This is a genomic window from Actinoplanes solisilvae (assembly GCF_003999975.1).
Taxonomy (GTDB): domain Bacteria; phylum Actinomycetota; class Actinomycetes; order Mycobacteriales; family Micromonosporaceae; genus Actinoplanes; species Actinoplanes solisilvae.
Genome location: NZ_RJAC01000008.1, coordinates 114,666 through 172,066 on the forward strand (window position 1 = coordinate 114,666; position 57,401 = coordinate 172,066).

Annotated in this window: 55 protein-coding genes and 1 pseudogene (2 of these 56 cut by a window edge); 29 read left to right on the top strand and 27 right to left on the bottom strand. The window is 69.8% G+C overall.

Features of this window, described 5'->3' with window-relative positions; translation table 11 throughout:
- Window positions 1-370, top strand: the final stretch of a protein-coding gene (locus tag EER30_RS21650; RefSeq protein ID WP_127502325.1) for a LysR family transcriptional regulator. Its footprint begins 467 nt before the window's first position; only the last 370 of its 837 coding nucleotides appear in the window; its start codon lies beyond the left edge, outside the window; it ends in the stop codon at window positions 368-370.
- Between the two features lie 53 nt (window positions 371-423).
- Here EER30_RS21650 and EER30_RS48805 read toward each other — a convergent pair whose 3' ends face one another.
- Window positions 424-903, bottom strand: coding sequence for a diguanylate cyclase domain-containing protein (locus EER30_RS48805; RefSeq protein WP_164842433.1), 480 nt, complete (start codon window positions 901-903; stop codon window positions 424-426).
- A 46-nt stretch (window positions 904-949) separates the two neighbouring features.
- Window positions 950-1,000, bottom strand: a pseudogene (locus EER30_RS48810) (hypothetical protein); the annotation flags it as partial.
- 124 nt (window positions 1,001-1,124) lie between these two features.
- Between EER30_RS48810 and EER30_RS21660 the strand changes: the two are divergent.
- The 3 genes from EER30_RS21660 (at window position 1,125) to EER30_RS21670 (ending at window position 4,339) form a co-directional block, all read left to right on the top strand.
- On the top strand, window positions 1,125-2,366 hold the full coding sequence (locus tag EER30_RS21660) for a TetR/AcrR family transcriptional regulator (protein WP_240670217.1): 1,242 nt from the start codon (window positions 1,125-1,127) through the stop codon (window positions 2,364-2,366).
- A 117-nt stretch (window positions 2,367-2,483) separates the two neighbouring features.
- Window positions 2,484-3,071 carry a transcriptional regulator gene (locus EER30_RS21665; RefSeq protein ID WP_240670218.1) on the top strand — a complete coding sequence of 196 codons (588 nt, stop codon included), beginning with the start codon at window positions 2,484-2,486 and terminating at the stop codon, window positions 3,069-3,071.
- The gene (locus tag EER30_RS21670; protein ID WP_127502329.1) at window positions 3,068-4,339 is read left to right on the top strand and encodes a PEP/pyruvate-binding domain-containing protein; all 1,272 of its coding nucleotides are present in this window, start codon (window positions 3,068-3,070) and stop codon (window positions 4,337-4,339) included. Before EER30_RS21665 ends, EER30_RS21670 begins: the two co-directional genes overlap by 4 nt.
- On the opposite strand, the gene EER30_RS21675 is transcribed toward EER30_RS21670, so the two are convergent.
- Entirely contained in the window at window positions 4,315-5,691 is a 1,377-nt protein-coding gene (locus EER30_RS21675; RefSeq protein WP_127502330.1) for an FAD-dependent monooxygenase, read from the bottom strand. The genes EER30_RS21670 and EER30_RS21675 overlap by 25 nt on opposite strands.
- A 381-nt stretch (window positions 5,692-6,072) precedes the next feature.
- A complete protein-coding gene (locus EER30_RS21680; RefSeq protein WP_127502331.1) occupies window positions 6,073-6,429 on the bottom strand; it encodes a PRC-barrel domain-containing protein in 357 nt (118 codons plus the stop codon).
- Between the two features lie 202 nt (window positions 6,430-6,631).
- On the opposite strand from EER30_RS21680, the gene EER30_RS47210 reads away from it, so the two are divergent.
- The gene (locus tag EER30_RS47210; RefSeq protein ID WP_164842422.1) at window positions 6,632-6,769 is read left to right on the top strand and encodes a hypothetical protein; all 138 of its coding nucleotides are present in this window, start codon (window positions 6,632-6,634) and stop codon (window positions 6,767-6,769) included.
- On the opposite strand, the gene EER30_RS21685 is transcribed toward EER30_RS47210, so the two are convergent.
- From EER30_RS21685 to EER30_RS21700, 4 genes are read right to left on the bottom strand one after another with little or no spacing between them, the layout of a single operon-like run.
- A complete protein-coding gene (locus tag EER30_RS21685; protein WP_127502332.1) occupies window positions 6,753-7,592 on the bottom strand; it encodes an alpha/beta fold hydrolase in 840 nt (279 codons plus the stop codon). The genes EER30_RS47210 and EER30_RS21685 overlap by 17 nt on opposite strands.
- Window positions 7,589-8,908, bottom strand: a complete 1,320-nt coding sequence (locus EER30_RS21690; protein ID WP_127502333.1) for a dihydrolipoyl dehydrogenase family protein — start codon at window positions 8,906-8,908, stop codon at window positions 7,589-7,591. Before EER30_RS21690 ends, EER30_RS21685 begins: the two co-directional genes overlap by 4 nt.
- A 19-nt stretch (window positions 8,909-8,927) precedes the next feature.
- Window positions 8,928-9,638 (bottom strand): SDR family oxidoreductase, encoded by a 711-nt coding sequence (locus EER30_RS21695; protein WP_127502334.1) that lies wholly within the window; start codon window positions 9,636-9,638, stop codon window positions 8,928-8,930.
- On the bottom strand, window positions 9,635-11,089 hold the full coding sequence (locus tag EER30_RS21700; RefSeq protein ID WP_164842434.1) for a DHA2 family efflux MFS transporter permease subunit: 1,455 nt from the start codon (window positions 11,087-11,089) through the stop codon (window positions 9,635-9,637). Before EER30_RS21700 ends, EER30_RS21695 begins: the two co-directional genes overlap by 4 nt.
- 148 nt (window positions 11,090-11,237) lie before the next feature.
- Here EER30_RS21700 and EER30_RS21705 point away from each other — a divergent pair, with 148 nt between their 5' ends.
- The 3 genes from EER30_RS21705 (at window position 11,238) to EER30_RS21715 (ending at window position 13,678) form a co-directional block, all read left to right on the top strand.
- A complete protein-coding gene (locus tag EER30_RS21705) occupies window positions 11,238-11,855 on the top strand; it encodes a VOC family protein (protein WP_127502337.1) in 618 nt (205 codons plus the stop codon).
- 27 nt (window positions 11,856-11,882) lie between these two features.
- On the top strand, window positions 11,883-12,650 hold the full coding sequence (locus EER30_RS21710; protein ID WP_127502339.1) for an SDR family NAD(P)-dependent oxidoreductase: 768 nt from the start codon (window positions 11,883-11,885) through the stop codon (window positions 12,648-12,650).
- A 263-nt stretch (window positions 12,651-12,913) separates the two neighbouring features.
- Window positions 12,914-13,678 (top strand): SDR family NAD(P)-dependent oxidoreductase, encoded by a 765-nt coding sequence (locus EER30_RS21715; protein ID WP_127502341.1) that lies wholly within the window; start codon window positions 12,914-12,916, stop codon window positions 13,676-13,678.
- Window positions 13,679-13,874: 196 nt separating this feature from the next.
- On the opposite strand, the gene EER30_RS21720 is transcribed toward EER30_RS21715, so the two are convergent.
- Window positions 13,875-16,181, bottom strand: a complete 2,307-nt coding sequence (locus EER30_RS21720) for a transglycosylase domain-containing protein (RefSeq protein WP_127502342.1) — start codon at window positions 16,179-16,181, stop codon at window positions 13,875-13,877.
- Between the two features lie 579 nt (window positions 16,182-16,760).
- Between EER30_RS21720 and EER30_RS47215 the strand changes: the two genes are divergently transcribed.
- Window positions 16,761-16,898 (top strand): hypothetical protein, encoded by a 138-nt coding sequence (locus tag EER30_RS47215; RefSeq protein ID WP_164842435.1) that lies wholly within the window; start codon window positions 16,761-16,763, stop codon window positions 16,896-16,898.
- Here the strand turns inward: EER30_RS47215 and lexA are convergent.
- Together lexA and EER30_RS21735 are read right to left on the bottom strand one after the other, a co-directional pair.
- The gene (gene lexA, locus EER30_RS21730) at window positions 16,895-17,542 is read right to left on the bottom strand and encodes a transcriptional repressor LexA (RefSeq protein WP_127502344.1); all 648 of its coding nucleotides are present in this window, start codon (window positions 17,540-17,542) and stop codon (window positions 16,895-16,897) included. The two genes, EER30_RS47215 and lexA, sit on opposite strands and share 4 nt — an antisense overlap.
- Complete coding sequence (locus tag EER30_RS21735; protein ID WP_127502345.1) at window positions 17,543-17,803, bottom strand: hypothetical protein; 261 nt, start codon at window positions 17,801-17,803, stop codon at window positions 17,543-17,545.
- A gap of 22 nt (window positions 17,804-17,825) precedes the next feature.
- Between EER30_RS21735 and EER30_RS21740 the strand changes: the two genes are divergently transcribed.
- From EER30_RS21740 to EER30_RS21760, 5 genes are all read left to right on the top strand, one after another.
- Window positions 17,826-18,014 (top strand): hypothetical protein, encoded by a 189-nt coding sequence (locus EER30_RS21740; RefSeq protein ID WP_127502346.1) that lies wholly within the window; start codon window positions 17,826-17,828, stop codon window positions 18,012-18,014.
- Window positions 18,015-18,126: 112 nt separating this feature from the next.
- Window positions 18,127-19,488, top strand: coding sequence for an esterase/lipase family protein (locus tag EER30_RS21745; protein ID WP_127502347.1), 1,362 nt, complete (start codon window positions 18,127-18,129; stop codon window positions 19,486-19,488).
- Window positions 19,485-24,368 (top strand): P-loop NTPase family protein, encoded by a 4,884-nt coding sequence (locus tag EER30_RS21750; protein WP_127502348.1) that lies wholly within the window; start codon window positions 19,485-19,487, stop codon window positions 24,366-24,368. The genes EER30_RS21745 and EER30_RS21750 overlap by 4 nt, the downstream gene beginning before the upstream one ends.
- A 160-nt stretch (window positions 24,369-24,528) precedes the next feature.
- Entirely contained in the window at window positions 24,529-24,825 is a 297-nt protein-coding gene (locus tag EER30_RS21755; RefSeq protein WP_127502349.1) for a hypothetical protein, read from the top strand.
- A gap of 126 nt (window positions 24,826-24,951) precedes the next feature.
- Window positions 24,952-25,344 carry an HflX-like GTP-binding protein gene (locus EER30_RS21760; RefSeq protein ID WP_205650345.1) on the top strand — a complete coding sequence of 131 codons (393 nt, stop codon included), beginning with the start codon at window positions 24,952-24,954 and terminating at the stop codon, window positions 25,342-25,344.
- 91 nt (window positions 25,345-25,435) lie between these two features.
- Here EER30_RS21760 and EER30_RS21765 read toward each other — a convergent pair whose 3' ends face one another.
- The 3 genes from EER30_RS21765 to EER30_RS21775 all read right to left on the bottom strand — a co-directional run bounded on the left by EER30_RS21765 (window position 25,436) and on the right by EER30_RS21775 (window position 26,439).
- Window positions 25,436-25,726: a barstar family protein gene (locus EER30_RS21765; RefSeq protein ID WP_127502350.1), complete on the bottom strand. Its 291-nt coding sequence runs from the start codon at window positions 25,724-25,726 to the stop codon at window positions 25,436-25,438.
- Between the two features lie 81 nt (window positions 25,727-25,807).
- A complete protein-coding gene (locus EER30_RS21770) occupies window positions 25,808-26,170 on the bottom strand; it encodes a hypothetical protein (RefSeq protein WP_127502351.1) in 363 nt (120 codons plus the stop codon).
- A gap of 56 nt (window positions 26,171-26,226) precedes the next feature.
- Window positions 26,227-26,439 carry a hypothetical protein gene (locus EER30_RS21775; protein ID WP_127502352.1) on the bottom strand — a complete coding sequence of 71 codons (213 nt, stop codon included), beginning with the start codon at window positions 26,437-26,439 and terminating at the stop codon, window positions 26,227-26,229.
- On the opposite strand from EER30_RS21775, the gene EER30_RS21780 reads away from it, so the two are divergent.
- On the top strand, window positions 26,431-27,171 hold the full coding sequence (locus EER30_RS21780; protein ID WP_127502353.1) for a hypothetical protein: 741 nt from the start codon (window positions 26,431-26,433) through the stop codon (window positions 27,169-27,171). The two genes, EER30_RS21775 and EER30_RS21780, sit on opposite strands and share 9 nt — an antisense overlap.
- Window positions 27,172-27,342: 171 nt before the next feature.
- Here the strand turns inward: EER30_RS21780 and EER30_RS21785 are convergent, their stop codons facing one another.
- Complete coding sequence (locus EER30_RS21785) at window positions 27,343-28,341, bottom strand: aldo/keto reductase (protein WP_127502354.1); 999 nt, start codon at window positions 28,339-28,341, stop codon at window positions 27,343-27,345.
- A 125-nt stretch (window positions 28,342-28,466) separates the two neighbouring features.
- On the opposite strand from EER30_RS21785, the gene EER30_RS21790 reads away from it, so the two are divergent.
- Together EER30_RS21790 and EER30_RS21795 are read left to right on the top strand one after the other, a co-directional pair.
- Window positions 28,467-29,315 (top strand): helix-turn-helix transcriptional regulator, encoded by an 849-nt coding sequence (locus EER30_RS21790; protein ID WP_127502355.1) that lies wholly within the window; start codon window positions 28,467-28,469, stop codon window positions 29,313-29,315.
- A gap of 12 nt (window positions 29,316-29,327) precedes the next feature.
- A complete protein-coding gene (locus tag EER30_RS21795; protein ID WP_127502356.1) occupies window positions 29,328-30,047 on the top strand; it encodes a CPBP family intramembrane glutamic endopeptidase in 720 nt (239 codons plus the stop codon).
- A gap of 294 nt (window positions 30,048-30,341) precedes the next feature.
- Here EER30_RS21795 and EER30_RS47220 read toward each other — a convergent pair whose 3' ends face one another.
- The 5 genes from EER30_RS47220 to EER30_RS21815 all read right to left on the bottom strand — a co-directional run bounded on the left by EER30_RS47220 (window position 30,342) and on the right by EER30_RS21815 (window position 35,170).
- On the bottom strand, window positions 30,342-30,506 hold the full coding sequence (locus EER30_RS47220) for a hypothetical protein (protein WP_164842436.1): 165 nt from the start codon (window positions 30,504-30,506) through the stop codon (window positions 30,342-30,344).
- Window positions 30,507-30,908: a type II toxin-antitoxin system PemK/MazF family toxin gene (locus EER30_RS21800; protein ID WP_349290884.1), complete on the bottom strand. Its 402-nt coding sequence runs from the start codon at window positions 30,906-30,908 to the stop codon at window positions 30,507-30,509.
- Window positions 30,872-31,078: a DUF8778 family protein gene (locus EER30_RS21805; protein WP_127502358.1), complete on the bottom strand. Its 207-nt coding sequence runs from the start codon at window positions 31,076-31,078 to the stop codon at window positions 30,872-30,874. The genes EER30_RS21800 and EER30_RS21805 overlap by 37 nt, the downstream gene beginning before the upstream one ends.
- Window positions 31,079-31,344: 266 nt before the next feature.
- Window positions 31,345-34,533 (bottom strand): helicase HerA domain-containing protein, encoded by a 3,189-nt coding sequence (locus tag EER30_RS21810; RefSeq protein WP_127502359.1) that lies wholly within the window; start codon window positions 34,531-34,533, stop codon window positions 31,345-31,347.
- A 13-nt stretch (window positions 34,534-34,546) separates the two neighbouring features.
- On the bottom strand, window positions 34,547-35,170 hold the full coding sequence (locus tag EER30_RS21815) for a hypothetical protein (RefSeq protein WP_127502360.1): 624 nt from the start codon (window positions 35,168-35,170) through the stop codon (window positions 34,547-34,549).
- A 269-nt stretch (window positions 35,171-35,439) separates the two neighbouring features.
- Between EER30_RS21815 and EER30_RS21820 the strand changes: the two genes are divergently transcribed.
- Together EER30_RS21820 and EER30_RS21825 are read left to right on the top strand one after the other, a co-directional pair.
- Window positions 35,440-35,787 carry a CU044_2847 family protein gene (locus tag EER30_RS21820; RefSeq protein WP_240670219.1) on the top strand — a complete coding sequence of 116 codons (348 nt, stop codon included), beginning with the start codon at window positions 35,440-35,442 and terminating at the stop codon, window positions 35,785-35,787.
- A gap of 12 nt (window positions 35,788-35,799) precedes the next feature.
- Entirely contained in the window at window positions 35,800-39,807 is a 4,008-nt protein-coding gene (locus EER30_RS21825; protein ID WP_127502361.1) for a trypsin-like peptidase domain-containing protein, read from the top strand.
- Window positions 39,808-39,811: 4 nt separating this feature from the next.
- Here EER30_RS21825 and EER30_RS21830 read toward each other — a convergent pair whose 3' ends face one another.
- From EER30_RS21830 to EER30_RS21840, 3 genes are all read right to left on the bottom strand, one after another.
- Window positions 39,812-40,732, bottom strand: a complete 921-nt coding sequence (locus EER30_RS21830) for an ATP-grasp domain-containing protein (protein WP_164842437.1) — start codon at window positions 40,730-40,732, stop codon at window positions 39,812-39,814.
- A 29-nt stretch (window positions 40,733-40,761) separates the two neighbouring features.
- Window positions 40,762-41,382, bottom strand: a complete 621-nt coding sequence (locus EER30_RS21835; RefSeq protein WP_127502363.1) for a hypothetical protein — start codon at window positions 41,380-41,382, stop codon at window positions 40,762-40,764.
- 140 nt (window positions 41,383-41,522) lie between these two features.
- Window positions 41,523-43,280, bottom strand: a complete 1,758-nt coding sequence (locus EER30_RS21840; RefSeq protein WP_127502364.1) for a sigma-54-dependent Fis family transcriptional regulator — start codon at window positions 43,278-43,280, stop codon at window positions 41,523-41,525.
- Window positions 43,281-43,394: 114 nt separating this feature from the next.
- On the opposite strand from EER30_RS21840, the gene EER30_RS21845 reads away from it, so the two are divergent.
- From EER30_RS21845 to EER30_RS21890, 10 genes are all read left to right on the top strand, one after another.
- Entirely contained in the window at window positions 43,395-43,631 is a 237-nt protein-coding gene (locus tag EER30_RS21845) for a hypothetical protein (protein WP_127502365.1), read from the top strand.
- Window positions 43,632-43,700: 69 nt separating this feature from the next.
- Window positions 43,701-45,353, top strand: a complete 1,653-nt coding sequence (locus tag EER30_RS21850) for a ferritin family protein (protein ID WP_127502366.1) — start codon at window positions 43,701-43,703, stop codon at window positions 45,351-45,353.
- Window positions 45,354-45,357: 4 nt separating this feature from the next.
- Window positions 45,358-46,401, top strand: coding sequence for an NADH:ubiquinone reductase (Na(+)-transporting) subunit F (locus EER30_RS21855; protein ID WP_127502367.1), 1,044 nt, complete (start codon window positions 45,358-45,360; stop codon window positions 46,399-46,401).
- The gene (locus EER30_RS21860) at window positions 46,401-47,570 is read left to right on the top strand and encodes a ferritin family protein (RefSeq protein WP_127502368.1); all 1,170 of its coding nucleotides are present in this window, start codon (window positions 46,401-46,403) and stop codon (window positions 47,568-47,570) included. The genes EER30_RS21855 and EER30_RS21860 overlap by 1 nt, the downstream gene beginning before the upstream one ends.
- Window positions 47,567-47,956 (top strand): propane 2-monooxygenase effector subunit MimD, encoded by a 390-nt coding sequence (gene mimD, locus EER30_RS21865; protein WP_127502369.1) that lies wholly within the window; start codon window positions 47,567-47,569, stop codon window positions 47,954-47,956. The genes EER30_RS21860 and mimD overlap by 4 nt, the downstream gene beginning before the upstream one ends.
- Window positions 47,949-49,019 (top strand): amidohydrolase family protein, encoded by a 1,071-nt coding sequence (locus EER30_RS21870; protein ID WP_127502370.1) that lies wholly within the window; start codon window positions 47,949-47,951, stop codon window positions 49,017-49,019. The genes mimD and EER30_RS21870 overlap by 8 nt, the downstream gene beginning before the upstream one ends.
- Window positions 49,016-49,702, top strand: a complete 687-nt coding sequence (locus EER30_RS21875) for an iron-sulfur cluster assembly protein (RefSeq protein ID WP_127502371.1) — start codon at window positions 49,016-49,018, stop codon at window positions 49,700-49,702. The genes EER30_RS21870 and EER30_RS21875 overlap by 4 nt, the downstream gene beginning before the upstream one ends.
- A 56-nt stretch (window positions 49,703-49,758) precedes the next feature.
- Window positions 49,759-51,453, top strand: coding sequence for a chaperonin GroEL (groL, locus tag EER30_RS21880; RefSeq protein ID WP_127502372.1), 1,695 nt, complete (start codon window positions 49,759-49,761; stop codon window positions 51,451-51,453).
- A 129-nt stretch (window positions 51,454-51,582) separates the two neighbouring features.
- Complete coding sequence (locus tag EER30_RS21885) at window positions 51,583-52,803, top strand: Nramp family divalent metal transporter (protein ID WP_349290885.1); 1,221 nt, start codon at window positions 51,583-51,585, stop codon at window positions 52,801-52,803.
- A 108-nt stretch (window positions 52,804-52,911) separates the two neighbouring features.
- A complete protein-coding gene (locus EER30_RS21890; protein ID WP_127502373.1) occupies window positions 52,912-54,801 on the top strand; it encodes a putative bifunctional diguanylate cyclase/phosphodiesterase in 1,890 nt (629 codons plus the stop codon).
- Between the two features lie 54 nt (window positions 54,802-54,855).
- Here EER30_RS21890 and EER30_RS21895 read toward each other — a convergent pair whose 3' ends face one another.
- The 4 genes from EER30_RS21895 to EER30_RS21910 form a co-directional block, all read right to left on the bottom strand.
- Window positions 54,856-55,077: a hypothetical protein gene (locus tag EER30_RS21895; protein WP_127502374.1), complete on the bottom strand. Its 222-nt coding sequence runs from the start codon at window positions 55,075-55,077 to the stop codon at window positions 54,856-54,858.
- Window positions 55,078-55,151: 74 nt separating this feature from the next.
- Window positions 55,152-56,162: a molybdopterin-dependent oxidoreductase gene (locus EER30_RS21900; protein ID WP_127502375.1), complete on the bottom strand. Its 1,011-nt coding sequence runs from the start codon at window positions 56,160-56,162 to the stop codon at window positions 55,152-55,154.
- 32 nt (window positions 56,163-56,194) lie between these two features.
- A complete protein-coding gene (locus tag EER30_RS21905; RefSeq protein ID WP_127502376.1) occupies window positions 56,195-57,076 on the bottom strand; it encodes a hypothetical protein in 882 nt (293 codons plus the stop codon).
- 7 nt (window positions 57,077-57,083) lie between these two features.
- A protein-coding gene (locus tag EER30_RS21910; RefSeq protein ID WP_127502377.1) for a hypothetical protein crosses the window boundary here: on the bottom strand, window positions 57,084-57,401 show its 3' portion. 567 nt of this gene lie beyond the right edge of the window; only the last 318 of its 885 coding nucleotides appear in the window; its start codon lies off the right edge, out of view; the stop codon is at window positions 57,084-57,086.

Consider the following 57,401-nt stretch of genomic DNA (forward strand, 5'->3'; position numbering starts at 1 on the left):
CGAGGAGCTGAGCACCGAGAAACAGGTAGCCGTCCTGCCCGCCGCGCATCCGTTCACCGGCCGGACCGAACTGCGCATGTCCGAGCTGACCGCGATGGCCGGCCTGCCCATGCCGCGCTGGCCCGAACGAGACGGCACCTACCTTCCGGGCCCCGGCCCCGAGATCCACGACCACACCCAGTTGATGCAGCTCATAGCCCTCGGCCGGGCCGCCGCCGTGCTCCCCGAATCGGTGCGCACCCAGCTGCCCGAGGGCCTGACCACCGTCCCCGTCCTCGACGCACCGATGGTCACGACGGTGATCGCGTGGCCGCCGCACGCACGCTCCCGAGCTCTGGCCGGCCTGGTCCTGGCCGCGACCCGCCTCTGACCCGACCCCGCCTCGCGACCGCGCCAGGCCACATCCGACCCCGCACCAGTTGACTAGCTCTCCCCGCGCCCCACTTTCGCGTCTTCGCTTCGGGCCGCCATTACGCCCCCACCGGTGGCCGGCTTGGTGAACGGGAGCGGCCGCGGGCGGGCGTACAGGAAGCCTTGGCCGGTGTGGCAGCCGAGGGTGATCAGTTCGGAACGCCGCTGGCCAGGTCGACGATCGGCTGGTAGAGCACGATCAGCTCGTCCCGGCCGGCCGGGACGAGCCAGGTCGTCGGCGAGGGCCGCGTCGCGGGCGCGGCGGTCGACCATCGACTCGTCGTGCCGCGTCCACGAGTAAGCCCCGGCCTGCTTGGCGGCGTACAGGGCCAGGTCGGCGCGGCGCATCAGCTCCTTCGGGGTGTCGTCGGGCCGGGCCTCGGTGAGCCCGATGCTGGCATGAACCGTGACCGTGTCCTCGCCGAGGCGTACGGGATGGTCGGCCAGATCGGCGAGCAGGCGCATCGCGACCAGTTCGGGGGGTCGTGTCACCGGGCAGGAGCACCGCGAACTCGTCGCCGCCGATCCGCGCGCACGTGTCGCCGGTGCAGACCGCCCGTCGCAGGTGGTGACCGACCTCGGTGAGCACGGCGTCGCCGCCCGCATGCCCGGCTCGGTTCCGGCTCGGCTCGGCTCCGGCCAGCCGTCTCCTTGATCAGATCGGCGACCTTCGGATGTTGCCATCATCTGGATGTTCTCAGTATCTTGACGGTGTGAGGCTCAACCGGGTTCAGCAGCAGGCGCGCACGCGGGCGACCGTGCTCGCGGCGGCGCGGGCCGAGTTCGCCACCCACGGCTACGCCGAGGCCAAGATCGACCGGATAGCCGAGCGGGCTTCGCTGACCCGCGGCGCGGTCTACTCGAACTTCCCGAGCAAACGCGCCCTCTACCTAGCAGTCCTGCTCGACGATGCCGGGGCGGCGAGGGCTGCGGGCACGCCGAGGACTGCGGGCACGGCGGGGGCTGCGGGAGTGCGCCGGAGAGGGACGCTCGATGACGCGGGCACGGCCGGCTCGCTCGGCCCCGCGGACGGGATCGGGGCATTCGAGCGGGCGAGCTCGGCCGAGGATCTTGTGCTGACGGGTGGGGTTGAGGCGCTTGATCTGGCTGGTCTCGGTGGGGCGCTTGATGTGGCGGGGGCGGTTGAGGCGTTTGCCCGGGTGTGGTTGGAGAGGCTTCCGCTGGCGGTTGACTCGTCGACTGCCGGGCGGTTGCAGGCGCACTCGCTGACCGGGGTGGTCGACGACGAGCGTGGACGGGCGGCGCTGGCCCAGGTCACCCGGCTCGAAGCTGTGCTGCTGGGTCTCGCCCTCGAATCGTGCCGGGCGCGGGACAGCGGGCGGCGGGTGCGGCTGGCCGAGTTGATCCTCACGATGTTGCACGGGGCCGGCCAGCTCGCGGAGACCGCACCGGGCTTCGGCGATCCGTTCGATGTGGCGCGGGCCTGCCGCCATCTCGCCGGGCTGCCGCTCGCCGACGAGTGGGACCCGCCCTACCTGCCGTTCGTGGCCGCCGCTCGGCCGGTTCGCGAATCGTGGAGCCCGCCGGCCCCGCCCAGCGAGCTGACCGACGAGCTCAGCGGCCGGCGAACCGGGTTCGACGCTGACGGGCTGATCGTCGTGCTCGGCGCCGACCGGCTCGAAGCCGCCGAAGAGGCAATTCGCGCGGCTGACCCGCACGAGGTCGTCACCGTCGCCGTGGTCACCGACGACTCGGCCGAGACCGGGGCGCTCGTGCGGCTGCGGCTCACCGACCTGACCGCCGGCCTGCGCCGCGTCTTCGGGCCCGCGATCCGGCCATCGCTGCGGCTCGTGCTCGACGATCACGGCGTGCTTGCCTCCGCGATCGGCACCCGCACCACGCCGGGCACCGAGGCGGCCATCCGCGTGCGGTCCGGCGAGATCGTCGCCCGGGCTGAGGGGCGCGGCGCCGCCGCGACCGCCGAGCCGCGATGAGAAACCGATGAGAACCGGTTGGGCCGGCGAGATCCCACCGGGCCATAAGGTTCCGCGCCACCCAATCGGCCCCGACCCCCGAGACGCGATGAACGCCTGTACCGCCGAGGAGTTGCTGTGAATGTCGTGCTGCATGCCCTGCGCTGCATCGGGTTCGCTGACCTGTCGCGGGTCGCGGACGCGGCCGGGGTGTCCGGGGCGCGGGCCGAGTCCGAGCTGATCGACCTCGCCGTCGACGGGCTGGTGACGCGGGAGATGGGGGCCTGGGGGCTGACCGAGGCGGGGCGGGCCGAGGACGCGCGTCAGACCGCCGCCGAGCTCGACTCCGCGGACGGGCGAGCCGCGGTCGGGTCGGCGTACGAGAGGTTCATGGTGCTCAATCCCGAGCTGTTGGACCTCTGCTCGGCGTGGCAGCTACGCACGATCGACGGGGTCACCGCGGCCAATGATCACCGCGATCCCACGTACGACCGGAAGGTTCTTGATCTTTTCGGGGAGCTGGATCGGCGCGCGCAACCGGTGTGCGCGGAGCTGGCGGGGACGCTGCCCCGGTTCGGGCGCTATCGCGAACGGCTCGGCGCGGCGCTCGGACGGGCACGCGCGGGAGCCCTGGAAGAGCTGGCCGACAGCATGACCTCGTACCACGTGGTGTGGTTCCAGCTGCACGAGGATCTGCTGGTCACCCTCGGCCGGCCGCGCACATGACGGTCATTGCGCTCGGGCCGGGGGTCGACGAGCCGGCTGACGTGATCGGCGGGAAAGCGCACGGACTCGTCACACTGATGCGCCTGGGTCTGCCCGTGCCACCCGGTTTTGTCGTCGGGACCGCGGTCTGCCGGGCGTTTCTGCGCGACGGCCGGCTTCCCGACGGGCTCGAGGAAGAGCTGGACGCCGCGGTCGAGGCTCTGGGCGGCGGGCCGGTGTCGGTGCGCTCGGGGGCGGTCGTGTCGATGCCGGGGATGATGAACACGCTGCTCGACGTATCCGGGCCGGTCGCCGGCGCCGTACGGGAAATCTTCTCGTCGTGGAACACCCAGCGGGCGGTCACCTATCGCGAACTGCACGGGATCGCGCACAACCTCGGGACCGCCGTCGTCGTGCAACGCATGGTGTTCGGCGAGCGCGGCGGCAGCGGGGTGGCGTTCAGTCGTGACCCGAGCAACGGCGAGAAGACCCTGTACGGCGATGTCCTGCTCGGACAGCGCGGCGACGCGGTCGTCGACGGCCGGTCGAGCACGCTCCCGCTGACCGCGCTCGAACCCGGGCTGCGGGCCGAACTCGCCGACGCCCTCACGCGGGCCGAACGGCACTACCGGGACGCGTGCCACGTCGAGTTCACCTTCGAGTCGGGCCGGCTGTGGCTGCTGCAGGTGCGCCCCGGCGGACTGACCGCGCCGGCCGCCGTACGCGTCGCCGTCGACCTCGCCGACGAAGGGCTCATCACCCGGCGCGAAGCCGTCGCCCGCATCACGCCCCGGCACCTGCGCGCCGCCGCGGTCCCCCGCATGCTCGGCGGCGACATCGTGGCCCGCGGGCGCGGCGCCTCTCCCGGCGTGGCGACGGGTCGCATCGCGCTCACCGCCGACCACGCCGTAAGCATGCCCGGCCCGGTCATCCTCGTGCGGCCGGTCACGTCACCGCACGACCTGCACGGCATGGCCGCCGCCACCGGCATCGTCACCAGCCGGGGCGGGTTGGCCAGCCACGCCGCCGTCGTCGCCCGATCTCTCGGGAAGCCGGCCGTCGTCGACGCCACCTCCGTCGACGATCGCCTGCTCCCCGCGGGCACCATGGTCACGATCGACGGCACCAGCGGCGAGGTCGCCCTCGGCCGCGCCGGGTTGAGCACCGCGATCACCAACGGCCACGTCCACCGCCTGCTGCAGTGGGCCGACGACCTCTCCGGCGACCACTCCCCCCGACCGGCCGAGGAACGCCTCGCCGCCGCCTACCCGAACCAGCGGGAGAGGTGATTCTCCAGGTCGCGCTGGTCGTCGCCGATCCAGGCGACATGGCCGTCGGGGCGCAGCAGCACAGCTTTCGCGTCCACGGCGGCAGTGGGATCGCCGAGGTAGTCGACGCGATCCGACCAGCCGCCGACGGTCAGGCGCTCGGTGCGGTCGAGCAGCAGACCACGGCCGTGGTGCAGCAGGGCGTACAGGTTGCCCTGCTTGAGCTCGATGTCGGGCAGGCGGCGGCCTAACAGATCGGGACCCGCGCCCAGGTCGTAACGGATGCCGATCGCGCTGATCTTCTCGGTCAGGTAGCGGTTCACGTCGTCGAAGTCCATGAGGTCGGTGAACAGCCGCCTCAGGGCTTGCGCGCCCGGATCGGTCGAGACCAGTGCCGTCTGCGCGCGGGTGTTGTTCAGCACGTCCTCGGCTACCGGGTGACGTTCAGCCTCGTACGTGTCCAGGAGCGCTTCGGGTGCCCAGCCGCGGATCTGGGCGGCGAGTTTCCAGCCGAGGTTGAACGCGTCCTGCACGCCTAGATTGAGGCCCTGGCCGCCCAGCGGCGGATGGATGTGGGCCGCGTCGCCGGCCAGCAGGACCCGCCCGACCCGGTATTTCTCGGCTACGCGGGTGGCGTCGCCGAAACGGGAGAGCCAGCGCGGGGAATGCACGCCGAGATCGGTGCCGGCGATGGCCCGCAACTGTTGCTGGAATTCGTCCAGGGTGGGTGGTTCCGAGCGGTCGCTGACCCCTGCGGCGGGAACGATCACGCGATAGAAGTTCGCGCCCGCGGGCCTGATGCTCAAGCGGCGGTCGGTGATGTGCTCGGGCAGCTGGGTCAATGCCAGCTCGCCCATCAGCGTGTCGTTTCGGGAGGGCTCGCCGGGGAAGCCGACGCCGAGCTGCTTGCGCACCGTGCTGCGCGCGCCGTCGCAGCCGACCAGATAGCGCGTACGCAATCGTTCTCCGTCGGCCGGCTCGACGGTCACGCCCTCGTCGTCCTGCTCGAAACCGGCCACGGTCGCACCGCGCCGAACCTGCGCGCCGAGTTCGACGGCGTGTTCTTCGAGCAGACGTACGATCACCGGCTGCGGGATGCCGAGCAGAAAGGCGTACGGGGAATTGAGGCTTGTCGGTGCGGGTTTGTCGATGGCGGCGAAGTAGCTGCCGGCCGGGCGTTTCCGACCGTGCTCGAGAATGCGGTTCAGTAGCCCGCGCATCGCCATTATCTCGATGCTGCGAATGTGCAGACCGACGATGCGGTCGATTTCGGAGCCCTTGTCGAGAACGAGAACCCGCACATCGTGCAGCCGCAACTCGGCCGCCAGCATCGCTCCGGTCGGCCCGCAGCCGGCAATGATCACGTCGTACATGGATGGTGCCTTTCGGGAGTCTCAGGCACTCCCGGCGACACCTATGTCAATCGCCCGACCGTGACGGGAGAGGGAGCACCCACATCGATACAACGGTCATGGGTCTCACCTCCTCGGGCGGCGTCGCGGTCCGATGCAAACTACAAGCCCGAGCATCGTCGCGTCCAGTCTCTGTCCGAACAGCCGATCAAGGCGTAATCGAGGCCAGTGAGCGGCGCCGGTCACGACCAGCCCGGCCAGCCAGGTTACCGGCCGGGCTCGGGTGCCGCCGTCAAGGCTCGGTCCTGCCTGGCCGCCGGCCGGACGGGCCACACGCCGTCGCGCGCCGCCGTCGGATGGTCGCGCGACCGCGAGCCTGCGACGCGCTTGCCCCGGGTGCGCCTATCGACGGGCGAGACGGCGTTCGCCGGCGGTGCCGGTCTGGTAAGGCAGGTTGTAGTGGGCGAAGACGCGTGGCTCGTCGACGGCGGTCAGCTCACCGTCGAGGTCGATGGTCGGGGCCTCGTTGACCATCTTCTTCTCGTAGCGCACGCGCAGCGCGCCGGGCAGCACCGTGGCGCCGTCCAGGGGGACGAAGACGAGCTTGTGCCGGCCGATCATGCCGATGCGCACGGTGGCGAAGGCCGGATGGTCGGTCGCGGTGTCGACGTAGACCGCTTCCAGGTCGCCGATCTTTCCGCCGTCGGGGTCGAGGACTTTCTCACCGCGCCAGTCGCGCAGGTTCTCAGCGGGAAACATGCACGTCAAGTGCCCGGTCCAGGGCCGGCGGAAACGGGATCGCGTGCCGCTTGCACGGCGGAAACCTATCGCCTTGTGCATCCTAGGAGGCTAGGACCAAAGAAGTGGGTAGGGATGCGGCCGTTCAGCTCCTGGTGCGCCACGATCCGGTACGCGTCGTCGAGGATTCAGCGTGGCCGCCGTAAGGGTATGAACCCAGGTCATGGCCAATCTGCGCCGGCTGCACCGAACCGGGCTGATCGCCTGCGTCTACCGCGCCGCCGAATGGCGCCACAAGGACATCGAACTGGCCGCCCACGACCTGCTGCAAGAGCTGGACGCCGCTACAGCCCGGACATGAATTCGCGAATGTGGGCGGCCGCCTCGTCGGCGCACGTGTCGAGCGCGAAGTGGCCGCCGTCGAGCATGTGCACAAATGCGTCGGGCAGGTCGACGCGGTAACACATCGGCTCCGAGATCTGGAACGACGCGTCGTAGCGCCCCCACAGCACGAGCGTCCACGGCTGCGCGTCCCGGAACCACTGCTGCCATTTCGGGTACGACGCCACGTTCGTGCGGTAGTCGTAGAACAGCTCGATCTGCAGGTCGTTCTGCCCCGGCTGATTCAGGAAGGCGTACTCGTCGGTCCATAGGTCGGGGTCGTAGCGCTCGACGTCCGGGTCGAGCCCGATGTGCCGTTTCCGGGTGGCCTCCATCGAGAAGAAGTTCGCGCGCAGCGCCTCCTCGTGCGCCGCCCGATCGGCCCAGAAAGCCCGGCGTGTGTCCCACAACGGCCCCAGCCCGTTGTCGTGCGCCACGGCGTTCTGAACGATCAGCGCGTTCAACGAGGACGGCCGTTCCAGAGCCATCCGGAACCCGACCGGCCCGCCGTAGTCGGTCACGTAGAGAACGAAGGATCCGAGCCCGAGCGCGTCGGTGAAGCCGTTCATCACGTCGGCCAGGTGATCGAAGGTGTAGGGCGCCGACGCCGGGCTGTGCCCGAATCCCGGATAGTCCGGCGCGATCAGCCGCCATCGATCGGACAGTCGCGAGAACAACGGCTCGAACATGCGCGACGACGACGGGAATCCGTGCAGCAACAGCAGAACCGGCGCGTCGGACGGCCCGGCCTCGCGATAGAAGACCTCGTTCCCGTCCACCGTAACCGTGCGATAGCGAGTCATGTCCTGAGCGCCCTCAACGCCGCTACATAGATCTCGGAGAATGTCGGGAACGGCTGGATCGTGTCCCGCAGAACGTCCAGCGGAATCTTCGCGCGGATCGCCAGGGTGGCCTGTTGCAGCCACTCCCCCGCTTCCGGCCCGAGTGCGTACGCCCCCACGAGCACCTCGCCGTCGCTCAGCAGCGTGAGGAAGCCGGGCGACTCGGCGTACGCCCTGGTGTAGGTCGCGGTCTTGGCGACCTCGGCCAACGGGATCGTCGCGCTGTGCCGAGCCTCCTTGGCCCCCACCGCCGCCGCTTGCGGATCGGTGAACGTCACCCGCGGCACCGCCGTGTAGTCGACCTGGCGCGGCTTTCCCGCGATGTTGTCCGCGACCACTTCCCCCTGATATTTCCCGACGTGCGTGAGCATGTACTGCCCGGTCGCGTCGCCGACCACCCAGAGCCGGTCAGCCGCGCGCAGATGGGAGTCGACGGGAATCCCGCGCACACCGCCGGAAACCCCCACCGTCTCGAGACCGATGTCATCGACCCGTGGCGCCCGTCCCGTCGCCACCAGCAGCCGGTCCCCACGCAGTTCCCGCCCGTCGTCGAGGACCAGTACGTAGTCCTCGCCGTCGTGCCGCGCCCCGACCGCGTTCACGCCGAGCGCCAGTTCCACGCCGTCGCGCCGCAGCACCTCCCCGAGCGCCGATCCCAGCGGCGCCGGCTCGTTGGGCAGCACGTGCCCGCGGCGCCCGGTCAGCACCACTTCACCGCCCAGCCGGCGTACGGCCTGGGCCATCTCGACGCCGACCGCGCCCGCGCCCAGAATCAGGAGCCGCCGCGGCACCTCTTTCATCCCGGTGACCTCGCGGTTCGTCCAGAGGCCGTCGAGCTCGCGCAGCCCCGGCAGCGGCGGAATGATCGGCGAGGCGCCGTTGGCCAGCACGACGTGATCGGCGGTGTAGTGGACGCCGCCGACCTCGACGACGCCCGGCCCGGCCAGCCGCCCCGATCCTCGGATCAGCGTGACGCCCTGGTCGTCGAGCCACTTCTGCTGCCCGGCGTCGGAGTAGTCCGACACCATGAAGTCGCGCCAGGCCAGCGCCCGCCCCACGTCGACCTCGGCCGTCGACTCGGCCTCGCGCGCCGCGTTGACCGCCTCCCCCGGCCGCAGCAGCGTCTTCGACGGGATGCACGCGTAGTAGGAGCACTCCCCACCTACCAGTTCCCGCTCCACCAGCGCCACCCGCAGGCCGTTGTCGACGAGCGCCCCCACGCAGTGCTCCCCGGGCGACCCGCCCCCGATCACGATGACGTCGTAGTCGTTGTCCATGCATGAACCTCCAGAAGAATCAGGGGACGAGTTGCTGGCCGCCGTCCACGTCGTAGACGGCGCCGGTCAGGGCGGTGTTGGTCATCAGGGTCAGGATGAGCGAGGCCACGTCCTCGGGCCCGACGACCCGGTGGATCGGCAGGGTGTCGCGCAGCTCCTGGCGGCGCGCGTCGAGGTCGTCGCCGAGAATGCGGGCCGACAGCGGCGTGTCGACGAAGCCCGCCGCGACCGTGTTGACCCGCACCGGCGCGATCTCGAGGGCCGCGTTGGCCGTGATCGCCGCCAGCGCCGCCGTGCCGATAGCGGCCAGGCTCACCCCGACGGCAGGACGGCGCGCTCCGGTGCCGCCGATGAAGGTCAAGGACCCACCCGGGCGTACGCGGGTCGCGCACTCCTTCACGATGCGCAGGGTGCCCACGACGAAGTGGTCGACCACCGCGCTGGCCCGGTCGAAGTCCATCTCGACGATCGGCGCGTAGAACGGACCGACCCCGCCGAACAGCACGTGGTCGACCGGGTCGGGCAGGTCGGCGAAGAAGCGGGTCACCGCCGCGTTGTCGGTGAGTTCGAGGTGTACGGCGGTTGCGCCGAGCTCGTCGCGGGCGGCGTCGAGCCGAGCCTGGTCGCGGCCGGTGACGATGACCTCGGCGTCGGCCGCGCGGGCCAGCCGGGCGGTCTCGAGCCCGATGCCGGACGTGCCGCCGAGAACGACGACGATGTTCCCCTTCATGCTGAACTTCCCTTCATGGGTACGACGCAGGCGTTGACACGCGGAGACGGCGCGGGATGGGCCACGACGGCGCGGCGGCTGGGGACGAACACGGCGGTCAGCACGGCGGCGGCCACGGCCACGGCGGCCAGCACGAGCATCGCCAGCCGGTAGCGCTCGGCCAGCGGCCCGGTGAAGTCGCCCGCCGCGCCCACCCCGAGCAGCACCGGGACGAGCGCGATCAGCACGGCCCCGCCGACCCGGGACGCGGCATCGTTGATCGCGGACGCCTCCCCCAGGTCGTCGTCGGGCACCGCGGCGAGCACCCCGGCCGTGAGCGGGGCGACCGCGATGCCCAGCCCGAGTCCCCACAGCAGCGCACCGGGCAGGATCGACTGGGCGTACGGCTGCCCCGGGCTCGCCGCCGCCAACCAGACGAACCCGGCCGCCACCAGCAGGATGCCGATCGCCATGGGCCAGCGCGTGCCGATGCGGGCCACCAGCGAGCCGGCCAGCGGCGACACCACCAGGAACACGATCGACTCGGGGATCAGCGCCGCCCCCGCCTCGGTGGCGCTGTAGCCGAGCCGCAGTTGACAGAGCAGCACGACCAGGTACGAGGCGGCCGAGATCGCGCCGTAGAACAGCACGGTCGACACGTTGATCGCGTCGAACGGCCGGGACCGGAACAGCGCGACCCGCAGCATCGGCCGTTTCAGCCGCCGCTCGACCGGCACGAGCGCGGCCAGGGCCACGACCCCGATGACCAGGGCGGGCCAGCCGCGGCTGATCCCCTCGGTGAGCGCGAAGATGACACCGGCCAGCCCGACCACCGCGAGCCCGGCCCCGGCCACGTCGACCGAGAGCGGCCGCCGCTGCTCGTCGAGCTCGGGCACCTTGATCAGCACCAGCAGGGCGGCCAGGATCAGCGGCACGTTGACGAAGAACACCCAGCGCCACGACGCATGATCGACGATCCACCCCCCGCCGTACGGGCCCAGGGTCGTTCCCAGCGTCGAGATGCCGGCCCAGATGCCGATGCCGCGAGCGCGGTCCTTGGGCCGCAGCGAACCGTTGAGCAGCGACAGACTGCTGGGCACGACGAGCGCCCCGCCCGCGCCCTGCACGAGCCGGGCTCCGATCAGCGACCACGCGTTCGGCGCCAGTGCGCAGGCGGCCGACGCGACCAGCATCACCACCAGGCCGGCGATCAGCACCTTCTTACGTCCGAAATGGTCGGCCAGGGCCCCGGCCAGCAGCAGCAACGCGGCCACGGTGACCAGGTAGCCGGTCAGGATCCACTGGATCTGGCTGACGCTGGCCGGCAGCTCACGCCCGATCGCCGGAACCGCGACATTGATCATGTACGCGTCGACGAAGCCCACGCAGGAGGCCAGGACGGTGGCCGCGACCAGGGCCGTACCCGTCGGCGACCGCAGCGCCACCAGAGCCCGCCCGTCGGTGACTGTCATGTCCTCACACTGGGGCATCGGCACCCTGGTTCGCGCCCGTAGCACTCACTGGGGCTTGGGCGACCAGTGAGTCACCCGGGTGCGACGCGGGGTCCGTGGGCGCGACTCTCGACGCGTCGGCCTTTCCCTGAGCCCTGGAGGACCTGTCATGGATTTCAAGCTGGAAGTCGTCGTCGTCCCGGTCAGCGATGTCGACCGGGCCAAGGATTTCTACACGGGTCTCGGCTGGCGGCTCGACGCCGACGTCGCCACGGACGAATCGTTCCGCGTGGTTCAGGTGACCCCGCCCGGCTCGCCCGCGTCGGTCATCTTCGGCTCGTCGGTCACCGACCAGGCGCCCGGCTCGGCCCAGGGCCTGCACCTGATCGTCAACGACATCGACGCGGCCCACGACGAGCTCAAGCGCCTCGGCGCCGCGCCGAGCGAGGTCTTCCACGACGCCGGCGGCATCTTCCACCACAACGGCACCGAGTCCCGGGTGACCGGCCCGGCCCCGCAGCGCGGCAGCTACGGCTCGTTCCTGTCGTTCAGCGACCCGGACGGCAACGGCTGGCTCCTGCAGGAGATCACGACCCGCCTGCCCGGCCGCGTCGACCCGTCGACCACCGCGTTCGCGACCACCGCCGACCTGGCCGCCGCGCTGCGCCGGGCGGCTGCCGCGCACGGCGAGCACGAGGCACGCACCGGCGAGGAGGACGCGAACTGGCCCGACTGGTACGCCGACTACATGGTCAGGGAGCAGGCCGGCGCCGAGCTGCCGTCATGAGCGCCGGCTCGGGGAGATGAGGCAGTCATGGCAGACGACCCGCTGTCCGGGGCCGTAGCGCTGGTCACCGGGGCCAGCAGCGGCATCGGCGCGGCCACGGCCCGGCGGCTGGCCCGCGAAGGGGCGGCCGTCATGCTGGTCGCACGTCGGCGGGACCGGCTCGACGAGGTCGTGTCGGGCATCGAGAAGAACGGCGATCTCGCGTACGGGCTGGAAGCCGACCTGACCCGGCCGGAGATCGCCGACGAGGTCGTGCAGCAGACCGTCGACCGCCTCGGCCGGCTCGACGTCCTGATCAACAACGCGGGGATCATGCTGCTCGGCCCCGCGTTGCACACCACGGTGGCCGAGTGGGACCGGATGGTGGCGCTCAACGTGGCGGGGCTGCTGCACGTCACGCACGCCGCGGTGCCGCACCTGATCGGCTCGGCGGCCACGTCGCCGCGGCAGGTGGCCGACCTGGTCAACGTGAGCTCCACGTCCGGGCGGGTGGCGCGGCCGGGCAGCAGCGTCTACAACCTGACGAAGTTCGGCCTGAACGGCTTCACCGAGTCGCTGCGCCAGGAGCTGATCACCGAGCACGTGCGGGTCAGCGTGATCGAGCCCGGCACGGTCGACACCGAGCTGGTCGACCATCTGGCCGGCGTGGTCGGCGCCGCGGCCCGCCGCCAGGTCGACGGCATCGAGGCCCTGCGCGCCGACGACGTAGCCGACGCGATCACCTACATCGTGACCCGCGACCGCCGCATAGCCGTCAACGAACTACTGGTCCGAGCCGCCGAGCAGACCTGGTAGCCCCGATCAGCCGGGGCGGGTGATGCTGTGCACCCGCCCCGGCCCTTACCGTCTTTCACCGCGTGTGAGGCGCTTCACTTGCGCTGATCGTCGCCGGACGTATTATTTGCTTCGCGCAGCAAGTACTTCACCCATAGGTGCCTTGCCCCGCGCGAGGGGACGCCGGACGAACCAGCCGCGAGCCAGCGGCGCTCATCTCGGCGCTCCCGCCCCGGAGAAATCCCCGGCGGGTAACCCTCGAAGCAGAATCCAGGAGAAGTGTCATGGGAATCCTCGACAACAAGATCGCGCTGATCACCGGCACCGGTCGCGGTCTGGGCCGCGAGTCCGCCCTGGTCTTCGCCCGCGAAGGCGCCAAGATCGTCGGGCTGGATCTCGACCCCGAGACCAACAAGGAGACCGTCGAGCTGGTCCGCGTCTCGGGCGGGGAGATGACCGGCCTGGCGCCCGTCGACCTCACCGACCCCGAGCAGGTGCACGAGGCCGTCGACAACGCCGCCGCCATCTACGGCGGGCTCGACGTCATCTACAACAACGCCGCCCTCGTACGCTTCGGCCCGATGCCCGATTTCTCCATCGAGGACTGGCGCACGACCATCACCGGCGAGCTCGACATCCCGTTCTTCGTCTCGAAGTACGGCTGGCCGCACCTGGTGGCGAACGGCGGCGGCGTCATCCTGAACGTCGCCTCGATCGCCGGCACGATCGCCGGCAACAACCCGGCCATGGTCGCCCACACCGCCGCCAACGCCGGCGTCATCGGCATGACCCGCCAGCTGGCCCTCGAGGGCGCCCCGCACGGCATCCGCGCCGTAGCGATCAGCCCCGGCCCGACCCTGACCCCGCTCAGCGAGCACGACCTGGGCGACAACCAGGCCGCCCGCGACGCGATCACCAGCAAGACGCTGCTCAAGCGCTTCGCCCGCCCCGAGGAGGTGGTCGAGCTGGCCGCCTTCCTGTCCTCCGACCGGGCCTCGTACATCACCGGTTCGAACTTCCAGGTCGACGGCGGCGCGACCGCCTGGTGACCCGCACCGACGGCCGGGCACCCCCGACGCGCCCGGCCGTCGGCGTGCCGATGAACGGCGTCGGCGTCTCCGGCCCGGAAGCGGGCCCGTAGCCCGGCTGTCAGACCTGCACCTGTCCACGGCCGCGCCCGAATTCCTGAAAATGAAAAACCGGCCGGCGCGGAGTCGATCCGCGCCGGCCGGGTTTCGCCGTTTCTTAGCGGGGGCGGCCGTTGCCGCCGCCGTTGCCGCCCGGGAAGCCGGGGAGCGTGCCGGGCAGGCCGGTGCCGGGCTGGCCCGTGCCAGGCTGGCCCGTGCCGGGCTGGCCGGTTCCGGGCTGGCCGCCGGGGCAGACCGCGCCGCCCAGGACGCAGCCGTTGTTGTCGGGCGGCGGGGGCAGCGGGTCGAGACCGTTGCCCTTCTTGCTCGGGTCGCCGACCTTGACGTCCGGCGGGAACTCCGTCTTCTCGGCGTCGATCGCCTTGTTGGCCAGGTCCATGAAGACCTTCCACGTCTCGCCCGGGGTCGAGCCGCCGGTCATGCCCTTCTTGCCGGCGCCCGGCTTGTAGATCGGCATGAGCTGCATCTTGTCCTTGACGACCTTCTCGCGGCCGATCCAGACCGAGGCGGCGATGTGTTTGGTGCCACCGACCCACCAGGCGTCACCGTTCTCGCCCGACTTGCCGTCCTTGTACTCCCAGGTGCCCGACTTGCCGATGGCGTCGTAGCCGCTGCGCAGCGCCTGGCCGTTCTTGCCGACGATCTTCTCGAGCACGTTGTCGATCGCCGCCACCACGCCCGGGTCGAAGACCTGAACGGCCTTGATCCGCTCGGTGTGGAACGGCTTGAACTTGCCGGTCTTCTCGTCGCGCTTCTGCACCGACCGGACGAAGTGCGCCTTGTTGTAGAGCCCGTCGTTGGCCAGGGTGGCCACGCCGTTCGCGTGGTCGAGGGCCGTGATCGCGTACTGGCCGTACCCGATCTCGTTGCCGAACTGCTTGAGCGCGCTGCCCTTGCTCTTGTTCAGGTCGACCCGGGCGCCGATCTTGGTGGGGCTGGAGATGAACTGGATGCCGGCCTTGTGGGCGGCCTCGGCCACCTTGTCGGGGCCGAGCGCGGCGGCGAGGTGGTAGAAGGGGAAGTTGTACGACTGGATGGTCGCCTCGGACAGCGGGCAGCGCCGCTTGTCACAGGTGAGGTTCGTGCGGCTGGAGTTGTTGATCGCGTCGCCGCCGACCTTCTTGACCTCGGAGTCCCAGGTCGTGTCGAGGCCGTACCCGTCGCTCAGCGCGGCCAGCAGCGTGTAGATCTTGAACGTCGAGCCGGGCGGACGCCCGCCGCCGATGAACTCACCCTTGTCGTTGTAGTTGGGGCCCGCGTAGTCCCAGCCGACACCGTCGTTGCCGCCGTAGTAGGCGAGCACGTGGCCGTTGGTGGGGTCGATCGCCACGAGCGCCGTCTTGTAGGTCGCGTCGAGCTTCCTCAGCGGCGACTTGCTGCTGGTGCGGTTGGCCGCCGACTCGGCCGCCTTCTGCACCGCCGGGTTGATCGTCGTGGTGATCCGAAGACCACCCTTCTTCTGCTGCTCGTCGGTGATGCCGATCGCGCGCAGCTCCTGCTTGACGTACTTGACGATCTTGCCGGTCGCGTTGTCGTTACCGCACGACGTACGGCAGGCCTCGGGGTCGAACTTCGCGAACTTGGGGTACTCGGTGGGCAGCTGCTGGATCCACTTCTTCTCCAGCATGTTGTTCAGCGTGTACTGCCAGCGGATCTTCGCGTCGGGCAGGTTGTTCTGCGGGTCGTAGCCGCGGTGGCCGGCCGACGGCTCAGGCTGCTTGATCACCGACGCGATGACGGCCGCCTCGGCCGCGGTGATCGCGCCCTTCTGGCCGGGCTGGGTCAGCGCCGAGCGGCTGTTGCCGAAGTACGCCTTCACGGCGGCCTCGATGCCGTAGGCGCCGCGCCCGAAGTAGACCGAGTTCAGGTAGCGGCCGAGGATCTCGGGCTTCTCGTAGTGATCCTCCATCTTGCGGGCGATCACGGCCTCGCGCAGCTTGCGGTTGTAGCTGATCTCCTTCAGCTCGGCGGCGTGCCGCGCGTACTGCTGGGTGATCGTCGAGGCGCCCTGCTGGTCGCCGCCGGTGAAGTTGTTCCACGCGGCGCGGGCGATGCCCTTCATGTCGATGCCGTTGTGGTCGAGGAAGTTCTTGTCCTCGGCGGCCATGACGGCCTGCCCGATGACCGGGTTGATGCCCTGGTACGGCACGAGCTGGCGGTTCGAGCTGCCGATGGTGGCGACGACGGTCTTGTTGTCGGACGCGTAGATCTGCGTGACCTGATCTTCGGCCTTGGGCTCGGTGAACTGCACGTCGTCGAAGAAGTAGGCCCCGCCGACGACGCCCGCGCCGAGCACGATGACCATCAGCGCGGCGGCGATGGTGAGCAGATTGGTGCGGCGCCGCTTCTTGGCCGACTTGTCCTTCTTCTTCCCCGGGCCGCCGGGGGAATCGGACGCCGGCACAGGCCGCACAGCCGCCCGCGCCACGGAGGCGGAGCCGACCGGGGCCGCCCCGACGGAGGCACGCCCACCCACGGACGCGGAACCAACTGAAGCGGAGCCAACCGAAGCCGAGCCCACGGAAGCCGACCCGACGGAGGCTCGCCCCCCGACCGAGGCCGACCCGACCGAGGCTCGACCGCCCACAGAGGCCGAACCCACCGAGGCCCGCCCGCCGGGCGTGGCTTCGGGAACGTTGCCCGGCGCGGGGGCCGGACCGGAGCCGGGCACCCGTGCCCGGGCGTTCGCTGAATGCGGATCGCCGTAGGGGTTCATCTATCCTCGTCGTCGCCGGAACGGATCTCCTGATTACACGGCTCTGTCAAGACCGGACAGTGCCGCGCGCTTGGTGATACCGACTTTCGGGAAGACATGATAGAGGTGTCCGCTCACATTGCGAGGGGACACGTTCGGCCGGTCGGCCATCCGCTTGCTGTGCAGGCACTCCGCACACGTACGCCGGGAACGCCTCAACGAGGGCGCCGGGCTGCCGAAATGATCCGCGGAGCAGCGCACGGATCATTTCCACGGACGGAGAAACCGGTGACCGCAGAGCCTCGCACGAGCCAGGGCTGGCTCAGCTCGTCTCCGCCGTCCGCGATCGCCCTGGTTGTCATGATCAGCTGCTTCTTCGGCTTCTTCGGGTCCATCCCGGCCAAGTTGCGGGCCGAACGGGTCTAGGTTCGGCGCAGCACCGAGACGACCTTGCCGAGGATCACCGCTCGGTCGCCGTCCAGGTGCGGATAGGCGGGGTTGCGGGCCTCCAGCACCACCCGGCCCGCGCGGCGGCGGTAGACCTTGACCGTCGCCTCCTCGTCGATCATCGCGGCCACGATGTCGCCGTTGTAGACCTCGTGCTGCTTCTTCACCACGACGATGTCCCCGTCGCAGATGGCCGCGTCGATCATCGAGTCGCCGCGGACGCGCAGCCCGAACAGCGTCCCGCGCCCCACCAGCTCGCGGGGCAGCGAGAGCACGTCGTCGGAGTTCTGCTCGGCCAGAATGGGTGTGCCGGCCGCGATGTCACCCAGCAGCGGCACGCCCACGGTCGCGTCGGAACCACCCGGCCCGGCCGAAGCAGGCTCGAGGAACATCCGTACGTCGATGGGCCTGGTCGCTCGGCCCCGGCGCAGGAAGCCCAGCTCCTCCAGCACCCGCAGGTGACGCCCCACGGTGGACGTCGACGCCAGCCCGAGCGCGTCCGCGATCTCCCGGTTGGACGGCGAGTAGCCGTAACGCCGGGCCGAGTCCTGAATGACGGTGAGGATCTGCCGTTGCCGCTCGTTGAGCCGCGACGTGTCGTAGAAGTCCTCATCCGTCAGCACTCAGTGATCTTGCCCCGTTTCCTTCCAGGCTGCCCGCAGGCGCGCCGCACCGTCGATGAGTTCGTCGAGCCCGCGCGGCTCCGGCCACGGCACACCCGCAATCCCGAACGCACGGTGAGCACCGCTCTGATCCTGCGGCGACAGCAGCCGGTCGTAGGCCCACAAACTGTCGAACCCGAGCAGCTCGGCCTCCCGCGCGAACGCCGTCACACCGGCGGCCGGATCGCGGGGAGCGGTATGCGGAACATTGATCCCGACCACGGCCGGAGCCCACGCTGCGGCCTTGGGCCGCACTCAGGTCGCGAGGAGCGCCGAGTTCGCGGCCGTGCGGTTGTCGAGCCCGACGACGGTGCTGATGTTCCACCTGGTCTTCCAGGACTGCTGGGACGGCCTGGGAGAACCGCCCCTCGGCGAACGCGTGAAGAACTGCGTCGTGCAGAAGGCCAAGTGCAACACCGAGGGCAACTTCTGACGTGCGCCCGTCCGCCGTCCCCTGCGAGTCGCGGGGGACGCGCGGCGGGAGTCGGGGATCCGATCACCCAGGCCCTTGCGGAGCCGCGTGGAATGCGTCGACCCTCGTCATCATGAGTGCCAAGCCATCGGCCGTCCGTGATGTCGTCGTGGTGATCCCGGGAATCATGGGCAGCACCCTCGTCGACGCCGAGAACCGCCCTGTGTGGTCGCTGAGCGCCGGCTCGCTCGTCAACGCGATCCGCACGTTCGGGGGCTCGCTGAAATCGCTGCGATTGCCCGAGGGCCTCGGCGACGACCACCCCGGCGACGGTGTCAGGGCGGTCGGCCTCATGCCAGGCCTGCACGTCATCCCCGGAATCTGGAGCCCGGTCGCGGGCTACGCCGGCATCCTGAAGTTCCTGCGGGGCCGCCGCTTCCAGTTCGTCCAGGACCCGGTCCCCAACCTGATCACCTTCCCGTACGACTGGCGGCTGTCCAACCGGCACAACGCGCGCCTGCTCGCCGAACGGGCCGGCGACGCGCTCACCCGATGGCGCGCCCGGCCGGGCATGGCCGACGCGAAGCTCGTCATCGTCGCCCACTCGATGGGTGGCCTGGTCGCGCGCTGGTTCCTCGAACGCGAGCAGGGCGCCGAGCTGACCCGCGCCCTCATCACGATCGGCACCCCGCACCGGGGCTCGGTGAAGTCGCTGGACACCCTGGCCAACGGCATCGAGGCGGGGGTCGGGCCGCTCAAGCTGAGCCTGACCGAGATGGCGCGAAGCATGCCGTCCCTGCACCAGCTCCTGCCCACGTACGCCTGCCTGCGCAAACCCGGCGGCGGGCGGGTCCCGCTCGGACCGGGGACGACGGCCGGGCTCGACGCCGCGATGCTGGCCGACGCCGCCGCGTTCCACGCCGTCCTCGACGCCGCCGGACCACCCCGGTACGTCCTGCACAAGGTCGTCGGGATCCGGCAGCCCACGCCCACGACGGCCCGGCTGACCGGCGGCAGGCTGGTCACCTCGGACGCGATCGACGAGCAGGATCAGGCCGGCGACGGCACGGTTCCCCGGCTGGCCGCCGAACCGGCACAGGGGCGCGGCACCGAGGTGCACGAGGTCGCCCAGCAGCACGGCGAACTCCAGGGCACGCGGTCCGCCCTCGACCTGCTCGACGGCATCATCACCCGCGAGGACGTGATCTGGGAGGACGCCGCCCCCGAGACCTTCGGCGTGGCCATGACCGAGATCTGGGCGCCCGGCGCCGCGCCCGAGCTGACCGTCCCCGATCTCGCCGACCGTCGCCTGAACGTGTCGGTCCTCGACGAGCACGGCACCCAGGTCGGAGCGCCGGTCAAGGTGCGTCCGGACGGCCGGGCGGTCCTCGACCCGCTACCCGAGGGCGGCTACCGCGCCACGGTGAGCAGCCCGGTTGCGGGCGGCCCGCCCCCGGTGACCCGCCCGTTCCTCGTGTGGGACCCGGACCGATGATCGGCGCGCAGGTGGTGGCGGTCGCCAACGGCTCCTACGCGACCCTGACCCCGCTCGGCCGGGCGGTGCCGGACAGCGAAGGCCTGGTCGGCCTGCTCAGGGAACGACACGGATTCGACGGCGTGGTCCTGGCCGACCTGCGCCGCGGGGCGCTGCTCGACGAGATCGACGCCGCCCTGCAGAAGAAGTCGATGCCCGGCGGCAAGCTGATCGTGCTGTGGACCGGGCACGGCGAGCTCGGCCCGGACCGGCAGTTGAAGCTGCTCGGCCGCACCACCGACACGGACGACGACGAGATCGCCACGGCCAGGAAGCTGGGCGAGTGGGCCGCCCGCACCGGGGCGACCCAGGTGCTGGTCGTCGTGGACACCTGCCACTCCGGCGGCGGCGTCCCCGACGCCCTGGCCATGGCCGACGCGGTCCTCGCCGGGCGGGCCGACCCCGGAGCGGCCTGGTTCGGCGTGGTGGCGGCCTCACGCGGCGACGAGCCCGCGCGCAGCGGGGCGATGGCCCGCGAACTGACCCGGCTGCTCACCCACGGCCCCACCGACGACGCGCTGCGGCTGCGCTGGAACGCCTACCGCGAGGAGATCCGCGGCGACGACCTGATCGACGCGCTGGTCAAGGAGTGGTCCGAACCCCGGCACTCGCCCCAGCAGGCGGCCACCGGCGACGCCTGGCCGATGCTGCGCAACCCCCTGCACCGTCCGCGCGCGAGCCACGTCGTCGTGGAACACCTGCTGCAGGCCGCCCGCGGAACGTCGACGACCGACAACTTCTTCACCGGCCGCGAACGCATCCTTGCCCGGGTGGTGAGGTGGCTGCGCCGGGGCACCCCGGGGCTGTACGTCGTGACGGGACCGGCGGGCTCGGGCAAGTCCGCGATCCTCGGCCGCGTCGTCAGCCTCTCGGTGCCCGACGAGCGCCAGAGTCTCGAGCTGCCGCCGGCCGAGCTCGACCCGGGCGAGTCGAGGGTGGACGCGCACCTGCACGCACGCGGCATGGACGCGAAGTCGGCCGTCGAGAGCCTCGCCGCACAGCTCGGCCTGCCGTCCGACACCGGCGTCTACGACCTGCTGGCGTACGCCGCCCGGCGCCGGACGGACGGCGCTCCCCTGGTGGTCGCGATCGACGGTCTCGACGAGGCGGGCGACATCGAGTGCCGCCACATCGCCGTCCAGGTCATCGAGCCGCTCGTGCACGAGGCCCTGGTGCTGATCGGCTCGCGCGAGATCGCCGGGGCGATGGGCGAGCCGGGGCTGCTCACGCTGCTCGGCGTCGCCGCGGAGACCACCGATCTCGGCCGCGAGGTCGAACAGACCCTTCACGACGTACGGCGTTACGTGGTCCGCCGCCTCGACGGTGTGGCCCCGTCGATGAGCCCCGAGCTGGTCGCCGACGAGGTGCTCGTCACCGCGCAGGACGCCGACCCGGCCCGCGAGGGACCGTTCCTGCTCGCCCGGCTCATCACGTCGCAGCTGCGCGGCGCGCCGGTCGACACGTCCGGCCAGGGCTGGCGTACGCGACTGGCCTCCAGCGTGGAGGCCGCGCTCGAAGCCGACCTCGAACGCACCATCCTCACCATCGACGGGCGGGCGCACCCGACCGCGGCCCGGGAACTGCTGCGCGCCCTCGCCTGCGCGCACGGCAACGGTCTGCCGGCCGACGACGTGTGGCCGGCGATCGCGTCGGCGCTCTCCCCGACCGGCGTCCGGTACACGCGCGACGACGCGTACGCCCTGCTCCTGGCCCTGGGCCGGCACGTCGTCGTGGGTACCGCGGGAGGCCAGGCGGTCTACCGGGTGGCCCACCAGCGCCTGATCGACCACCTGCTGCCGACGCTGGGCAAGGGCATCGGACGTGGGCTGTCCCCCGGCATGGCCCTGCCCGTGGCCGCGACGATCGCCCGCCTGTACGAGCACCTGCTCGACGAGGGGCAGACCCCGGGCCAGCACGCCTACCTGTGGCAGCACGCGTGGCGGCACTTCGCCGACGCCGGCGTCCCCGGGCTCGACCTGCTGCGGGAGTTCTTCGCCCGCGACCGCGGCGCGTTCCTGCCCGACCTCGCGATGGCCGTCCAGCTCGTGGCCGAGCGCTCCCTGCTGACCGGTCAGCGCGTCGCGGTCACCCTGCACGAAGAGTCGGTGGCGCTGAACCGCGAGCTCGACGACCAGCTCGACCTCGCGATCGCCCTGTTCGAACTCGCGACGGCCCGCGCCATCTTCGGGGACACCGAGGGCGCCGAGGAAGCGGCGAACGAAGCGTCGCGCCTGGCCCGGGAGGCTCACGGCGACCCGGCCAGCGGGCAAGTGCTGGCCAACAGCCTCTCGGCCCTGGCGCTCGCCCAGCTGCGCAGCGTCAACCCGGTCGCGGCGGAGCGCTACGCGGTCGAGGCGGTCGCGTTGCTCGAGCCCTCGGGCGAGGAACGGCGAGCGCTGATCGGGGCGTTCGCCAACGCCTGCACCCTCGCCGCCAGCGCGGCCATCATGCAGAACGATCTCGAGAAGGCCGACGAGTTCAGCCGCCGGGCCCTGGCCGCGCTCGACGAGGGCGACGACTCCGATCACAACGAGGCCGCCCTGATCGAGGCCCTCGCCGTACGGTCCCGGGTGAACCTGCTCGAACTGATCAACTCGCCCGATCGCCGCCGGCCCGGCCGTGACGGCATGCCGGCCGCCGAACGCCTCGCCGATCACCACCGCCGCCACGGGCCGTCCGGCAGCATCATCGACATCGCCGTCGCCGAAGGCCTGCGCCTGTACGCGATCACGACCTCGATCGAGAACGCGGGCCGCGGCGCCGAACCCGTGACAGCCACGACCATCGCACTGCTCGACCAGTCGATCGACCTGGTCACACCGTTCGCCCAGGGCAATACGGACGCGGCCGTCATCCTGGCCAGCAGCCTGACCCTGCGAGGACGCCTCGCCGCGGCGCACGACCCGGCCCGGGCGATAGCCGACCTCGAACTGGCTGAGCACCACCTGCGCACCGTCGAGAACACAAGCCCGTCGGTGGCCATCCAGCTCGGCGAGACGCTGACCAACCAGGTCACCGTGGCCCTGGCCGGCACCACGATCGACCTGCTGGCCCTGATCGAACGCCAGAAGGAAGCGGCGGACCTGCTCGACATCAACCTGCCCATCGCGTGGGGTCCGCTGGTCACGGCGCTCGACCAGCTCGTCAAGCTGCACACCATGGCCGGTCAACCGAGCGAGGCCTCCACCGTGCGCGAGTCGACGATCCAGGTCCGCCGCGACCTGCTCCCCGGCTCACCGCAGGCGGTCCTCGGCCTGGCCGCGACGCTGGCGGACGTCGCCGCCACGATCCTGTCCGTACGCCCGCTGGAGGCGATCGGATATGCCGAAGAGGCCCTGCGGCTCATCGACGCGATGGAGAACACGGATTCGCGCGTCGCGCTGCTTCGCGGCATCGCCCTGCTCAACCTGTCGGCGGCCCACTCGGCCCTCGAACAGATTCCCGAGGCGCGCCGAGCGGTCGAGGAGGCCCTCGTGCTTCTCGACGCCGAATTCGAATCGCCGGTCGCCACCATCGCGCTGGCCGGCGCCCTGGCCGCCGTCTCGGCCCTCGACCTGGCCGCCGGGCGGAACACGGCCGCCCTCGACCATTCCCGGCGGGCGATCGAGGCCTTCGAGGAGTACACCGGGGAACTCGAGAATCCGTTCCAGCTTCCCCTCACCCGCATCACGTTCGGCCGGGCCCTGCTGCTGGCCGGCGACGAAACAGAATCGGCGCGATCGATGGACGCCGGCCTCGGCGAGTTGCGCGCCCGGCTGTCGGAGGGCGAACTGAGCATCGCCTACCTGGCCGTGGGGCTGAACACGGCCGGCCCGGAAGTCTGGGAGACGGTCCTCGCCGAACTCGACGACCAGCCGATCCTGGCGGCGATGCTCCTGATGCGGCGCATCCGGCCGCCGGAGGAGATCGCCCTGACCGTACGGGACATCCGCGCGGCGCTGGTGGCCGCGGTCGACGACGTGCGGGCGACCCAGCAGGTCCACGAGCTGGCCCGGCTCCAGCGGGCACGCCACCCCGCCCGCTTCCGGGCAGCGTGGACGGCGAGCGGCGACGAGATGCCGCACTGGCTGGCCATCGACCACTCGCTGAGCCACCTGCTGGTCGCCTGGTGGAACCGGTCCACCTGGGCCGAGTCCCAGAGCTATCTGCGGGCCGAGCCGGCCCTGCTCGACCCGGCGACCGACGTGCTCCTCGAGGAACTGCGCAGCATCGGCGCGAACGACGACCTCGTGGACAGGCACCTGCGACTGCGCGCCGACGCGGCGGAAAACGGCGTCGACGCGGCGTACGCGCCACTGCTCTCGCTGATCCTGGTCGAGAACTGGATGGAGGCACCGGACGCCGAGCTCTTCCTCACCGAGAACTACGACGAACTCCTCGGGCCGGACGTCGCGGCGGTCGTCGCCGAGCGGAAAGACACCGTCGAGGTCTTCGCGATCATCGACGCGGTCCTCGTACTGACCCGCCGGGCCGAACAGTCAGTGGCGTTCCGCATCATGGAGGAACCGGCGTTCGGGGTGACCCTGCTGCGGGCGGCCTGGCGCTCGGCCGACGTCGCACGGCTGGCTGCCCTGGCGACGCTCTGCCTCAACGAGGGCACGGTCAGCGACCCGGGTGGGCGGCTGGCCACGGTGGCGCTGGCCATCGCCCACGCGATCGGGGGCGACGCCGGGCGGGCGGCTGAGCTCGGGCGGTCAGCGCTGGCCGAAGTCGTGTCTTCCGAGGAGCGCGATCTGCTGATGGCGGCGGTTTCGGACGCGCTGGCCTTTCAGCCTGAGGGGCAGGAGTCGCTGATCCGGCTACTTCAAGCTCTGCGTCCACCGTCGGTGAACGGGGGCTGAGGTGGCGTTCCTGCGCTGGGACGGCCGGGTCGTCGGCTCCGGGCAGGAGAATGGTCACCCTGTCTCTGGGCGCGGCCCTGTCCTGGCGGCCCCCTGCCGCGCCGGTTGCGGCTGGCGCTGCGCGCTCCCAACCGCCGGCGCCCGGTGTACTTTCGGTCGCATGCGCGTTTCCACTGCCGCGGTCACAGCGGGGTCTCTCATTGCCGGCTGGCAGGTCGCCCGCCGGACCGGCATCCGGCCTCTGGGTGGGGCGATCCTGGCTGCGGGTGGCATCGTCGCCGGGCGTGAGTGGTCCCGGCGCACGAGCCCGGCCGTGACCGGCGCACTTGTCGCGACGTACCTCGGGGCGTTTGGCGCCTCGCACCCGCTGGCCAAGCGCATCGGGCCCTGGCCGTCTGTTCTTGCCGTGTCCGCGGTGACGGCCGCCGTGTCCTGGGCCGTGTCCGACCGGCGCTGAAGGCGTTTGGGCCGTTTCCGTGGCGTTCGCCGGCGGAAGTGTTCCGGCTCCTGAGCGCGAACGACACCGGGCTGCGGGCGCGGTTCTGGTTGATGAACCACTGGCCCGAGCTGCGATCATGCCGGCGTGAAGCAGTACCGAAGCCTTGGTGACCCACTCGGCGGTGCCGACGTCGCACTCATCGGTCTATTTTCGGCCAAGGAGAAGCAGTACGAGGCCAGGCTCGACGAGTTGGCGGTTATGGTCGAGGCCCGAGGTGGACGGGTCGTGGCCCGGTTCATCCAGCGCCGGGGCGCCTCAGACCGCTGGAAGCAGCGCCCAGGCGGGTCGCTGCGAATGTCGCAGCCCTTCTCCCGCCGTACGCTGCTGACACACGGCAAGGTTCGCGAGGTCGCCCAGGCGTGCCGAGAGGCAGAGATCGACGCCGCAGTATTCGTGAACACCCTGACCCATCGCCAGCGGAGCGTCTTGGCCAAGATCCTCGGGTGCCTCATTTTGAGCGGTGAAGACCTGGTGTGATCATCGATGGTGTCGTGGTCGATCGATGACAGCGAACTGGCCGGCCCGCAAGCAGATCGCGGCATGAAAGGCGTTCGACGGTGGTGAGCCGCTACCCGAGTTCGTACGTGAAACAATCAGTCCGTTCGAAGGCAGCATCCTGTTCAACGGTCGCCCGGAGTACGCGTTCGATCCGATCGAACACCAGCGATCCGATCGCGGCCCGGCTGACTGCAGATGCCGCCCAATAAAGGTGGACAGGCCGCTCAACGTCGGTACTCAGCCGATCCCACAACGCGTCCAGGTTGGCACCGTAGTGCGGACCGAAGTCGAGCAATCTCGCCAACTCGCGATGGAGGTCAGCCTCCGACTTCACCCGGTTGCCGTCAAGGACCACGCGCACTCGACGATGCTACCGACCACGCCGTCGACGGCTTTACGGTGAGCGCGCGCTGACAGCCGCAGATGAGTGAATTGACCTTGGCTATGGTGACTCGATTTCGGCACGCGGCGATTGATCCGGCAACACCTGTCGCGAATCCGGGCTTCCTGATTCCGGCCCGCAGCGTCTTTCCTGGATCTCCGCAAGAGCGTCGAGCAGATCGCCCCATAGAGTTTCGGCGGCATTGCGGGTCTCGGGCGCCAGGTTGCGGTGCACGACCCACTTGGCATCAGCCAAGCCCAAGCCGGTGCTGTCAGAAATGGCCTTGATCGCCGAGATCGGCGAATCAGTGCGCCGCAGCAGTTCCTTGGCTATCTCGTCGGCGTCAGCGCCGGCGGCGAGCATCGTCTGCGCCGACTCCGTCAAGAACCTGACTCGCGCGGCTCGCTCTGCAGCGTCGTTCACCCCAGGAGGGTAGCGAGGTCGTCGAGTGTCACAACCGGGAGAGGATCGACCGTCCTTCACGCAGCGTGCCCATCCACGGCTGGATGAACGCGCATGCTCAGCGGCCATGAGCGGACGCTGTCCTCGATGGCGATGATGCGCGTGCCGCCGTTCTCCAGATCGTCATGAGTGCAGGTCTCGCTGTCCAGACCTGGCACGAGAGCGATGTGCTCGTGGATGCTGGTCGACGCCGAGATGATCAGTTGACAGAATGCCGAGGCATGGCGCACGACCGATCGAGTACACCGCCGAGACTGCGCAGCTGGGCCGAGGTCGATCCGGGGCGCTACCCGTTCAACCCGACCGCGGTCCCGGTGTTGATTCAGACGGTTACTCCGGTGGCCGGGCGATCTGATTTGAGCGCATGGACCGAAGCGGTCAGTGTCGTGCTGTCCGACCGCTACGGCCCCTGGGCGTACCGGTGGTACTGGGCGCCAGAGGTATGGCAGCAAGGGTGGAACTGGATCACCTCGTTTCCTGCTCCGGCCGAGGCGCCGGCTCTGGCAGTCGACGCGCTGCTGACCTGGCGACGGTGGCTGATGAGGATTGCCGAACGATTCGACGAGTACCTGCCGTTGCTCGATCCGAACGCCGAGCCGGGTGACCTCACCGCGGCTTGGGAGTCCGCTATCGCGGAGCTGATGAGGTTGGCTGTCGCCCCCATGTCCGATGACGGCAGCTGCCGAGGCCAGTGCCGCAGGATCCTCGAATGGTTTCTCACAGCTGCCGGCGTGCCGGAAGAAACCGCGGCATCGCTGGTCAACAGTGCAGTCGACGTGCGCCTCGACTGGAGAACTCCGACAGCGGCTGAGGTCGTCGACGTGGCCGAACGGCTCACGCGAGACGTGCTCGAACTCGACGGGATCGCGTCGACCGTGGTTACCGACACATGGCCGGACACATGGCCGCAGAACTGGCCAGTGTGGAGGGCCATGAACACAGCGAGCCGGGAGAATATGTGATCAGGTGTCCTGCGGAGTCGAGTCCGGATCTGCGGCCTGTCGCATTCTTCTCGGCTGGATCAGTGAGCGAGAACCCACCACCATCCTGAGCCGCCTGGTGCACCAGCGACCCGCCGCTCGCTCCGCGATCCCATAGGTGCGGAGCCGATGCCGCTGGGACGCTCGACAACGTCAGTTGCCGGCGCCGAGGGTGTGCATCATCGCTGTCGGGTAGCGGTCGCCGCGAGCCGATCCGAAGGGGACGGCCTTTTCGATCTCGGCCAGGTCGTCGTCGGTCAGGGTCAGGTCCAGCGCGGGCAGGGCTTCGCCGAGCCGTTCGCGGGTGCGGGCGCCGACGAGCGGGATGATGTCGTCGCCCTGGGCGGCCACCCAAGCGATCGCCACCTGGGCCACGGTCGCGTTCTTCGCTGCGGCGACCGAGCGCAGGGCTTCGACCAACGTCAGGTTGTGGGTCAGGTTGTCGCCGTTGAAGCGGGGGCTCATGCCGCGGAAGTCGCCGGGCCGGCTTTCGCGGGCGGCCGTCCAGTGGCCCGAGATCAAGCCCCGGCTCAGGACGCCGTACGCGGTGAGGCCGATGCCCAGTGAGCGGAGAGCGGGCAGCACCTCGTCCTCGATCGCACGCGAGATGAGCGAGTATTCGATCTGCAGGTCGGCGACGGGGTGGACCGCGTGCGCCCGCCGGATGGTCGAGGCGTCGACCTCCGAGAGCCCGAGATGCCGTACGTACCCGGCTTCGATCATCTCTTTGACGGCGCCGACCGTGTCTTCGATGGGGACGGCGGGGTCGAGGCGGGCCGGGCGGTAGATGTCGATGTGGTCGACGCCGAGGCGGGTCAGTGAGTAGGCCAGGAAGTTCTTGACGGCGGCGGGGCGGGTGTCGGCGCCGCCCCATGACATGTCGGGGCCGCGCAGGCCGCCGAATTTGACGCTGAGCTGGTAGCTGTCGCGGGGGCGGCCGCGCAGCGCCTCGGCCAGCAGCAGCTCGTTGTGGCCCATGCCATAGAAGTCACCCGTGTCGATCAGGGTGACGCCCGCGTCGAGCGCGGCGTGCACGGTGGCGATGGCCTCGGCGCGGTCGACCGGACCGTATGCCCCGCCCGACATGCCCATCGCGCCGAGACCCAGCTTGCCCACGGCCGGTCCGGTCGTGCCCAGGGTGACAGTTCGCATCGTGTGCTCCTTCGTCGATGTTCTGGACCGAGCTTGCACCGGTTTGCGGGCGGGCGGGAGCGGAGCGTTCATCGTGGGATCGCGAGTCCCTGGATAGGCCGCCACGAGGAGGGCAGCATGAAGACATGCAGCGTGACGACCTGGCCGACTTCCTTCGCCGCCGCCGTGAGGCGATCCGCCCGGCCGAGGTGGGCCTGACCGACGGCCCCCGACGGCGCACCACCGGGCTGCGCCGCGAAGAGGTCGCGATGCTCGCGGGCATGTCGGTCGACTACGTCGTCCGCCTCGAGCAGGGCCGCAGCAGCCAGCCGTCGACCCAGCTCCTCGGCGCGCTGGCCCGCGCCCTGCGACTGTCCGACGATCAGCGCGCTCACCTGTTCCATCTGGCCGGTCACCAGCCGCCACCTGCGATGGGCACCGCCTGCCTGGCTCGCGCGGGGCTGCTGCGCATGCTCGACCTGCTCGGTGACACGCCGGCGCTGGTGCTCAGCGACCTCGGTGAGACTCTCGCCCAGAACCGCATGTCACTGCTGCTCAGCGGCGACATGACCGGCTTCGAGGGCGACCGCCGCTACCACGTCTACCGCTGGTTCACCGACCCCGCTCTGCGCGCCATGCACCCGGCCGACGAGCACGATCATCAGGCCCGGGTGATCGTGGCCGACCTGCGCGCGGTGGCGGGGCGCAGGCACGACGACCCGACCGTCGCCCGGCTGGTCGAAAAGCTGCAGACCGAGAGCGAGACCTTCCGCGAGCTGTGGACCGAGCACGAGGTCGGGGTGCGCCGCGCCGACCGCAAGACGATCATGCATGCGCGGGTCGGCCCGGTGCTGGTCGACTGCGAGACCCTCGTCACGCCCGACCAGCGGCAGCTCCTGCTGGTGCTGACGCCGGCCGACGCCGAGTCCCGCGAAAGGCTGGAACTGCTGCGCGTGGTCGGCGTCGAAGAGTTCGCGACGGTTCCGGAGAGCTAAGCTTTCGCAGTCATGCCTGAAAGCTCCCGGCGCCGACTGGTCCTGCTGGTCGGGTCCGTCGTTCTGATCCTGGCCGCGGTCAATGTGGCCGACAAGTTCGGGCCCCATCACACCGGCCTGGTCGTCGGTCCGCTCGTGGCGCTGATTCTGGTGCTGCTGGCCCGCAAGGTTGGCCTGAGCTGGCACGATCTCGGGCTTTCCCGGCGTACGCTCGTGCCCGGCCTCAAGTACGCCCTCGGCGCGATCCTGGCCGTCGCGGTCGTCTACGCGATCGGTGTCGCGCTGCCACTCACCCGGCCCGCGTTCCACGACGTCCGCTACCACCTGCACCCCGGCGCGGCGCTGCTGACGGCCTTCATCGTCGTGCCGCTCGGCACGGTCCTGCTCGAAGAGGTCGCCTTCCGCGGCGTGCTGCTGGGCCTGGTCAACCGGCATCGCGGCGCCGTCTGGGCGAGCGTGACGTCGTCGGTGCTCTTCGGCCTCTGGCACATCTTGCCGTCGCTGCGCCTCAACGACGCCAACCAGGCGGTCGGCTCGGCCGTCGGCGGCGGCACCACGGGCCGCGTGCTGGCCGTCCTGGGAGCGGTCGCCTTCACCGCGGTCGCCGGCCTGCTGCTCTGCGAGTTGCGCCGCCGCAGCGGAAGCCTCCTCGCGGCCGCCGCCCTGCACTGGGCCACCAACGGTCTGGGCCTGCTGATAGCGGCCGGCCTGGCCACGACAAGCCTCGTCTGAGTACTGCCCGGCCCCAGCGAGCCGATCACGCTGGGCTGAGCGCTCCGCCGGAGGCGTCGACCAGCTCGAAGCCCGAGCCGGCCGTCAGATCACGTACCGTCGCCGAGACGAGCAGCCATCGGCCGGAAGACCAGACCGTTCGCGTACGCCTTACCCGTGTCCGGGTCCAGTCCGAGCAGCCAATTCACACGCTCGCCGTACGCTCGGGCCGTCGCCGGCCGCGAGCATGTCGCCGATCGCGGTGACCGGGCCGTCGTACACCGCGACCGTGGCGCTGTCGGGGTTGAGCGGCCTTCACGAGACTTCGAGGCGACTCTCCTGGACCCGGCTGTCCTGATCGCCCGGCGCTGCCGTGACGCATCCGGTCAGCCGCCGAACCAGCTCGATCCTGGCCGCCATGTCCGCTGGCCTGAGCACCCAGCCGGCGATCAGCCTGCTGGCGTGGCTGTCGAACACCACCTATTCGACGATGTCCAGGTCAAGGTGCAGCGCCAGTGCCTCACGTACCGCGAGGTGGAGCCGCTCCGGAAGCTCCCCGACTTCTTCGACGATCCGACGAATGTCCACCGACCTGATCTGTTCGGCTTGGATCTTGCTTTCCTGGTCCAGGCCGGCGCCGTCCACGGCGGCCCCGTCGATCAATACTTGAAAGGCATAGAGCCGGGATGTGTTGGAAGTGATCGGCAGTACCGAGATGACCCCACGCCCGTTACGTTGCGCGGCCCGAACAGCCCGGTCGTTGCACACCACAAGCGCTGGCCGGGTCTTGTCGGCTTCGCTGCCCACAGCGGGGTCCAGATTTACCCGGACGATGCTGCCCCATCTCACGACGGCAGACCGTCGGCGGTCGCGTTGTCCCACAGAGCCTGCTCGCCGCTCGCCTCAAATTCATCGAATGCCGCTTCGTACTGCTCGTCGAGCTGGCTGCGCCGCAACAACTGCACCGCTTGGTGGAGCACAGCCGACCGGTTGGTGCCCTGCGCGTCGAGGAACGCCACATCCGAATCCGGCAGACTCACACTAATCTTCACACCAACAATGCTACCTGGGGTAGGACGATTCGAGAATCGAGACCTGAGCCCGGATCCTCACAGCGGCCGCCACTCGGGTTCCAACCATTCACGGTCGCGGGTGAGCTTGAGTCGTGCCCCGGTGATGTGGCTGCCAGCCCGCAACGAGCGCCTGCCGGACGATCTTCACGATCAGAGCCGGCTCGGCCGGGTTCAGTTCGAACCGGGGTTCCCCGCCGGACTCGATGCGGGCGCCGGGTCGTGCTGCCCGACGTCAGACACGCCGATCACTCATGGGCGGCGGCCCGCCGGATGACCTCCTCGGCTGTCAGCGGGCTCGGCGGGTGGTGGCTCAAGCAGAACGGCGCCCGCATCTTCACGAAACTCGCCCCCTCGACCGCGGCGTAGAACTCGCCTCGGTCGAGCCGGCCGACGTCGGGGATGGGGCTGCCCTTCACCCGGGCGATCTCCTGGGCCGCGTCGATCTGGGTCATGCTGGTCAGCAGCCCGAAGAACTGGGTGGCGGCGTTGCCCGGGATGCGGTTGTGCAGCCCCTTCGGCGCCTGGGTGGCGAAGACCAGGCCGAGACCGTACTTGCGGGCCTGCGACGCCAGCATCAGCGTGCTGTGCGTGCACGGTGTCATCGCGCCGGACGGGGCGAAGTTCTGCGCCTCGTCCATGACGAACAGGCCGCCGAGCGGACGGTCGCCGGCCGGGTTGCGCTTGATCCACGAGAACAGCGCGACCTGGAGCTGGTTGACGAACGTCTGCTGCTGCTTCTGATCGTTCAGGCCGACGAAGCTGATCACCGAGATCCGCGCCCGTTTGCCCGGCGGCGGCGTCAGCAGCTCACCGGGGTCGGCCAGGGCGCCCGCCCCGCCGAACAACGGATCGTTGATCTTCGCGGCCTTGAGGAGCTGCGACATCTTCGCGGCCAGCTTGATGCCGTCCTCGTCGAGGTCGCTGATCCCCTCGGGCAGGTCACCGAGCAGGTCGACCAGGCCGTCGAGGTCGCTGCCGCCCCGGCGGGCGTAGTGGGTGAGCGACTGCCGCAGCACCGACTGGCTGAGCCGGGCCTTCTCGGTCGTGCCGTCGGCGCGGGCGTGCGGCGCGAGGGCGGAGACCGCCACCTCGATGCCCGCTTCGAACGCGTCCGGGTCGTCGACGATCTCGGCGAAGTCGGGCAGCGGCCGGAAGCTCAGCGGACGGCCGCCGCGCCACCGCGGGGTCCACACGACGACGTCGGTGTTCGCGAGGTAGTCGGCGGCCCGTGCGTCGTCGCCCGGCCACCATGAGTCCGGCGGTTCCCGGTGCGGGTCGCCGAGCCGCGCGAGGTCGTTGTTGGGGTCGAGAACGATCGCCGACACACCCTGGAGGGCGCACTCCTCGATCAGCCGCCGGATCAGCACCGTCTTGCCCGACCCCGAACCGGCGAAGATCGCCGTGTGCCGCCGCAACGCCTCCAGCCCGACGGCGACCCGGCCCTGGCCGTCCACCGCGGCCCCGATCGCGATGGCCCCGACCGGCACGGCCGACGATTCGGAACCCGGCGCTTCAGCCCGCGGCGAGGCCGAGACAACCGCGGGCGAGACAACCGCTGGCCCGACAACCGCCGGCCCGACAACCGTTGGCGTGACAACCGCCGGATCGACAACCTCGGGTACGACCAACGAACCGGCCAGAACGCTGATGTCGGCGGTCGGCCGGCGTGCGCCGAACCAGGGCCGCAGCGCCTCCTCGCCGAACTCGGCGATCATCCCCTGCAGCGCCGTCAGCCGGATCACGTCCTCCTCGGGGAAGTCGAGAGTCAAGCCGCCGGCCTCGTTGAATGCCTTGATCACTTCCTGGGTACGGGTTCCCGGCGACCACGACGGCGTCCGCAGCAGGAACAACCGCCGCCGGGACACCCCCTCGGTCAGCCCGGCCGAGGTGATCGCGTTGCGGATGCGGTTCAGCGCGGAGATGGGATGCTTCGCGCAGACCGCCCGGAACGACCAGTGAACCTCGTCCTCGTCGTCGGACTCGAGGGCGAGCCGCAACCGGGCGTGCAGCGCGGGTTTGCCGCCCGCCTGCGGGTCGATGCTGAACAACTCCCCGGTCGCGCCCTGCTCGGCGATCCAGGCGGTGAGACCGGCCCGCAGCAGTTCAGGCACGACCTGGTCCTCGGTGGTCTGGCTGAGCGCGGCCTCCGGATCGGCGATCTTGACGAGTTCGTCGTACCGGGTGTTGAACTCGGGGAATTCCGCGACCGGCTCCTCCCTCTCCGCGGGCCGGGCCGTCGGCGACTCCTGAGCGGAATAGAGGAGGTGCGTGAGCTCGGTGATCTTGTCTTCGGCGAGTCTGGCCCGGACGTGCCGGTCGACCGTCCGAAGGAGTTCCCGGGGCGTGAACTGAACCGCCTCGGCGAACGCCTCGGGCCGCACCGGCCAGGTGGGGTACGGCGGCTCGAACTCCACCTCGGCGAAGCGATCGGCGAACCGGCGGGCCACGAGCCGCTCGCCGACCTCGCGGGTGGGGATCTCCTTGAGCCACGCCGCTTCCCGGAACCTGTCCTGGACCGTGTCGGTGACCTGACCCTTGATGTCCTGCCAGGTCTTGGGCAGGCAGGCCACCACGGACAGGGTGCGCCGGGTGTTCTCGCGCAGCGACATCAGGCCACCGGCGATCTGTTCGAGCAGCAGCGCGGTCTGCCAGTTGGCCCGGTCGCCGCCGGCCGTCGACTTCACCGATTGAGCGATGAGGATGTCGATCTGGTCGACGGCGATGACCGTCGGCCCGGTGAGGGAGAGCAGCCTCGACACCTCACGGACGATCTCCTGGGCGGAGCGTTTGCCGCGGCGCATCCCCCAGGCCGCCCGGTCGCCCGGCTCCTCCTCGTCGTTCGAGCAGAGGAAGTCGTAGCCGACGTCCTGCGCCGGCAGGGACGAGGACGCCTGCAGCACCAGGGCGCGGGCGGTGTCCTGACACTCCATGCCGATCTGCCGATGGTGTTTGCGCAGCAGGTCGATGAACGCGTCGAGCGCGGGGCGGGTCAGTTCGTACTCGCCGATCAGCGCGCGCTTGACCGGCCGCGGGGCCTCGATGAGCTCGGCGAGTTGCCGGAGGAAGAACTCCAGCTGGGTGTCGCCGTCGGGGCGTGGCCGGGCGAAACCGTCGAGCAACGCCATGGTGGTGTTGCGCCAGAAGGACTTGGCCTCGCGAATCTCGACCAGGAAGAAGTAGCCGGCGTCCGACTGGATCCGCTCGCGCACCGTGCCCAGCAGGTGGGTCTTTCCGGTGCCCCGCGGGCCCTGCAGCGCCAGGCCCATCGGGCTCTCGAGGTTGCGCCGCGCCTCGTCGACCCCTTCCATGACCAGGGCGAGCAGGTCTTCGTGCAGGCCGTCCACGTGGTACGGAGCGGGACGCCAGACGTCGTCGGGGGTCGGCGCCCAGCTCAGCCGGAGGGCCGCCAACGCGCGACGCTGGTCCTCGTCCACCGGGCCGCCCTCGTCAGACGCTGATGGCGATGAGGTGCTTGGCCTGGTTGCCGATGCTCACCGCGGCCGCGCGTTGCCCACCGGTCAGCACCTTCTGGTTGGACTCCGGCACCAGGTTGACGTCGCGGGCGCGGTTGAGCTCGATGAGCGCGTCGTCGAGTTCGGCCCGGTTCACGTCGGGCAGCGCCGCCCGCAGGTCTTCGAGCATCAGGTAGTCGCCGGGCCGTGCGGTGAGCGACGAGTACGCCTTGCGTACGCGCTCTTCCAGGCCGCTGTCGAGCGCGGCCGCGACCGGGGCCCCGGCCAGCCGGAAACGGAACAGATCTTCGGGTTTCGTGCCGGTCCGTTCGATCAGGTTGCGTACGAATCCCAGGGCCGCGTAGAGCGCCAATCCGACGGTTCCCGAGCCGGGCGGCTGGTCACCGTCGAGTTCGGTGACGGCGCGATCGTGCCCTTTCTGGGTCAGTTCGAGAATCATCGGGCGCCCACCGGCCTCGAGATATCCCCAATTCACCAGCTCGTCGCGCTTGGGCTTTTTGAGACTGTTGCTGACGGCTGTGTTCGGGAGCGGTTCGGCATTGATCATCAAGGTGAGGAGAACATACCGCTGCACCGATGTCAGCTCTTTATCGGTCATATTCGGGCACTCCTCGGGGCGCCCGGAGGCGCTGTTGATCTCGGTTCTCGCGGCGGGGCGCCGATTACCGGCCCGATTCTGCCGACGTGGGAGCGGATCCCGCAAGGTGGTGTTCCGAGCCTGCCAATATCTGACACGGTACTTCTCAGTAGATCTTTTCCGGGCCTGCTCACACGCTTTCCTCAAACATTCGTTCGAGGCCGCCGAAATGCGATCTTGAACGGCCGGTATTGCCTCGCGGCCGCGATTGAAGGCAGCATGTCGCTTCGGTGAGAACGCGACGGGAGGTGCGGCTCTTGTCGCCCGAGATCGTGACGTACGACGTGGACGGTTCGACGACCGCCCGGTTCGAGATCGAGCCGGGTGACGGGTTCGTGCCCGCTGGCGCCGGCGACGTGCTGGGCAAGGTGCGTGACGCGGCAGGGCCGGCGATCGAGGCGGCCCGCGAACTGCTCGAGCTGGCCCGCGAGCTCTCACCCGACGGCGTACAGGTGAAGTTCGGGGTCAAGGTCACCGGGACCGCCAACTGGCTGGTCGCCCGGGCCGCGACCGAGGGCAACTTCGAGGTGACGCTGACCTGGAACCCGCCCGGCACCGTCCCGGCCACGGGCGACTGAGGACGGCCCGGGGTGCACGAACCGCCGTCGGACGGATGGGCCGTCGCCCTGCACGACGCCGAGGGCGCCGAGACGTCGATCGGCTCCGGCCTGGTCGTCGACACCAACCTGGTGCTGACCTGCGCCCACGTGGCCTTCCGAGAGGGTCGCGCCAAGGACCTGTGGGTGTCCTTCCCGATGGCCGACGTCGGCTTCTGGGAGCGGCGACGCGTTCGCCAGTGCCTCGTGAACGGCATGCCCGACGAGCATGTGGACCTCGCGCTGCTGGAACTGGTCGACCCTGTCCCCGCCGAGGTCACGCCGGCCACCGTACGTCTGCTGACGGGCCGGGAACTGCTGGAGCGGCCCTGGTGGGCCTACGGCTACCCGGCCACGATGCCGAGCGGCTACTCGACGCACGGCCGCGTCTCGGGTCATCGCGGCCACGGCAAGGTCCACCTCGCCACCGAGTCCGACAGCCCGGTGGCCAAGGGTTTCAGTGGCGCCGCGGTGTGGTCGCCGGACTATCAGGCGGTCGTCGGCATCGTCCTGGAGGCGCAGAACGGCAAGGGTGACGCTCAGGCGCTCACGTTCCGGCACGCCGACGACCGGCTGCCCGCGCTCAAGCTCGGCGCTCTGGCCGCTTGGCAACCCGCCGACGCCGACGAGACCGCGCTCGCCGCGTGGGGCTGGGCCCTGGTCACCGACGAGGAGGCCGGCCGGCACTGGCTGCCGAGGGCACGCGGGGTGGCGGTCGCCGGGGAGAACGGTCACCGGTTCCGCGGCCGGCACAACGCCCTGCACCGGCTCGTGGGAGCGCTCGACCATCCGTACGCCTCGGGCCGGCCCTTGATCGTGACGGGCTCGCCCGGGGTGGGCAAGTCGGCGGTGCTCGGCCGCCTGGTCACCACGGCCGACCCGGCCCTGCGCAGCGAGCTTCCGGCGGATGACACCCTGGTGCGGGCGACGCCGGGCTCGGTGGCCTGCGCGGTGCACGCGAAGGGCAAGAGCGCCCTGGACGTCGCGGCCGAGATCGCCCGCGCGGCCGGTGTCGGCCTGCCCGCCGCTCCGGTCGACGTCGTCTCGGCCCTGCGTGACCGGCTCGCTGACCGACCGGCGCGCTTCAACCTGATCGTCGACGCCCTGGACGAGGCGGCCGACCCCGAGCAGGCCCGCTCGCTCGTGCGGGAGGTGCTCATCCCGCTGGCCCACGACGGACGCGCGGCCGGCATCCAGGTTCTGGTCGGGACGCGGCGCCTCGACAGCGACGGCGACCTGCTCGCCGAGTTCGGCCCCGAACCCGACGTGGTCGATCTCGACGCGCCCGAGTTCTTCGCCGAGGCCGACCTCGTCGACTACACCGAGGCCACCCTGCGCCTGCTCGGCGATCCACGGCCGGGCAACCCGTACGCGACCGCCGCCGTGGCCCGGCCGGTCGCCCACCGGATCGCCCGGTTCGCGCGGCAGAACTTCCTCGTCGCCGGGCTCGTCGCTCGGGCGCACGCCCTGAACGACTCGGAGCCGGTCGGCGCGGGGACGACGTTCGCCGGTGACATGGCGTCCGCCTTGAGCACCTATCTCGACGGCCTGCCCCCGGTCGGCGGCGCCTCGGCCCGGCTGGTGCTGACCGCCCTCGCGTACGCCGAGCCGCCTGGACTGAACCCGATGCTGTGGCAGGCGGCGGTGGCCGCGCTCGGTGGCACGTCGACCGAGGATGAGCTCCGCCGTTTCGCCCGCACCTCGGCGGCCAACTTCCTGGTCGAGAAGGCGGATCCGGCCGGCGCCAGCTATCGGCTCTTCCATCAGGCGCTCAACGACGAACTGACCTCGGAACGCGCGGGCGACCGGCCGAAGCTGGTACGCGCCTGGGCGTCGCTCGGCCGGCGAACCGGATGGGCCGCGGCGCCCGGATATCTGCTGCGGTTCCTGCCCGTGCACGCCGCGCAGGCGGGGATGCTCGACGAACTGCTGACCGACGACGACTTCCTGCTGCACGCCGAGCTGGACCGGGTGCTGCGCGTGGCCGGCGCGGCGAGCACCGAGCGTGGTCGCGCACGGGTGGCGCTGCTGCAGCGTACGCCCGCTGCTCTGGCCGTTTCGGCGCCGGAACGCTCGGCCTTGTTCTCGGTCGTCGACCGGCTCGACGGTCTGGGCGCGGCGGTCTCGGCCGACGGCGCGCCCTACTACGCGGCGTGGACGCACGCCCGGCCCCGCCAGGAGCGCACGGTTCTCGAGGGTCACTCGCAGGCCGTCTACGACGTGGCCTCGATCCCCGTCCAGGGCCGCAACCTGCTGGCCTCGGCCGGTGAGGACGGCGACGTCCGGTTCTGGGACCCGCTGACCAACCAGTCCGAACGGGTCCTGCACTGTCACGACGATTGTGTCCGCAGCCTGTGCGCGGTGCGCGTCGGCACCGAGACGCTGCTCGCCACGGCGGGCCACGACGGGACCGTACGGCTGTGGGACCCGGTCAGTCGTCAGATGATCCACGAGCTCCGAGGCCACGCCGAGTGGGTCCGCAACGTCTGCACTATCCCGGGCCCGGACGGCGACCTGCTCGCCTCGGCCGGCGACGACTGGTCCGTACGCATCTGGAACCCCGCCACGGGCACGCCGGTGCGCACCCTGATCGGGCACACCGGCTGGGTGACCGCGGTGACGCACGTGCCCGTCGGACGCCGCCACCTGGTCGCCTCCACCGGATACGACAGCACGGTCCGCCTGTGGGATCCGCGCACCGGGGACGAGTTGCTGAAGCTCGCCGGGCACATCGGCTGGGTGACCACGTTGTACGCGGTGACGACCGAGCGCGGCACGCTGATCGCCTCGGCGGGTTACGACGGGACGGTGCGGCTCTGGGATCCCGTCACGGGCGCCGAGGCCGGACGGTTCGAGACCGGCGGCCCGATGACCGACCTCTGCACCGTGGGCACCCCCGGCGGCCTGCTGCTGGCGGCCACCGGGGAGGACGGCGCCATCCGCATCTGGGACGTGGCGACCGGCCGCGAGCGAACGGCACTGCGCGGTCACGCGAGCTGGATCCGGGCCGTGTGCGAGCTGCCGATCTCCGACCGCCGGATGCTCGCCACGGCCGGCGACGACGGCACCGTACGCCTCTGGGACCCCGACGGCGACCTGCCCGGCCCGGTTCGCGACGGCCGCCGGCTGCGGGACGTGACCTCACTGTGCACGGTCACCTTCGACGGCCGTGACGTCGTGGCCTCCACCGGCAGCGACGGCAGCGTCCGCCTCTGGGACCCGGCCGACGGAACCGAACTCGACGAATACTCGGCCGACGCCGGAACGTTGAACGACCTCTGCGCGGCCGACAACGACGGCGAGACGCTACTGGTCGCCGCGGGCGGCAACGGCACGGTCCAGCTCTGGTCGGCGGGTTCCGGCCTGCACGACGCCCCGATGACCGCGCACTTCGACTCGGTCAACGCGGTCCGGGCGCTGCCCGCCGCCGACGGCACCATGATCGCCTCAGCCGGCGACGACGTCACGATCCGGCTGTGGCGCCCGCACGACAAGGTCGTCCGCGAGAACCTGACCGGCCACACCGACTGGGTGACCGCCCTGGCCGTGACCGTGCGCGACGGCCGCCCGGCGCTGGCCTCGGCCGACAAGAACGGCACCGTACGACTCTGGGACTCCGACGGCGCCGCTTTGTGGACCGAGCACGGCCACTCCGACGCGGTGAACGCCCTCTGCACGGTCGGACCGCTGCTCGCCTCGGCCGGCGCCGACAGCGTCATCCGCCTGTGGGATCCCGAGGACGGCCGCCCCCACGACCCGCTGCTCGGCCACGTCGGCGAGGTGAAGGGCCTCTGCGCGGTGCCGTCCGCCGGCGGGGAGCTGCTGGCCTCGGTCGGAGCCGACCGCACCGTACGCCTCTGGGACCCGGCGACCGGCCGGATGCTGCGCGCTATCCCGGTCCACCATCCGGCGCTGAGCTGCCACTTCGTCGCCGGTCGCCTGATCGTCGGCCTGAGCGAGGGTTTGATCGCCCTCGCCGTCGACGGCTGCGGCAACCACTGAGGTCTTATTCGACTGCGGGTTCGCGGGGAGCTCCGCCGGACGACTCGATCGAAGCCCGCACGGCTTCGGCGGCAAGCTGATATATGTCGGCTTCGGAGCTCCTGTTCACGCCTTCCAAGCCGGGCGACGAGTTGACCTCCAAGATCAGATATTCGTCGTTCTCATCCAGCACCAGATCGACACCGACCATGATTCCCTGTACCGCGTCGGCGGCGGCCACCGCGATGTCCGCGACGGGATCGATCTTGGCGATGGTCTCGATTCCGCCCGCGTCCAGGTTGTTCACCGCGAACGGTCCGGTCGCCGGATCGGCCGGCGTTCGATGGATCGCCGCCACCGCACGTCCACCGCAAACCAGGACGCGCACATGGCGAGCGGGGTCGGAATACAGTTCGGGCTGCGCTATGTAGGCCTCGTCACTCTCGAACGAGGATCCCGGCGATTCCGCGCGGACACCACGTCCACCTGCCCCCTGGGCCGGCTTGACGATCGTCATCGGAGTTCCGAAATCAGGCACCACGTTGTCGGGCAGGACGAGCTGCGTGGGCACGGTCGGCAGCCCGACGGCCTCCAGAAGACGATGGGTGAGCCATTTGTCGCTGCAATTCCTGAGGCAGAAGAATGGATTGACGACCGGAACTCGTTCGGCCAGAGCGGCGGCCAGTGCGTAGCATCTCGGGAAGAGATTCTCCGAGACGCGCCACAGCACCGCGTCGACATCCGGGAATGCAAGGCCCCCGCTGCTCGAATTGGTGCTGTTCGAGACCGTCAGTTCGGGTCGGCCACCCGACCGCGTGCTGAGCTGTATGTCGCCGAGACGGATGGGGACGTAGTCGATTCCCAGTCTCTTCAACGGCGATCTGAAAGGGTGGTCGTCGGCGCTCCAAGCGTTGAATCGACTGACCACGCCCACCCGTCCGGGCACAACTCCTCCGTGACTGTTGAAGACAGAGCTCATGACCTGGGCGGCGGTGGGCGCAAGGACGAAAGCTCCCTCGATATCGCCCGGAGGCGCGTCGTCAATTCCATCGGCATCGTCGGGTCGAGTTCCCGCGCTGCGATGAGTGCGCGGATCTCACGTCTGGTTCGACGCCCGCGCAAAACGGCAAAAGGGCGCAGGGACCGCCTCATCGCCACCACGCACAACGCAAGTTCCGGCTTGTTGTCGAAAAGAAACTTACCACCCATGTGAGCGTCGGAGTCCTGGCGCACGAGTCGCATCGACCATGCTTGCTGCCGGTGCGGCCGGCAATCGCGATGCGTCCGGTTCAACAGAAGGGCATAGGCGTCGCCGGCCTCACGAGAATGAAGCAGCAACAACGCACGATAGTGTCCGAGTTCGATGAATGAGTCGCTGACCAATCCGGCCATTCGTTCCCGGGTGGCCGGACTTGAGTCCGGGCGCCGGGAGATCCGGAACGGAAGTTCCTCGTAGCGGCGAACCGCTTGAAGGGCGTCGGCGAAGAGCCGTACTTTGTCGTCGCGCCGCTTCCATCTTTGGGCCGAGAGATAGCCGCCGACAGCGGCGACCGCGGCGATGGCCGCCGCCAGCAGAGTCGCGGTCGGTGGGCTCAAGGAAACAGCCTCCTCACGGCTGCTGCGGTGCGGCGGGACAGGCACACGACACTGACGGCTGCCATCATGCCAGCTCGCTCCATTGTCGAGGACCGGCCCACCGGCGGCCGGGCGGCGATCCAGGCCGCAGTAGTGATGAACTACTTCGCGGGCGCGACGATGCCGTACTCGTGGATCTTTCGGTAGATCGTGGCCCGGGACATGCCCAGGGCGGTGGCTGCTTTGACCTTGTTGCCGTCCCAGTCCAGCAGGCTTCGGACTATCGCGTCGCGTTCCATTGCTTCCAGAGGGCTCAGCAGGCGGCGGCTCACCGTGCGGCACTCCGGGGGCAGGTCTCGCGGTTGGATGGCTCCGCTGCGGCGGTGCTGGACGATGTTGCGGAGCACCTGCCAGAGCTGCTCGATGTTGCCCGGCCAGCTCGCGCGCGACAGCATCTGCAGCGCCGCCGGGGAACACTCGAGGCGGCCGTCGGGGACCAGGCGGGTCAGGAAGAACGGGACCAGGGCCTGTACGTCCTCGAGGTGGTAGCGCAGCGGCGGCAGCTCGACCGTGCCGGGGAAGAAACGCAGCAGGTCCGGCAGGTCGGTGCCGTCGTGGAAGGTGATCACAACCCATGGCGATGTCCCGAAGGTGCGGGCCCGCTCCAGCAGGCGGCACAGCGAGCGCAGGGCCGGTCCGTTGGCTCGGTCCACGTGCTGAATGACCAGCGCCCCCTGAGAAATCCGCAGCTCGCGCCGCACGTCGTCGAGCCACGTGCGGCCGGGCAGGGCCGCGTCGGCCACCGCGAAATGGGCGCCGGGATGTTCGTGCTGGTGGATCGCGCGCACGACGGCCAGCTTCCCTACGCCGGCCTCGCCTTCCAGGGCCAGCCACTCCCCCGACGCGTACGTCGCCGAGACCTGGTGGCAGCCGCGCAGCCACAGCCCGCCCGCACCGACCAGGCCGGGCAGGAAGACGCGGGCCGTGGGCGCCGGCGCGACGCGTACCCGGTCTTCGATCTTGACGTGGACGACGCCGCCGGTCAGGCCGCCCTCGCCGCGGACGGGACGGCAGTAGAGGCGCGCCTTGACCCCGCTGGGCAGCTCGACCGTCAGGGAGGCCGTCGGGTTGCGGCCGGCCAGCGTCTCGGCCGCCTGCGACAACAGCAGCGATTGCTCGGCCGGGTCGAGCACGTGCCGGGCGTTGTCGTTCATCATCACGACGTCGTTGTTCAGGGCGAAGACAATTCCCGCCGTACGCCGGCACGTGCGCAGGTATTCCTGCAGGAGTTCGAGCTCGCGGATGCCGCTGTCGGCCAGCAGCGCCTGCTGGATCTGCCCGGCGGTCGTCTTCGCCAGCGCGAGCAGCAGCGGGTCGGCGTCCTTGCGCCAGCAGGTCAGGTCGACCGCGCCCACCGTCTTGCCCGAGATCGGGTGGTGGATCGGCACGCCCGCGCAGGCCAGGTCTTCGAGGTGTTCGGCGTAGTGCTCGTGGCCGAAGACGTGCATCGGGCGGCCGCCTTCGAGGGCCGTGCCGATGCCGTTGGTGCCGACGAATTCCTCGGCGTAGCTGAAGCCGGGGGCCAGGTTGACGTGGTCGAGGTGGGCGTCGAGGTCGCGGCCCGCGTCGAGGCGGGTCAGCACGAGGCCCTGCGGGTCGGTGAGGATGATGCTGATCGGCTGCCCGTCGAGGTGCTCGCGCAGGTGGCGCAGCACGGGCAGGGCGCTGCGGGTGAGCGGCGTGTCGAGGTCGGGGTCGCGCAGGTAGGTCAGGTCGACCCGGTCGGCGGCCACGTTCCAGCGGCGGGAGCGCCACCACGAGGCCAGGATCGCGTCGCGGACCTGGTCGGGGTTGACGTCTTCGGCGGTCAGGAACTGCTCTCGCGTTTTGGCTAATCGATCGTTGTCGGCGGGAGGCATGGGGGGATCCCCCTGTCCGCAGGTTTCAGGCTCGTTACACCGTACGCCCGGGCACGGTGACCCCCGTCTCATGTTGAGACCCGCCGGCCCGCCCGTACGGGGTGAACTCCAGGGATGGAGACGTACAACCCCTGGACCGTCGTCAATGTCGTCTTCCACCACCTAGCTGCTCAGGGGCTGCATCCCGTGCTGGGCGGCGCCGATCCGGGCGCGCCCGCGGCCGAGCTGCTGCGCGCGCTGGGCATCGAGCCGGCGGCCGAGGGCGACCGCCAGGTCGGGGAAAGAGTCAAAAAGCACCTAGCCGACATCCGGGCCGCGGTCTTCGAGGAGAACGGCCGTGACTCATTGTGAGACCCCCGTACACGTACGGGTGAGGTCTGATGCGCCAGTAGGACGCAGCCAAGGACGAGGAGATGACTCATGAGTCGGCAGAGCGTGGCCAGGGCTCATCAGAAGATCCAGGAGCTGTCCTGGGAACCGATGTACCACCAGCCGGTCTCGCACTACGGAACCGACTACACGTTCCGCAAGGCGCAGAAGAAGGATCCGCTCAAGCAGGTGCTGCGGTCGTACTTCCCGATGCAGGAGGAGAAGGACAACCGGGTGTACGGCGCGTCGGACGGCGCGATCCGCGGCAACATGTTCCGCCAGGTGCAGGAGCGGTGGCTGGAATGGCAGAAGCTGTTCCTGTCGATCATCCCGTTGCCGGAGATCTCGGCGGCGCGCGCGATGCCGCTGCTGTTCCGCAACGTGCCGAACCCGGAACTGCACAACGGCCAGGCGATCCAGATGATCGACGAGGTTCGGCACTCGACGATCCAGCAGAACCTCAAGCGCCTGTACATGAACAACTACATCGACCCGGCGGGCTTCAACTCGAGCCTGCGCAACTTCCAGAACGACTACTGCGGCACGATCGGCCGGCAGTTCGCCGAGGGGTTCATCACCGGCGACGCGATCACGGCGGCCAGCATCTACCTGACGATCGTGGCCGAGACGGCGTTCACCAACACCCTGTTCGTCGCGATGCCGGCCGAGGCCGCCGCGAACGGCGACTACCTGCTGCCGACGGTGTTCCACTCGGTGCAGTCGGACGAGTCGCGGCACATCAGCAACGGGTACGCCACCCTGCTGATGGCGCTGGCCGACGAGGGCAACCACCAGTTGCTCGAACGCGACCTGCGGTATGCCTGGTGGAACAACCACCGCGTGGTCGACGCCGCGATCGGCACGTTCATCGAGTACGGCACGAAGGACCGTCGCAAGGACCGGGAGTCGTACGCGGAGATGTGGCGCCGCTGGATCTACGACGACTACTACCGCAGCTACCTGGTGCCGTTGGAGAAGTACGGACTGGTCATCCCGCACGACCTGATCGAGGAGTCGTGGAACCAGATCTGGCACAAGGGATACGTGCACGAGGTGGCGCAGTTCTTCGCGACCGGCTGGCTGGCCAACTACTGGCGGATCGACCCGATGACCGACAAGGACTTCGAGTGGTTCGAGTACAAGTACCCCGGCTGGTACGACCGCTATGGCAAGTGGTGGGAGCAGTACAACCGGCTGTCGACGCCGAACGGGCACCACCCGATCGTCGCCGAGGACGTCGACTATCAGTACCCGCACCGCTGCTGGGTCTGCATGGTGCCGTGCCTGGTGCGTGAGGACATGGTCATGGCCGAGGTCGACGGCCAGTGGCGTACGTATTGTCACGAGGCCTGCCGCTGGACCGACGTCGAGGCGTTCCGCCCGGTCTACCAGGGCCGCAACACCCCGAACATGGGTCAGCTGATCGGCGCCCGCGAGTGGGAGACCCTCTACCACGGCTGGAACTGGGCCGACGTGGTCACCGACATGGGCTTCGTGCGCGACGACGGCAAGACGATGGTCGCGCAGCCGCACCTGAACCTGGACGACCCGAAGAAGCTGTGGACGCTGGACCACCTGCGCCGCATGCCGAACCTGCAGAGCCCGAACGTGCTGCTCAACCAGATGACCGACGAGGAGCGGGCGAAGTTCCACGCCGACTACATCCGCGGCGGCCCGGCCGGGCGCCCGTACCGCGCCGGATAACGACGTGGGCGAAAAGCACCGGGTCAGGTTCGAGCCCGTCGGGATCGAGATCGAGGTCGACGAGGAGCAGACCGTGCTGCGTTCCGCGTCCGAGCAGGGGCTGATGCTCATGCACGGGTGCAAGGAGGGCCAGTGCGCGGCCTGCAAGTCGTTCGTCCTCGACGGTGACGACATCGAGCTCGACCGCTACTCCACGTTCGCGTTGCCCGACTACGAGAAGGAGGAGGGCTTCACGCTGCTCTGCCGGGCGCACGTGTACGAGGACGTGACGATCGAGCTGCTCAACTACGACGAGGAGATCCTGCGTTCGGGGCTGCCCATCCAGAACGCCGTGGCCGAGGTCGTGTCGATCGATCGCGTGACGCACGACCTCCGGCACCTGGTGCTGCGGCTGATCGAGCCGGCCGAGATCACTTTCTTCCCGGGTCAATACATGGACATCAAGGTCCCGGGTACGGACGTCACGCGTTCGTTCTCCATGGCGAACACGTCCAGCAAGGAGAACGGCCGGCTCGAGTTCGTCATCAAGGTCTACCCGGACGGCGTGTTCTCGTCGTTCCTCGACGGCACGCTGAAAGCCGGCGACCGTCTGGACCTGACCGGCCCGTTCGGGGTGTTCACCCTGCGCGACGCCCCCGATCGCGACCTGGTGTTCGTCGGGGGCGGGGCGGGCCTGGCGCCGATCCTCGCCCTGCTGCGCTCGATGGCCGAGCGGGGCATCGAACGGAAGGCCGTCTTCTACTACGGAGCCCGTACGGCGAAGGATCTCTGCTTCGTCGAGGAGATCCAGGCCCTGGCCGACAAGCTGCCGGGCTTCCGGTTCGTGCCCGCGCTGAGCGAACCGGTCGAGGGCGAGGACTGGGACGGCGAGGTCGGGTTCGTCACCGACGTCGTCCGTCGTCACGAGGCCGACCTGCAGCGGGCCCACGCGTATCTCTGCGGGCCGCCGCCCATGGTCGAGGCGGCCATGCCGCTGCTGGCCCAGCTCGGCACGCCCGAGAAGCACATCTATTTCGACAAGTTCACCACGACAGGTGGGGAGGACTGATGACGACCGCGACGGAACGTAGCGTTCCCAAGCCCGTCTTCACCGACGCCGAGGCCGGCGCCAAGGAGTTCCCGGACTCCTCGGCACGCCGGTTCAATTACTTCACTCCGCAGAAGCGCAAGCAGACCCACTACGAGGACGTCACGGTCGAGGTGCAGCCCGATCCGCGGCACTACCTCTCGCAGGGCTGGCTCTACGGGTTCGCCGACGGCAAGGGCGGCTACCCGCTCGACTGGACCGTACTCAAGGCCTGGGGCAGCGACCGCCCCGAGCCCGAGCGGGGGCCGGGTACGGGTGGCAAGGGCTACGACTGGCCGGCCCACGGCTGGCACGAGTTCCGCGACCCGAACGAGGAGTGGGAGCTCTCGCTCTACCGCTACAACGCCAACGTCGTACGCCAGCTGCAGGCCAACGTCGACGCGGCGCGGCAGGCCAAGGCGTTCGAGCAGTGGAACCCGAACTGGGTGCGTTTCGTGCAGCAGAACGTCGGCGCCTGGATGCACGTCGACCACGGTCTCGGCCTCTACCTGTTCGCCAACGCCAACCGGCGCGGGCCGACCAACATGCACAACACGGCGATCGCCGTGAACAGCATGCACCTGATCCGCGCGGCCCAGGACCTGGCGCTCTATCAGCTCACCCTGACCGAGGAGATCGACGGCTTCGACGGCAGCGCCCACCTGGAGACGTGGAACTCCGATCCCGCGTGGCAGGGCGTACGGGAGACCGCGGAGCGGCTGACCGCCACGTCCGACTGGGGTGAGGCGATCTTCGCGGCCAACGTGGTCTTCCAGCCGCTGGTCGGCGAACTGTTCCGCAGCCACCTGGTCATGCAGGCGGCCCCGCGCAACGGCGACTTCGTCACCCCGACCGTCGTGGGGGCCGAGGAGTTCGACTTCTCCGAGCGCGACCTGCGCTACACCCGGGCGATCTTCGAGCTGCTCACCAACGACCGCCAGTTCGCCGACCACAACAGCCGGATCCTGAACGGCTGGCTGGCCGACTGGACCGGCCAGGCGATCGCGGCGGCCCGGGCGCTGCAGCCGCTGTGGTCGCAGCCCGACCTCAAGCCGGGACGTTTCGAGGACGCGCTCGACCGGGTCAAGAGCCGCTTCGCCGGCATCGTCGAGGACCTCAGCCTGGACCTGCCGAAGGAGCTGGAGCGATGACGCAGCAGTTCAAGACGGCCGACAGCCCGTTCAAGTCGGACAACACCGCGTCGAACATGTGCGGGATCACGCTGATGAACAGCCAGATCGGCATCGTCGTGGCCGAGGTTCTGAGGGACAAGCCCGGCGTACGGGTCACGCCCCTGCCCTCGATGATCCGCGTGGACGCGACCAACCGGATGGACATCGTCTATGACGAAGTGTCCGAGGCGCTGGGCGAGGAGCCGGGGTTCTTCGACTCGGCCCAGTTCGAGGAGAGCATGTCGACCCATTACGGCCGCATGATCCACGAGGACGACCGGACCATCATGTTCGCCAACCCCGAGGACGCGGCCGAGTTCATCGGTTTCGACCTGCAGGCCGGATCGGAGTCACGCCATGTATGAGAAGGACGGGGAGAAATACTTCGTCGTCGACAGCCATATGCACTACTGGAACGCCGGGCCCGACAACTGGGTCCCGGGGGCCGAGCAGTACGCCAAGGGCTGGATCGAGTGCTTCCACGCCTACCAGGGATTGGGGCCGCCGGAGACGCACTGGCCGATCGAGAAGTTCATGTCGTACACCGAGGACGACCTCATGAAGGACGTCTTCCAGGACGGGTACGTCGACGTGGCGATCTTCCAGCCGACGTACCTGACCGAGTGGTACCGGGAGGGTTTCAACACCACCGAGAAGAACGCCGCGCTGGGCGCCAAGCACCCGGGCAAGTTCATCGCCAACACCCGGTTCGACCCGCGCGACGGCGACGACGGGCTCAAGAAGCTGGAGGAGAACGTCGCCCGCTACGGCAGCATCGGTGTGAAGCTCTACACGGCCGAGTGGAACAACGGGTCGCGCGGCTGGACGCTGAAGGACCCCGCCGCGTACCGCTATCTGGAGAAGGCCCAGGAACTGGGCATCAAGAACATCCACGTGCACAAGGGCCCGACGATCTGGCCGCTGGACAAGGACGCCTTCGACGTCTCCGACGTGGATCACGCGGCGACCGACTTCCCGCAGCTGAACTTCATCGTCGAGCACGTGGGGCTGCCGCGCATCGAGGACTTCTGCTTCATGGCGACGCAGGAGCCCAATGTGTACGCGGGCCTGTCCGTGGTGATCGGTGGTCTGATGCACGCGCGGCCCAAGTTCTTCGCCAAGGTGATGGGCGAGCTGCTGTTCTGGGTCGGCGAGGACAAGATGACCTTCGGCAGCGACTACGGCATCTGGGAGCCGAAGTGGCAGATCGAGGGATTCGTCGACTGGGACTACCCCGGTGACGAGTTCTCCGACTACCCCAGGGTGACGACGGCTACCAAGAAGAAGATCCTCGGGCTCAACGCCGCAAAGCTGTACGGCATCGAGGTGCCGAAGGAATACCAGCTCGACGCGGGCGAGGGGGCACCGGCGGCCCGGGACGACGCCGTGGGTGTCAGCTCCGGGTCACCGGCGGCTTCGCTCGGATGACCGCCACCGCCGTGGGGACGCGCATCTTGGCCGCGCTGGCCGAGGTGCGCGACCCCGAGCTGGACGAGCCGATAACGGCGCTGGGCTTCGTCGCGTCCGCCGCCGTGACCGACGACGGGGTGGCCGAGGTGCATCTGCGGCTGCCGACCTACTTCTGCGCGCCCAATTTCGCGTACCTGATGGTGGCCGACGCCTACGACCAGGTTTCCGCCCTGGGCTTCGCCACCACCGTGATCCTGGACGACCACTTCGCGTCGGACGCGATCAACGAGGGGGTGGCGGCCCGGGCCGGCTTCGCCCGGTCGTTCGACGGGGAGGCCGTCGGCGAGCTGGACGAACTGCGGGCCGACTTCCTGCGCAAGGCCGTGCTGGCCGGGACGGACGCGGTGTGCCGGCCGCTCGCCGGTTTCCCGCTGGCCACCATGACCATCGGCGACGTGCCGGCCTCACCCGCGCTGGCGCGACTCAAAAGGCGGCGGCGTGATCTCGGTCTGCCCTGTGACGACTCCGCTCCCCTGCTGATCGACCCGAGGACCGGCGACCCGATCGGCGCCGACGCCGTCCCGCTTCACCTGCGCAAAGCCCGTCTCACCCGGACAAGTCTCGACGCGAACACCGGCATCTGCCGAGGGATGCTGCGGCACCGATACGACACCGACGGTCAGGGCGAGGACGCCCGGTAAGAAGGCCTTCCAACCGCCCCGCCCGCCACCCCAAACGGACTTAAGGGAGCTTTCTGATGGCCAAGGAACTCCGATTCGGCGCGGACGCCCGCACCCTTCTGCAGAGCGGCGTCGACAAGCTGGCCGAGGCGGTCAAGTCGACGCTCGGGCCCAAGGGCCGCAACGTCATCATCGAGAAGATCACCGGCTCGCCCGTCGTCACCAACGACGGCGTCACCATCGCGCGCGAGATCCACCTCAAGGACCAGTTCGAGAACATGGGCGCCCAGCTGGTCAAGGAAGCGGCGATCAAGACCAATGACATCGTCGGCGACGGCACCACCACGGCCACCGTGATCGCCCAGGCGATCGTGCGGGAGGGCATGGCGGCGATCGGGCGCGGGGCCAACCCCGTGCTGGTGAAACGCGGTGTCGACCTGGCCGTCGACCGCCTGGTCGAGCGTCTGCATACGACGGCCCACCAGGCGAGCACCGAGGAGGAGCTGACCCGGGTCGCGGCCATCTCGGCCAACGACGACGACGTGGTGGGCCGGGTCATCGCGAAAGCGCTGCACACGGTGGGTGACGGCGGAATCGTGACCGTCGAGGAGTCCCAGCGGCACGGCATGAGCGTCGACTTCGTCGAGGGCTTCGAGTTCGACAACGGCTACCTGTCGCCCTACATGGTCACCGACCCGGGCCGGCTGCAGGCGGTCGTCGACGCCCCGTACATCCTGCTGTGCAGTGAGAAGATCACCAAGGTCCAGCAGCTCATGCCGCTGCTCGACAAGATCATGCGAGCGCCGCGACCACTGATCATCATCGCCGAGAACGTCGAGGGCACCGCCCTGTCCATGCTCACGCACAACCACGTGAACGGCATCTTCCAGTGTGTCGCCGTGCGCGCCCCCGGTTTCGGCGACCGCCGGCTGCACAAACTCGAGGACATCGCCGCGCTCACCGGCGGCGCCGTCTACAGCCGGCACTCCGGCTTCACGCTCGAGACGATGACCATCGACCAGCTCGGCCGGGCCGACCAGGTGCTGGTCGAATCGGAGCGCACCGCGATCGTGGGCGGCGGCGGATCACCCGACGACATCGAGTTCCGGGTCACCCAGCTGCGGGCCGAGCTCGAACGGGCCACCTTCGGCGCCGACGAGGACGTTCTCACCGAACGCATCGGCGCCCTGACCGGGAAGGTCGCGATGATCCACGTCGGCGCTCCCACCCCGGCCGAGCTCAAGGAGCTTCAGCACCGGGTCGAGGACGCGTTGTCGGCCACCCGGGCGGCGATGGCCGAGGGGATCGTGGCCGGCGGTGGCGCGGCCCTGCTGCACGCCTCGGACGCGCTCGACGACCTGAAGATCAAGGACGAGGACTACGCCACCGGGATCGAGATCGTGCGGCGGGCGCTGCCCGAGCCGGCTTTCCTGATCGCCGCCAACGCGGGGTTCTCGGGGGCCGACACGGTCGCCCATATCTCCCAGCTCGGGCCGGACGAGGGCTTCGACGCCTTGCAGGGCCGGTTCGGCAACATGATCGAGATGGGGATCGTGGATCCGCTGCGGGTGGCGCGGTCGGCGCTGCAGAACGGGGCGTCGGTGGCGGGGCTGCTGCTCACGACGAACACGCTGGTCGCCGAGGAACAGACGCCGTGGGGTGGTTCGCCCGCCTTGATGAGCGAGATCGGCGAGCTCGACGAGGGGCTGCGACAACCCTCCCCCGACTCCAGCACACCGCAGTCGCTGGGCCTCGGCCCGTCGGTCGGCTAACCACCGATGGGCCCGGTGATGGGCGACGGCGAGACTCGGCCCGCCGTCGCCCCCGCTCCCTCACCCTCCTCCACTTCCTCCCCCTCCGTCGCGGCCCTCACCCCCTCGCCCGAATCTGTTCTGCGGCAATTGCGCGCGCGTGGTCGCGTACGCGGGACGGTTGCTCTCTTGGGCCCGGCGTTCGTCGCCGCGGTTGCGTACATCGATCCCGGGAACTTCGCGACGAACTTCACCGCCGGCGCCAAATTCGGCTACACCCTCGCGTGGGTCATCGTTGTCGCCAATCTCAGCGCGATGCTCGTGCAATACCTGTCCGCCAAGGCGGGCGTCGCCACGGGCCGCGATCTGCCCGAATTATGCCGCGAGAACTTCCCCAAGCCGGTCTCCCGCGGCCTCTGGGTGCAGGCCGAGATCATCGCGATGGCGACCGACCTGGCCGAGTTCCTGGGCGCCGCCGTCGGCCTCTACCTGCTCTTCCACGTGCCGCTGTTCCCCGCCGGGCTGATCACGGCCGTCGTGGCGTTCGGCATCCTCGCCCTCGAACAGAAGGGCTACCGCCGCTTCGAGCTCGCCATCGCCGGCCTGCTGGGCATCGTCTTCCTCGGTTTCCTGTACGACCTGATCGTCGTCGGCGCCGACCCCGGCGGTGTGGCGTCCGGGCTGATCCCGAGGCTCGCCGGCAGCGAAAGCCTGCTGCTCGTCTGCGGCATCATCGGCGCGACCGTCATGCCCCACGTCGTCTACCTGCACTCGGCCCTGACCAAATCGCGGGTCGCCTGCCGCGACGACGGGGAGAAACGCGAACTGCTGCGCTTCCAACGGCTCGACGTCATGATCGGGCTCGGCCTGGCCGGCCTCATCAACCTGTCGATGCTGGTCATCGCCGCATCGCTGTTCCACGGCACGCCGTTCGGCGACGGCGACGCCATCCAGTCGGCCCACGACGGCCTGGCCCGCATGGTCGGCGGCGGCGCGGCGCTGGCGTTCGCGGTCGCCCTGCTCGCCAGCGGACTGTCGTCGTCCAGCGTCGGCACGTACGCGGGTCAGATCGTCATGCAAGGCTTCATCCGCCGACAGATCCCGCTCTTCGTACGCCGCGCGGTCACGATGGCACCCGCCCTGGTCGTGCTCGCCCTGGGCCTGCCGGTCACCGACAGCCTGGTGATCTCGCAGGTGGTGCTCTCCTTCGGCATCCCGTTCGCACTCGTGCCCCTGCTCATACTCACCCGTCGCCGCGACATCATGGGCACCTTCGTCAACAAACCCCTCACCACCGCGGTGGCCGGCGGAATCGCCGCGCTCATCATCGGCCTCAACGCGTTCCTGCTCTACGACACGTTCCTGCGCTGACCGGCACCCGGTTTGCAACCCGCTCGGTCATCAACCGGCACCCCGGACGTCCGATCCTCGTACCAACGGGATATCCACGCGCCCGGGCCGGACGGACGAGGGGGCGATGTGTCGAAGAAGCGAGCGCCGCGCGCACTGACCACGACCCTGGCTCTCCTGCTCGCCGGCCTGTCGGGCTACTCAGTGGTGGCGAACTGGCAGCAGGGCACACTCGTGCGCGAGGTTGCCGCAGCCGGGAGCGACACCGACGCGTACCAGAAAGCCGCCTTCGAACTCACCACCGAGATCGGCCTGCTGCAAGGCGCCATGCTCGAACCCGACGGCGAGGAACGTGCCGACCTGCTGGCGACCAACCAGGCAGCGAACAACGCGATGGAACGCATGGCCTCGGTGGACGAGGAGCACCACGGCTCGGCCGTCGACCTGGCCGAACGGCACGCCAAACTGCGCATGGTCGTCGTCGGTTTCCTCAACCAGGTCGACCGGGGCGACACCGGGGCGGCCGAGACGACCCTCGAGGAAATCCTCGAACCGGAGTACTCGTCGATGATGAAAGATCTGCTGAACGAGCAGAACCACCACGTCTCCGACTACGACCAGCAGCAGGCCGATTCGCTGAACGAGTCACGCAAGTCGGGCGTCACCGTGCTGATCGTCTTCCTGCTCGGGCTGGTCGTGCTGGGCGGCTTCGCGGCGTCCCGCCGCGGCCATCGCCGCCAGGTCGAGGCGATGGCGGCCACCGACCCATTGACCGGCCTGCTCAACCGTACGGCGTTCGTGAGCCGTACGGCCCAGGCCCTTGACGACCGACCCACAGTGCTGGTCATCAACGTGGACGGCTTCCGCGACGTCAACGAGCAGCTCGGCCACCGCGTCGGCGACCTGCTGCTCGTGGAGACCGGGCGGAGACTGTCCTCGCTGGTCCGAGGGGACGACGTGGTCGCCCGTCTCGGCGGCGACGAGTTCGCGGTGCTTTTGCATGACGCCGACCCCGCCATCGGCGAGACGATCGCCGCGCGGCTCACGGAGACGTTCGACCGGTCGTTCACGATGGACGAGATCACGGTCGACCTGGAGGTCAGCATCGGGGCGGCGACCGCGCGCGAAGGCGAGGACGTGGTCACGGTGCTGCGGCACGCGGACGCGGCGATGCACGAGGCCAAGTCGCACCACGCGGGATTCCACCGCTACCAAGGGGAGGACAAGCAGGACGCGGCGGCCCGCCTGTTGCTGCTGGGCGACCTGCGCCGGGCCCTGGACGACCCCGACCAGTTGACCCTGCACTACCAGCCGAAGGTCGCGGTCGGGTCAGGCGCGCTGGTCGGAGTGGAAGCATTGGCGCGCTGGACCCACCCGGAGCGAGGACCGATCTCGCCGGCCGAGTTCATCCCGGTCCTCGAAGTCACGAACCTGATGCACAAGTTCACCGAGCGGGTGCTGACCACGGCACTGCGCCAGGCCCGTGCGTGGCTGGACGCGGGGCATCGCGTGCCGATCGCGGTGAACGTGTCGGCCCGCAGCCTGCTCGACCCGAACTTCCCGGACCGGGTGGCGGCACTGCTGTCGGAGATCGGGGTGCCGGGGGACCTGCTGTCGATCGAGGTGACGGAATACGCCCTGATGAGCGACCCGGACACGGCGATCGAAGCGCTGCACCGTCTGAACGCGGCCGGGGTGAAGGCCTCGATCGACGATTACGGGACCGGGTATTCGTCGATGACCTATCTCAAGGTGCTGCCGATCGCTGAGCTGAAGATCGATCGGTCGTTCGTGCTGGACATGGCGGGCGACTCGAGCAGTCGTGCTCTGGTCGCCTCGACCGTCGAGCTGGGGCATCGGCTTGGGCTGACCGTCGTGGCCGAAGGGGTTGAGGACGAGGCTGCTGCCCAAGCCCTGCGCGAGATCGGGTGTGACACTGCGCAGGGGTATCACTTTGATCGGCCGCTGAGTGCCGATGCTCTTACCTCTCGGCTGGAGTCTCGGCTCTTGATCGTCTGAGTGGATGCGGTTTGACGGGTCGGGCCGAGAAGCCGACGGCCCGGGCGCGAGGGGTCAGAGCGTGGCCAGGCAGGTCAGGGCCGTGATGGTGAGGGCTGTGCTCAGCAGCATCAGGAACGGGTTGTGGGTGCTCCACCAGCGCATACGTCGGCGTACGTAGCGGGGAACCTCGTCGGTGCGGACCAGGCGCAGCGCTACGGCGTTCAGCGAGGCGGTAAACATGCCGAGCACGCCGAACCAGGCGGCCAGCGCGGCGAGCTGGGCGAACATGGGCATGTCGCCATCACACCCGCCGCGTACGGGGGCGTGGGTCTCAGTATGAGACAGCGACGGTCGGCTGCCTGCGAGCATCAGGTCAGCGGGAACACCGACTGGGCCCACGGCGGACGCGTCGACGGCTGGATCGAGGTGACCCACTTGACCCACCAGAAGCCGCGGCGGCCGGGGGCGACGAGGCGGGCCGGGTAGCCGTGGCCGTACGTCAGCGGGCCGCCGCCGACGGCCGTGACCAGCCAGACATGGTCCAGGGTGCCGGGTCCGAACCAACGGGCGTACCCGGTGATCGAACGGACCTCGACGCTGCGCCAGCCGGGACCGAGACCGCCGGCCGCGCCGAGCAGGGTGCTCAGACGCACGCCCTCCCACTGCTGGGAGCTGTACCAGCCGCTCGTGCAGTCGAGGACGGCGGTGAACCGCTCCTGCGGCAGGGCCAAAATCCCCGGCAGATCAAAAGAGGCAGACCCGACGCGTACGCTCCACGCCTGCTGATCGATGCGTTGAATGCCGTCGTCGATCCACGACGTGACGAGCAGTTTCTCCTTGGGGACGGAACCCGTGAAGCGGCGGTCGGTGGCGGCCCAGGTGTCCCAGACCGCGGTGGCGGCGGCCGCGCCCGCCCCGAGGACGCCGAACCGCAGAAGCGCCCGCCTGTCCGTGTCGGTGCGCCTAGGCCGTACGGCGTGGGTGGTGAAATGGCCGAGGACGGCCAGCAGGGCGCCGACCGCCGCGCCGACGTGGATCTGCATGAGCGTGAGCGGTCCGACGTCTTCGACACGGCCGGTGGAGTGGAGCAGGCCGCTGCCGATCGTCACCAGCACGAAGAACAGCAGGGCGAGCGAGAGCGCCTTGGTCGCCCGTTTCCGGCGGGTGCGGCGCAGGCCGCGGCGGATGACGACGTATTTCCAGGGTGCGACCAGCAGGATCGCGAGGGCGCCGGCCGCGTGCAACTGGATGAGGTTGAGCGGCCAGTCGACGCCGATGGTGTTGGCGGCCAGGCCGCTGAGCACGCCGGCGAGCACGAGAAGGCCGAGCACGAGGTCGACCCTGCGCGCCCCCTGCCTGCCCTGAAAACTCACCCGCATACCGAAACCTAACGCGGTCCAGGCCCGGACTGTCAGCGAGTCAAATCACGTGAACCGCGCTGATCGGCCCAGGCTCGCGCGGGGTCGTCGGCGCTCTCCGGCCCCAGCCGCCCCTCGGCCAGCAGCTTTTCGACCCGTTGAAGGTCGGCCTCCGCCTGTGCGTCGCGGCCCCGCGTCCGTCGATAGGTGGCCAGGACCTCGACGGCCCGTCGGGCCAGTACGCCGATGTTCACGGTGGGTGAATAGGCGGAGGCCCACAACTCCGCGTCGAGCGCTACGGCGGGAGCCTCCCACGGCTTCGCGGGCTCAGAGTCCTGCAACCGGCCGACAGCGTTCCCCTGGGCGATATAGCCGAGCAAGGCGAGCGGCTTGAACGGCCATTCCCCGAGACGGAGCGCGCGTGGCAATGTCCGGCCGATCGCGGTTACACCGAGCGCCTCAACGAGGGCGAAGACGAGGTCGTCGGCCAGTCCGTCGGCGGTGAGGACCCTACGCAATGTCGGTTGATCGGCGGTCAGGGCGGCATCGCGGGCCCAGTTCACCAGTTCGGCGATGACGTCGTCGAGTTCGCGCGGCTGCGGCTGAGGGCCCGGCTGGTGCTCGTAGCCGCAGACCGTATCGACGAAGTTCAGGTGAGTGGACGGCCCGGTGAAGTCGCACGTCGTGGCACACAGCACGCCGCAGTCGTCGTCGAAGATGTGGGCCGCGAGGACCGGTCGTCCCGTCGCGGTAGCCAGCGCCCGGCACGGCTCCCGCAGATCGGGCGGCGCCGTCCAACCGCCGGTCTCCACCAGCTGCCAGCCGTCGCCGAGCGGCCTGACGAACCTGTGCCGGTGGCCGAAGCCGCCGATCCCGTCCTCGTGAACGAGCAGGCCCGGCGAACGACCAACCACAATGGTCCCGGTGTATCCCACGCGCAGCCTACGATCCGCTGATCGCGCGGCGGTCGGCTGACGCCCGCGCGCTGTCCTCGGCGGCATGGGACATGAGCCGGTCGGCCGTGAGCAGATCGGTCAACTCCCTGAGATCGACGTCGCGTTGGCCGGTCTTGCCCCGGGCGCGATCGTAGGCGGCCTGCGCCTCGATGATCCGCCGCGCCAGCGACTCCAGGTCAACGTCCGGGCGGTACGCTGCCGCCCAGACCTCCGCGTGCACGTCGACGGCGGCCGTTTCCCAGGGCTTCATCCGGCTCCCATCGGCTTCCCGGTTCACGGCTGCGATCTGGGTCTGCAGGAAAAG

Coding starts and splice junctions, on each gene's coding strand:
- EER30_RS21670 (WP_127502329.1), top strand. CDS start 3,068: ATGACGGTCATTGCGCTCGGGCCGGGGGTCGACGAGCCGGCTGACGTG.
- EER30_RS21675 (WP_127502330.1), bottom strand. CDS start 5,691: ATGTACGACGTGATCATTGCCGGCTGCGGGCCGACCGGAGCGATGCTG.
- EER30_RS21680 (WP_127502331.1), bottom strand. CDS start 6,429: ATGTTTCCCGCTGAGAACCTGCGCGACTGGCGCGGTGAGAAAGTCCTC.
- EER30_RS47210 (WP_164842422.1), top strand. CDS start 6,632: ATGGCCAATCTGCGCCGGCTGCACCGAACCGGGCTGATCGCCTGCGTC.
- EER30_RS21685 (WP_127502332.1), bottom strand. CDS start 7,592: ATGACTCGCTATCGCACGGTTACGGTGGACGGGAACGAGGTCTTCTAT.
- EER30_RS21690 (WP_127502333.1), bottom strand. CDS start 8,908: ATGGACAACGACTACGACGTCATCGTGATCGGGGGCGGGTCGCCCGGG.
- EER30_RS21695 (WP_127502334.1), bottom strand. CDS start 9,638: ATGAAGGGGAACATCGTCGTCGTTCTCGGCGGCACGTCCGGCATCGGG.
- EER30_RS21700 (WP_164842434.1), bottom strand. CDS start 11,089: ATGACAGTCACCGACGGGCGGGCTCTGGTGGCGCTGCGGTCGCCGACG.
- EER30_RS21705 (WP_127502337.1), top strand. CDS start 11,238: ATGGATTTCAAGCTGGAAGTCGTCGTCGTCCCGGTCAGCGATGTCGAC.
- EER30_RS21710 (WP_127502339.1), top strand. CDS start 11,883: ATGGCAGACGACCCGCTGTCCGGGGCCGTAGCGCTGGTCACCGGGGCC.
- EER30_RS21715 (WP_127502341.1), top strand. CDS start 12,914: ATGGGAATCCTCGACAACAAGATCGCGCTGATCACCGGCACCGGTCGC.
- EER30_RS21745 (WP_127502347.1), top strand. CDS start 18,127: ATGAGTGCCAAGCCATCGGCCGTCCGTGATGTCGTCGTGGTGATCCCG.
- EER30_RS21750 (WP_127502348.1), top strand. CDS start 19,485: ATGATCGGCGCGCAGGTGGTGGCGGTCGCCAACGGCTCCTACGCGACC.
- EER30_RS21755 (WP_127502349.1), top strand. CDS start 24,529: ATGCGCGTTTCCACTGCCGCGGTCACAGCGGGGTCTCTCATTGCCGGC.
- EER30_RS21780 (WP_127502353.1), top strand. CDS start 26,431: ATGGCGCACGACCGATCGAGTACACCGCCGAGACTGCGCAGCTGGGCC.
- EER30_RS21785 (WP_127502354.1), bottom strand. CDS start 28,341: ATGCGAACTGTCACCCTGGGCACGACCGGACCGGCCGTGGGCAAGCTG.
- EER30_RS21790 (WP_127502355.1), top strand. CDS start 28,467: ATGCAGCGTGACGACCTGGCCGACTTCCTTCGCCGCCGCCGTGAGGCG.
- EER30_RS21795 (WP_127502356.1), top strand. CDS start 29,328: ATGCCTGAAAGCTCCCGGCGCCGACTGGTCCTGCTGGTCGGGTCCGTC.
- EER30_RS21815 (WP_127502360.1), bottom strand. CDS start 35,170: ATGACCGATAAAGAGCTGACATCGGTGCAGCGGTATGTTCTCCTCACC.
- EER30_RS21840 (WP_127502364.1), bottom strand. CDS start 43,280: ATGCCTCCCGCCGACAACGATCGATTAGCCAAAACGCGAGAGCAGTTC.
- EER30_RS21845 (WP_127502365.1), top strand. CDS start 43,395: ATGGAGACGTACAACCCCTGGACCGTCGTCAATGTCGTCTTCCACCAC.
- EER30_RS21850 (WP_127502366.1), top strand. CDS start 43,701: ATGAGTCGGCAGAGCGTGGCCAGGGCTCATCAGAAGATCCAGGAGCTG.
- EER30_RS21860 (WP_127502368.1), top strand. CDS start 46,401: ATGACGACCGCGACGGAACGTAGCGTTCCCAAGCCCGTCTTCACCGAC.
- mimD (WP_127502369.1), top strand. CDS start 47,567: ATGACGCAGCAGTTCAAGACGGCCGACAGCCCGTTCAAGTCGGACAAC.
- EER30_RS21870 (WP_127502370.1), top strand. CDS start 47,949: ATGTATGAGAAGGACGGGGAGAAATACTTCGTCGTCGACAGCCATATG.
- EER30_RS21875 (WP_127502371.1), top strand. CDS start 49,016: ATGACCGCCACCGCCGTGGGGACGCGCATCTTGGCCGCGCTGGCCGAG.
- groL (WP_127502372.1), top strand. CDS start 49,759: ATGGCCAAGGAACTCCGATTCGGCGCGGACGCCCGCACCCTTCTGCAG.
- EER30_RS21895 (WP_127502374.1), bottom strand. CDS start 55,077: ATGCCCATGTTCGCCCAGCTCGCCGCGCTGGCCGCCTGGTTCGGCGTG.
- EER30_RS21900 (WP_127502375.1), bottom strand. CDS start 56,162: ATGCGGGTGAGTTTTCAGGGCAGGCAGGGGGCGCGCAGGGTCGACCTC.